This is a genomic window from Adhaeribacter aerolatus, assembly GCF_007991635.1.
Classification (GTDB): Bacteria; Bacteroidota; Bacteroidia; order Cytophagales; family Hymenobacteraceae; genus Adhaeribacter; species Adhaeribacter aerolatus.
In genome coordinates, this window is sequence record NZ_BJYS01000013.1 from 115343 (window position 1) to 173013 (window position 57671).

The window sequence follows — 57671 nt, forward strand, 5'->3', positions numbered from 1 at the left end:
ATCGGTGAAGGCCGTTTCAATAATCACTTCTCCTTCGTGTTCGTAAATATCTTCCGCACCATAGTCAATTAAATCAAGTTCCAGTTCCTCCAGATTTAAACCTTCGGACGGCAACCGGAATATACCTTTTCGGGTAAATATAAAATCGAGCGAGCCGGTTTTACCTAAGCTGCCGCCGGCCCGGGATAAGTATACCCGTATATTGGCAACGGTTCGGTTAATATTATCAGTAGCGGCTTCAATTAAAATAGCAATGCCATGCGGACCGTAGCCTTCGTACACAATCTCTTCGTAATCTTTTTCTTCTTTAGAAGAAGCCCGCTTTATAGCGGCCTCTACCCTATCCTTGGGCATATTCACCCCTTTGGCATTCTGGATAGCCGTACGTAAACGGGCATTGGCCTCCGGATTAGGTCCGCCTTCTTTTACTGCTATTACAATTTCTTTGCCCAGCCGCGAAAAGGCCTTAGACATTTTATCCCATCTTTTAAACTTCCGGGCTTTCCTGAATTCAAATGCTCTTCCCATATTATAAAGGTTCTGCTAATTATTATTTGCGTATATCTTACAAAGTTAAAAAAGACAACTAAAATATCCAGTTTTACTCCCTTACTTAAAAGCTTCCGCTTTAATAATCGGGCCACTAAGTTTGGGCCACCAAAAAAGGCCCAATCCAAGTCCAAGAAAACTGGCGCCTAAACCGTAAATCAAAGGATTAATAGCTGTACCAACGGCCAGGGCCATCAACCAAACACCCATTCCGGCCAACATAGAAATGAATGCCGCCCGCGAACTGGTACGCGGTATATAAATACCAGCCACCATGGGTACAAACAAAGAAACCAGACTCAAGGCTGATGATTCGCTTACTAACTCGTAAATATTACTACGCAGCAAGGCAAAGCCCAGCGACACCACTGCTACCAATAATACACTTACCCTTGACAGATGCAGTAGCTGTTTATCTGTTATGTTCCTATAAACAGGTTTTAAAATATTCTCACTCAGAATGGCTGCAGGCGCCAGCATAGCTCCACTGGCAGTGCTCATTATTGCCGATAACAAAGCCCCAAAAAAAAGAACTTTCATCCACATAGAAGATTGTTGTAAAATGAGCACTGGCAATAATAATTGAGTATCCTGCTGCATCAGTTCCGGATGCAGCACTTTCGCGTATAAACTTATCAACAGCGGCATAAAGGCTACCGTCAGATATAAAATACCGGCCATAAAGGAGGCATAAACGGCTACTTTTTCGGATTTAGAAGACATCACTCTCTGGAAAACATCCTGCTGGGGAATAGACCCCAAACCAATGGTTATCCACATGGCGAAATAGTTAATCCATTCCGTAGAATACGCTTTCGCAACAGGCGTAAACCTAAAGAAATCAGCCGGAGGCTGGTGCATAACTTCAGAGAAAGGGAATTGGATTAATAAACTTCCTACCACGAAAAGTAGCCCTAAAATAATCATTATTGTTTGCAGAAAATCGGTTACAGAAACGGACCACATGCCTCCTAAATAAGTGTATCCTACTACCACTATAAAGCCGAGCAATATGCCCACGATTAAAGGAATATTCACCACTAAATTTAGGATAATGCCTAACGCTACCAGCTGCGCCGCGATCCAGCCAAAATATGAAACCACCAGAAAAATAGAAGCAATTAGTTCGGTCTGACGGTTGTAGCGCACCCGGTAAAAGTCACCGAAGGTGAGCAAGTTCATGCGGTAAAGTTTCCGGGCAAAAAATAACCCAACTAAGAATAAACAGAGAGCAGCGCCAAAAGGATCCTCAATTACGCCTATAAGCCCTTTCTCCGCAAATTCAGAAGAAGCGCCCAATAAGGTTTCGGAGCCAAACCAGGTAGCAAACACCACCGCAGTCGCCATTGGTAGGGTAAGCTTTCGGCCCGCTAATAAAAAATCCTGGGTATTATTAACGCGCCGGGAGGCCCAAAAGCCTAACAATACATTAAAGGTTAAATAAAGGAGAATAAAAAAGAGCAGCATCTTAAACAAAATAAAACGGCCGGAAGCGTTGATAACTTTTCCGGCCGTCAAAAAAATCATTCACTATACAACTTACCGCTTTAGTTCGTAAGCCATTACTTTGTTGTTGAAAAAAGTAGGCACCAACACCAGGTTTCTTTCCGGAATAAAGTCTATATCAGCGGCATTTACTTTTGCCTCTTTTGTATCCAGTAGCTTTTTAACCTGCCCATTTGCAAATAAATAATTGATTTCGCCATTCCAGTTAGAAACAATAAAATCACCTTTCCCTACCGGTACAATGCCATCGCCACTCGTTAAACCTTCCGCAACTTTATTCAGACTTTTGGTATTACCATCTATCTGGTAAAAAATACCTGGTTGCATATCTACCAGGTAAAGTTTGCCTTCGTGGGCTAGCAAACCATTGGGTCTTACAAGTTGGTCACTTTCCATGTAAACACTAGCGACATTATCTTTTACCAAGTAAACCTTCTTACCACTTGAATCCGAAACATAAACACTTCCATCGGCGGCTACAGTAATATCGTTCAGAAATTGCGCCCCTGGGAGTTCAATATCCTGAACTTTCTGGCCGGTTTTGGTATCAATTACTACTACTTTGGTTAGATCTGCTACGTACAGCATTCCTTTATGCAGTCCCATGCCCTTCGGCGCGTCCAAACCTTTTACCCACTCTGCCTGCTCAATTTTACCATTTAAATCTACCCGCCCAATAGAGCCATTACCATCCTTATCGCCGGCTTGCCCGTTTATGTTCGATACGTAAATTACTTTATTCCCCCGATCGTACAACACTGATTCCGGAGTAAGTAAATTTCCTTCAGTCTCCCATTTTTTAACTAAGCTTACAGTTTCCGGATTAGAGGTGTTGGTAACTGTTTTAGTACAGGCCCATAAGCTGCTGGCTAATATCAATGTAAATACTTTTGTTCTGGTGTTTTGCATAATGTTATCCATAGTTTTATGTTTAAGTTAGAAATATATTAGCTGTTTGCTTCCTTCGATTAGTTCTAAAAAAATGAATTAGATTTTAACTCAATAAAAACTAACCCGTATAGGTTGAAAGTTAATAATTAAACCCGAAAAAAATAAAGCTATGACTAAACTTAAAAATCTAGAAGATCTTTTTCATCACGAAATAAAAGATTTATACAGTGCCGAAAAACAATTATTAGAGGCTTTACCCAAAATGGCCGAAACAGCGCAAGACCCTAAATTGAAAGCTGCCTTTGAACTACACCTGCAAGAAACAAAAGCTCAGAAAGAACGCCTGGAGAAAGTCTGCGAGTTAATTGGTATAACCCCGGGGAGAACCAAGTGCAAAGCCATGGAAGGTTTAATTGAAGAAGGTCAGGACATGATTGATGAGAAAGCAACCCCTGAAGTGAAAGATGCTGGTTTAGTAGCTTCAGCGCAACGCATAGAACATTACGAAATATCAGGTTATGGTACCGCTGCTTACTATGCCGAGCGCCTGGGCCAGAAAGAAGCGCACGAATTGTTATCGGAGACCTTAAAAGAAGAGAAAAATACCGATGCTAAATTAAACAAACTGGCCAAAGGCTGGATTAATGCCAAAGCCGAATAACAAAGGCTAAGCTGTGTAAAAGTCCTGCTTGTGAGCAGGACTTTTTGTTTAAAACCAGGTCCCTATTGTGCTGTAATTCTCTTAGCAGCTTACTATTATAGTTTAAGAGCAGAGAATTATCAGAAGCTTTTATTAACACGTTAATAAATCAGGAATGAATAACTTTTCAATTATAGTTACTTTTAACCAAACCTTTGAAAATCTACTATTCCTCTCCCGCTTTAACTATGTAAGGATATAGACCTCATTAGCTATTTTCCTTATTTGGCAAGCAAATAAATTTCTTTAATGCTGGTATAGCTTAACTTATTCAGAACCTTCTTTACTATTAAGCAGTAAAAACAGGTAGTAAAAACAACCTATTAACGATTATACAACCATGGAAGACGATAAAAATAAATATAGAGAAGACCAGACTAAAACAAAGAATGAACAAACGCAGGAAGATTCTGCCAATGAAACAAAGTCTGATAGTGATTTTTATAAAAGAACGTTTATTGGTACGGGTTCTCCAAAATCAGATGAGAATTTTGATAATACGTACCGCCAAACTAACGAGAAAGACTTAGAAGACCGGGATAATAATGATGGTGATGCTAACACCGAAAACAACTTTTAATAATATATCTTATTAGTTTTTAAAGCAGAATGCCGGTTAATATTAACCGGCATTCTGCTTTATATACAACCATACAATGTAGTTTTATTTCTTAAAATAATTTTGAGAAATAAAACGGAAATATTTTCAAGATTTACTTTTTCACTGATTTAGTAAACCTGCTAAAATGATTTTTATTAGGCAATTCTTTGCTTCAAAGCACCTGCTTTTTTATTTTACAATTTCATTTTAGGTTGAAGCTTTCATCTGAGATGTGATACCGAATAGATAAGGCCACAAAAAACATTTATTTTTTCTCGTTTTCTGTTAAATAATTTTTGGGCTCAATCTCATTGTTTTATTAAAGATTCACGTGGAACAAAGCACTTTTGCACAAGTTATAGATTGGCAAAGTACCTTTATTATCAAGTAATTAACCAACTGATCATTACAGGCAATGAAACATTTCACTAGTAAGAGCGTTTAAGAATTCACTGCTTTTAAAAAATTGTTCCACTAAATAAAAAGCTATGGTTAAATACAAGCTATTTGGTATTCTCTCGATGTTTATTTTTTCCCTTCCAAAAATTCTTCCTATCCAATCCGCACCCAAGAAAGAGAATCCTGCTCCCAGCGCTCCCACCGAAGTAATACAAATACCAATCAGAAAAGTAGCCGTCGCTACTAAACCTATCCAATCAATTAAGGTTACTGCCTCTGTATATTTTCCGGTAGAAAATCAGACGGATGATTCTCCTTTAATAACTGCCGATAACTCTAAAATAAAATATAAAAAACCAAGTAAGCACCGCTGGATAGCAGTTTCGCGCAATCTGTTAACCCGTTGGGGTGGTACAATTGACTTTGGCGATACCCTGCACGTAAAAGGGATTAATAAAAGGATGGATGGCTTCTACGTAGTTCGAGATACAATGAACAAACGTATTAAAAACCAGATTGATATTTTAGTTGGAGAAAAGGAAAATATCATGGGTTTATGGGAAGATGTTCATATTTATAAGCACAATTAAGCTTACTGCGCGACAAATTAACCTTAACCCCAAATAATTAATTGCCACCTATCTTGCTTTTAAAAGCCCAGCTTTTCATCCTTAAAGCACCTTTTGTCTAAATAGTCATATCAATAATGTTAGTTTCACTGGTTACTACCTGACAGTACTTATACAAAAGGTCGTTGTAAGATAACAGAAAAGAAGAAAAAGTTCGGTAGATGGTCTATGTGATTTGATGGTTTACCAGGCAATAAGGTCTTTATTAAACTTTCTTTTCAGTGAATCAATATTCTCTAGATATTAACAAAATGTGTGTTGATTATCTGAACCCCAGCTTGAAGAATTAAAAAATTCCCCATTGCGCAATCTGCTGCACAAAACTGCCAAAAGAACCCGGCACTAAAAAAATAGCTAAGATAAAACCGAATATTGCTCCGTATAAATGGGCATCATGGTTAATATTGTCTCCCATTTGCTTGCTCTGGTAATAAGAGTATATCAGATACAACAATCCAAAAACAAAACCAGGCATACAAAGGAAAGCATACAGGCAGATTTCGCGGGTAGGATTAAACAAAATGCTGGAAAAGATAATGGCCGAAACTGCGCCGGAAGCACCCAGAGCTCTGTAATCATAATCTTTTTTGTGCTTAATGTAAGAAGGTAAATCGGCTACTATCATGCCTCCCAGGTAAATAAGCAAGTATAAGAATATACCTATCTGCGGACCGTAATGATAAATAAAAACGGTTTCTACCATCTCACCAAAGAAATAAAGCGTGAGCATGTTAAAAAATAAGTGCATCCAATCGGCGTGCAGAAACCCGGAAGTAACAAAGCGATAATATTGGTGATTTTTGTTTACTGAAAACGGATGGAATATCCAGTTGCGTAATAAGTCTTCGTTAGACCAGGCATAGATAGATATACCAACCGTTAGAATAATAATAATAAGTGTTACACTCATGCTTTATGTTTGAATTTAATAAAGAGATTATCCCGATGACAAATTCAGTCACCAAACCAAAAATAATTTAGCTTTCGCGCTCCATTAATTGCAGGGCCAGGTTCCGGAGCATGGCTTTGCGGGCTTCCGGTGCATTAACTGCATTTAAACTCTGAATGGCTTCTTCAAAATAGCTATTAATTTTATCTTCGGTTTGCGCGCGGATATTTAGTTCGTTGTAAATTTGAGTAAACTCCTGTACTTTTTCTTGCCCCGAATAAATAGTCTGGTTTTTATATCGGGTAAGCACTTCTTTTTGCGATTGGTTTGCCTGGTCTATGGCAGTTAGTAACAGAAATGTTTTTTTATCCGCTAATATATCGCCGCCTACCTGTTTACCAAATTTATCCTGTTCGCCATAAACATCCAGCAAATCGTCGCGCAGCTGAAAGGCAATGCCCACTTTTATGCCAAAGTTTTTAAGCAATAAGGCGTCATTTTCGGGCGCCCCGTTTAATACCGCTCCCAGTTCTAAGCTAAAACCCAGCAAAACAGCGGTTTTTAGCGTAATCATATGCAGGTAATCTTCGATGGTAGTAAAATCGCTGGTTTCAAAATTCATATCCAGTTGCTGCCCTTCACACACCGCTGCCGCACAATGGCTAAACAGTTTAAGTACTTTTTGTAGCTTAGCCGGTTCTACATCCAAAAACAGTTCATAAGCCTTTACCATCATTACATCGCCGCTCAAAATAGCAATATTGTTGTTCCATTTCTCGTGCACGGTAGGTTGGCCCCGCCGTAGCGGAGCTTTATCCATCAGGTCGTCGTGTAAAAGGGTGAAGTTGTGGAAAACCTCTACCCCACAAGCAGGCTTCAGGCATTTCTGAACATCATCCTGAAATAAATAACCGGCCAGTAAGGTAACCAAAGGACGTAGCCGTTTCCCACCCAACTGCATTATATAGCGTATTGGTTCGTAAAGCTCAACGGGATTATCACCATAGGAGATGGTGGATAAGGTTTTATTTATTTGTTCCGCAAAAAAGGAGATATCCACAGAAGCGGCGGGTTTTGCCGCTTCCGGTACCGCATAATCATTATTCATCAAATCCGTAATAATCTTTCAGGTTACGCCCACGCGGCTCTGCTCTTCTTTCTTCCGGTACACCGCCCTCTGTATTTAATTCTTGTTTTTCAGCAAATTCCGGTTCAACTGTTACATCCCAATCTGGCAATTCATCTTTTCTGGATTTCTTCTTATTACCTTTCTTCGGTTCGGCTACCGGTGTGTATTCTTTTCTACCTTTAGACCGGGATTCCCTAGGGGTTTCCTGGTATTGGTTTTGCTTACGCTGTGTCCGGTCCGCATCAGCCTTATAAATTAAAATTAAATCTATAGTCCGATCATTCAGGTTAGCGGCTTTTACTTCTACTATAACTTCGTCACCGAAAGAAATAATGCGTTTGTTCCGGCGGCCGATTATGCGGTAGTTTTGGGAGTCTAGTTCGTAATAATCATCTTCCAAATCGCTCAAGCGTACCATGCCTTCGCATTTATTCTCTTCTATTTCTACGTACATGCCCCACTCTGTCAGGCCCGATATAATCCCTTTAAATTGCTGCCCAACGGTATTCTGCATAAACTCTACCTGCTTATACTTAATAGAAGCCCGTTCAGCATCGGCGGCCCGTTTCTCTTGTTCTGACGAGTGCTTACATTTCTCCTCGTACTCTTCCTTCACTTGTGATTGCTCCCCGTTTAAATATTTAAAAATTAACCGGTGCGCCATCATATCCGGGTATCGCCGGATGGGCGAGGTAAAATGCGAATAATGTTCGAATGCTAGCCCAAAGTGCCCCAGTGGCTCGGTGGTATATTTTGCCTTGGCCATTGTACGGATAGCCAAGCTTTGCAACACACTTTGCTCCGGCTTGCCTTCCGTCTGTTCGGCTAAACGATTTAACTCGTTAGACACCTCTTTGTTTTCCAAATCTACCTTGTACCCGAATTTAGAGGCAAATAAGGAAAAATTAGTTAATTTATCCGGATCAGGTGCATCGTGGGTGCGGTACACCATGGTATAACGCTTACCCCGTTTTTTAATATTAAATACAAATTCAGCCACTTTGCGGTTAGCCAGCAGCATAAATTCTTCAATTAGTTTATGCGCGTCTTTCCGCTCTTTAATATAAACGTGTAGAGGTTTGCCGTTCTCATCCAGTTTAAACCGTACTTCTACTGTTTCGAAGCTAATTGCACCGTTTTTAAAGCGCTTTTCCTTAAGCGCCTTGGCAATTTTATTTAAAGTTTGTAGTTCCTCCATGTAATCGCCGGCGCCGGTATCCATTACCTGCTGGGCTTCTTCGTATGCAAACCGACGATCGGAATGAATAATTGTTTTGCCAATCCAGGTATCGTACAGGCGGCCGGTTTCATCCATTTCGAATACCGCCGAGAAAGTAAGTTTATCTTCGTGCGGGCGCAAAGAACACAAGCCGTTAGATAGTTTTTCGGGCAGCATGGGAATGGTGCGGTCTACGAGGTAAACCGAAGTAGCCCGGTGCAAAGCTTCTTTTTCCAACCGGGATTTTTCATCGATGTAATGGGTTACATCGGCAATGTGTACGCCTATTTCCCAGCGGCCATTTTCTAAAGAACGGATAGATAAAGCATCATCGAAGTCTTTGGCATCTACCGGGTCAATGGTAAAAGTGGTAATATCCCGGAAATCTCGCCGACGGCTAATTTCTTCATCGGTAATTGTTTCTGGAATAGCTTCAGCTTCTTGTTCTACCACATCCGGAAACTCGAACGGCAATCCGAATTCGGCCATGATGGAATTTATTTCTGCTTCGTTTTCGCCGGCCGGACCAAATACCCGGGTTACTTTCCCAATGGGGCTTTTATTCGCAGACTTTGGCCATTCGGTAATTTTAACCAATACTTTATCGCCATTTTGCGCGCCGTTTATATCTTCTTCGTTGATAAATATATCGAAGTACAGTTTCCGGAAATTAGGAATGACGAAAGCAAAGCTTTTGGACACTTCAATGCGGCCGGCTACTTCATCACTCACGCGCTCCAATATTTCTGTTACTTCGCCTTCGGGCCGGCCATCGCGGGTATTGTTGATGCGGACTTTCACCCGGTCGCCGCCCATGGCAAACTGCAGGCTTTCGGTAGGAACCCTGATATCTTCTTCGCTCTCGGCCGATATGACATAAGCGTGACGGGCATTGGCTAAATCTACCGTTCCTTCTAATTCTACGCTTTCAGTAATACTTAAAACGTAGTTACCTTCCGAAACCGGGGAAATCTTTCCTTCTTTCCGAAGCTGTTTTAAATATTCGTTAATTTGTTCACGGCCTTCTTTATCGGTAACATCAAAGCGCCGCGACAATTGCTTATAGCCAAAAGCCTTGCCTGGGCTGCTTACAAATATTTGCAGCAGCTTGCTTTTAGTTATCGATACCCCACCCCGTTTACTGATCCGGTTTTTACTTTCGGACCGGTTACTACGGCCAGAGTCATTGTTTTTCTTTTTTCTTTCCATCTGTTTACAGCAGTATTCTTTTGTAGCTAAGCCAAAAATTGAGTCATCAGGGCTTTCCGTTGGGTCTGGGCATTTTTAATATCTTCCAAATCACCCTTCGGAATAGCGGCTAATAATGTACGTGTATACGCATTCTGGGGATTAGCGTATACCTCGTGAGCCGTACCTGACTCTACTATTTTGCCCGCATTCATCACAAAAATACGATCGGCCATAAAACGGGCAACGGCTAAATCGTGTGTGATAAAAATATAAGTAATGCCAAACTCGGCTTTTAGTTTATTAAGTAAATTAAGCACCTGCGCCTGCACCGATACATCTAAGGCCGAAACAGACTCGTCGCAGACAATGCATTTGGGCTCCAGTGCCAAAGCCCGGGCAATACTTATCCGTTGCCGCTGCCCGCCCGAAAACTCGTGGGGATAACGATGAAAATGCTCTGGCATAAGATTCACGGTCTGAAGCAATTCATATGCCTTTGCCTCGCGTTCTTTATCAGTTGTTAACACTTGGTGTACCTGCATGGGCTCCATAATGGCCTGCCCAATAGTTTGCATGGGGTTAAGCGACGCATACGGATCCTGAAAAATCATCTGAAAATTTTTACGGCTCTTCCGCAAAGCATCCGCCGAAAGCCCGGCAATATTAATATTATTGAAGTGAATAGTTCCATCGGTGGGTTGTACCAAGCGCAGCAAAGCCCGGCCCAAAGTTGTTTTTCCACAACCCGATTCGCCTACCAAACCTATTGTTTCATTCGGATATACGTCAAAACTTACCCCATCCACGGCTTTAATATATTCGGTACTGCGTGTGAATAAACCTTTCCGGACCGGGAAGTAAACTTTTAGATTATCCACTACCAGCAACGGCTTATCTAAAGGTGTTCTAATTCCAGTATCTTTCTGATATTCAATTGATTCGGTTATTGGAGGAGCTACTTTGGGGATAATATTTCCACTATTATCCACCTCCATAAAATCGCTAACGGTGGGCAGATACTTTCTACCCATCGATAGCTTTGGTCGGCAGGCAAGTAAGGCTTTGGTATACGGATGCTGGGGATTACTGAAAATTTCCAGAACAGAACCTTGTTCTACAATCCGGCCCCGGTACATCACAATCACTTTATCGGCTATTTCGGCCACTACCCCTAAATCGTGGGTAATAAACAAGATGGAAGTATTGCTCCTTACCCGTAAATCGTTTAATAAATCCAGAATGTGGGCTTGCACCGTTACATCTAAGGCAGTAGTAGGCTCATCGGCAATCAGGATAGATGGGCCACAAGCCATGGCCATGGCAATCATAACCCGTTGCTTTTGCCCACCCGAAATTTCGTGTGGATAAGCCCGGAATATTTTTTCGGGCCTAGGCAGCTTTACCTGCTCAAAAAGCGCGATGGTACGTTCTTTGGCTTCAGCTTTACTTAATTTCTGATGCCATATCAACACTTCGGCCACCTGGCTGCCACAGGTATAAACCGGGTTTAACGATGACATGGGCTCCTGAAAAATCATGGAGATTTCGTTGCCTCTAATTTTCTGCAGTTCTTTAGCCGATAACTTGAGTAAATCTACTTCGCCAAAATTCCGGGATTGAAAAATAGCCTCTCCCCCAGCAATTATACCAGGTGGCTGCGGAATTAACTGCATCAGCGACAGTGAAGTAACTGATTTACCAGAACCCGACTCGCCTACAATAGCTACCGTTTCTTGCTGATTAATTGTAAAAGAAACATTGTCTACCGCTTTAGTCAGGCCGCGGTGCGACTGAAAATGCGTTTGCAGTTGATGAACCTGAAGTAATGGTGCAGACAAATTCAAGATTATTAATGGCTAACCTGCCGGGTAAATATATGATTTAAACGCAAGAGATAACGGTTAATAAATATAAAGAGATCGTAAGCCCTCTAAATCATGCTCCTGGCACGGGGAACATTTATTCGCTTTTTACCTGCCTGTAAAAGAAAAGAGCCATATTTTTGATATGGCTCTTTTGTTATTAAAATAAGTGTTTACGCTTCAACTTCGGCATTGGAGGTTTCGGCATTAGCCGGCCGCTGACTTAAATGCTCTTCGGTCTGGTGCGGATGCAAACTGGCAAAAAACCTTTTCTGGTTAAACAGAATAATAACCACGCCAATAAATATTGCCGAATCGGCTACGTTAAATATTGGCCACAACGACATGGCCTGTCCGCCTATAATAGGCACCCAATACGGAATAATGCCTTCCCAAATATCTAAATAAAACATATCGATTACCTGCCCGTGAAACCAAGGCGTAGACGAGCCATAAGGCGCATTATCGAACCAGACGCCATAAAAAATACTATCTATTAAGTTACCAATGGCACCACCTAATATTAACGCCACACACCAGATAAGCCCCGTATGCGCCCGGTTTTTCCACAGGTAATATAAGTAGTACCCAATACCCACCATGGCTACTAACCGGAACGTGCTCAGAATAAGCTTACCATAATCGGAACCTAGTTCCACGCCGAAAGCCATACCGGGATTAGTGGTGTAATGCAGCTTAGCCCAATCACCAATCAGATGGATTTCGCCGGGCAGGCCCATATCCATATTATAATGGACTAATAATTTAACGGCCTGGTCGATGAGGATAACCAGTAAGCTTAACAGATAATACTTATAATATTTCATTCAGATACGCGAGAAAATTATCTCTTCAAATAATTAGTTAAAAAAGCTAAAAGCCAATATTATACCACATCTAACTTTGCTCCTAAAGTAAACTCATCTATTTCTAAAGTAGTTCCGTCGGTCAATAGTTCGGTTAGCAATACACCAGTGGCTTGTGTTTCTTCCCGGATGTACTGCTCATAAGCTTTAACGGCTTCGTTTACCTCTTTATGATTATTCTGAAGCGATATTTTAATTTTGTCCTGCACATCCAGGCCACTGTCTTTCCGTAGGTTCTGGATCCGGTTCACCAAATCGCGGGCAATGCCTTCCTGCTTCAGGGCTTCGGTTAAAGTAATATCCAACGCTACGGTCAGCTTACCTTCGGATGCTACCAACCAACCCGGAATATCTTCCGACATAATTTCTACATCTTCCGGTGTAATAATTACGGTATCATCGCCCAGCGGAATTTCAAAACCGTTTTCACGTTCCAGTACGGCAATTTCTTCCTGGTTCATGCCCTGGATAGCAGCCGCCACTTGCTTTAAACGCGGACCAAAAACCTGGCCTAAACGCTTAAAGTTTGGCTTTATCTTCTTCACCAATATACCGGAGGTGTCGTCAATATACTCAATATTCTTAACATTCACTTCTGACTTAATTGAATCGGCTACTGCTTCTACCTGCGCTTTGGTCTTATCATTCAGAATTGGGATGAGAATACGCGATAGCGGCTGCCGTACTTTTATGGTTTCTTTCTTGCGCAACGAATGCACCAAAGAAGAAATAGTCTGGGCTAATTGCATCCGCTCTTCCAGATCCACATTTATAGCGCCTTTATTCGCTTTTGGGAAATCAGCTAAGTGCACCGAAGCCACTTTGTTCCGGCCCGATACTTTATTTAAATCCTGGAACAACTGATCCATGTAGAACGGCGCTACCGGCGCCGCCAAGATAGCAATGGTTTCTAAACAAGTATACAGCGTTTGGTAAGCGGCAATTTTATCTTCGTTGTATTCGCCTTTCCAGAAACGTTTGCGGTTCAGGCGTACGTACCAATTACTTAAATCGTCGGTTACAAAATCCTGTATAGCGCGGGTGGCTTTGGTTGGATCGTAATCGGCGTAAGCAGCGTCAACAGCAGCCACAAGGCTATTCAGTTTAGAAATAATCCAGCGGTCACTTTCGGTGCGGTTAGCCAATGGTACTTCGGCTTCGCTAAAAGTGAAGTTATCTAAATTAGCGTACAGCGCGAAGAAAGAATAGGTGTTGTGCAAGGTACCAAAGAACCGGCGCTGTACTTCCACTACCCCATCGGTGTTAAACTTCAGGTTGTCCCAAGGCGGTGCATTCGAAATCATGTACCAGCGCGTAGCATCTGGACCGTATTTCTGAATGGTTTCGAAAGGATCTATGGCATTGCCTAAGCGCTTGCTCATTTTGTTGCCGTTTTTATCCAGCACCAAGCCATTAGCCATTACATTTTTAAAAGCTACGCTGTCTTCGAGCATAACCGCAATGGCGTGCAGGGTAAAGAACCAACCGCGGGTCTGATCCACGCCTTCGGCAATAAAATCGGCCGGGAAATTTTTCTCGAAAATATTCTGGTTTTCAAAAGGGTAATGCCACTGGGCATAAGGCATCGCGCCCGAATCAAACCAAACATCAATTAAGTCTGATTCTCTGTGCATTGCTAATCCCGATGGGCTTACTAGTACAATATTATCCACATACGGCCGGTGCAGATCGAAGGCCTTATAATCTACCGTAGTTTTACCGGCGGTAGTTTCATCCGAACCCGAATTACTCAACGAAAAATTACCGGCAAACTCCAATACAGTATGAACAATACCAGCAGTAGCCGATTCATCGGCGTTATCTACAGCCTTGGCCAACGGATTAGAATCCATAAAGCCAGCGGCAATACTTTTTTCTATTTCGTGGTACAATTCTTTAACCGACCCCACACATATTTCCTCCGCGCCGTCTTCGGTTCGCCAGATTGGCAAAGGCGTACCCCAATACCGCGAACGGGATAAATTCCAGTCCACGAGGTTCTCCAGCCAGTTACCAAAACGCCCCGTTCCGGTAGATTCGGGTTTCCAGTTAATGGTTTTATTCAGCTCAATCAGCCGTTCTTTTACCGCCGTTGTCCGGATAAACCAGCTATCTAATGGGTAATATAAAACCGGTTTATCGGTGCGCCAGCAGTGTGGATAAGTGTGCTCGTAGCGTTCTACCTTAAAGGCTTTATTTTCTTCCTTTAACTTAATGGAAATCAGTACATCCGTAGATTTATACCCGGCTACTGTTTCATCTTCGCCAGTATAGTTTTTCACATACATGCCGGCAAAATCCGTAATTTCTTTTACGAACTTTCCGGTCCTATCCACAATTGGGCTCATCTTGCCCCAATCGTCCATTACCATTAAGGCCGGAATATCGTTTTGGGCGGCTACTTTAAAGTCGTCGCCGCCAAAAGTAGGCGCAATGTGCACAATGCCGGTACCGTCTTCGGTGGTAACAAAATCGCCGATTAACACTCTAAAGGCCGGCTTATCAGGCTGAACGTACGGTAATAATTGCTCGTACTCCACCCCTTCCAGATCTTTGCCGGAATATTCTTCCAGCAGTTGAAAAGGAATTAATTTATCGCCGGGTTTATAGTCTTCCAGGTTCAGGTTAGCCGCTTTCTCCGAGAAGTAACGCTTTACCAGATCTTTGGCCAGAATTACCGTTATCGGCTCGAAGGTATATTGGTTAAAGGTGCGAACCTTTATGTATCTAATATTTTTACCTACAGCCAAAGCGGTATTAGCCGGCAAAGTCCAGGGCGTAGTGGTCCAGGCCAGAAAATATAGATTTTCGTTATCCGGCAGTTGGGGCGTATCGCCATACGCCCTTACATTACCTGAGAACAGGAACGCTGACTTTTTGTTGTGTTTTACCTTAAACTGGGCTACAATGGTGGTGTCTTTCACCATTTTGTAAGTGCCCGGTTGGTTTAGTTCGTGTGAGCTTAACCCAGTTCCGGCCGCAGGTGAAAAAGGCTGAATGGTATAACCTTTATACAGATAACCTTTGTCATAAAGCTTTCTTAATAAATGCCAAACCGACTCAATGTATTCATTATCGAAAGTGATATAAGGATTGTCCAAGTCTACCCAGTAGCCCATGCGCTCGGTTAGGTCATCCCATTGCCCTTTGAAACGCATCACGGTTTCGCGACAACGGGCATTATATTCTTCTATCGATATTTTTTTACCGATATCTTCTTTTGTAATGCCGAGTTCTTTTTCAACCTGCAACTCTATCGGCAGACCATGAGTATCCCAGCCACCTTTACGGTTAACCTGGAAACCTTTCAGGGTTTTGTAGCGGCAGAAAATATCTTTTACTGCCCGCGCCATTACGTGGTGAATACCCGGCGTACCGTTGGCAGAGGGTGGGCCTTCGTAAAAAACAAAGGGTTTATGGCCTTCGCGGGTCTCTACCGACTTTTCAAAAATATTATTAGCTTTCCAGTAAGCCAGTATCTCCTCGCCTACCATTGCGTAATCCAGATTTTTGTACTCGTTATATTTCACTTTATTTCTATTCATTAATGCTCTTTTGCTTTACAACCAGATAGCCAGCTTGATTTACCGTTATTTCGGTTCCGGAATTTTCTGCCATTAATTAGTTAACCTATCTGTTACTTTTTACAATTATTCAGGTTAACAAAAAAACAAACCAGTTTAGTGGTTAATTAATCTTTAAACTTAAACAAGCTTACTATGCTTAACATTCCCAATATTTTAGATTGCCTGAATTTAGGATTTGCAAAAATAACAAAGCCTACGAACAAAACCGAAGAAGTATAAATCATACTTGCTGCGTATAGGCTATTACATTTCAGATTTCATTAGAATATTAATTTTGGTTAAGGCTAAAATCCGGAGCCAGCATCGAAAAAGGTAAGTAATATTCCAGATATGGATTTTTACCTGCTCAAAATTAAACCCGACAAAGGTACGGAATCTGCTGCAGGAATTGCCAAATACCCAAAAGGTTTATCCGGTCCTCTAAAAAATATTGAAGATTAATTCGGTAAGCGTTAAATATATAGCCCCGCCTACCGATAATTTGAGTTTAAGTAAACCGTTAAATTTTAGAGATAGCTGCTACCTTTGCAGTATTACCACTTTAAGCTACACCCTATGAAAAAAATTAAACTCGCCTTAAATGCATTGGGCCTAACCTTAATTATAGCTTTTGCCTCTTCTTGCGCCGGCCCCAAACAAGTATTTTATTTTCAACCTGGGCCACCTACACCTAAAGTAGCAGCCAAAGATGCTAAACCGGAGCTTGCTTTATCGGCCAGCACGGCACCTGGAGTTGTAGATTTGCCCCGTACCTCTTTAACTATTACGCCGGAGACGGCCCAAGAAAGTACCGCACCGGTGACTATCAGTAAAAAAGAACTGCGGAAGCTCGTTCGGAAAACGCTAAAAAATATAAAAGACTCTACCGATACCCGAAACCGGAATCAACGCATGAGCGTGGCCGTGAACAAAGAGCGGCTGGCGCAGCTTGAATCGGAAGCACGCGAGTTTAAAAATTCGGTAAGGGTACAGAATGACGATAAAAAGCTGACCGTTGACATGAAAAGACCGATTCCGGAATTTTCGCAAACCGAATGGATTTTATTAGGCGTGGCCGCTTTACTGGTTTTACTAATATTGCTTTCGCTGCCGGTATTAGGCCCCATATTGGGTATTGTACTGGCGTTGGCCATTATTGCCCTCGGTGTTGGATTATTAACGGGTTATATCGATCTGAATATTTGAAAGCACTAGGCTTATCTTAATTATTCAGATTCTTTAAAACCTGTTTTTAAAAGAATAAAAAGAAGGGCTGCCAACTTGTTGATAGCCCTTCTTTTTGATTTGTAACCTAGTTACAGCTTTTCAAATATTCTTTTAAAACTAACGGCATCACCAATAATCCGGCTCAGTTCGCTTATGGGTAAGCGTTGCTGCTCGCGGGTATCGCGGTCGCGGATAGTAACGGTATTATTTTCTAACGTTTCGTAATCTACGGCAATGCAGTACGGGGTACCAATTAAATCCTGGCGGGTATAACGTTTTCCAATGGCATCGCGCTCTTCGTAAATTACATTGAAATCGTACTTTAACTGGTCAAAAATTTCCAGGGCTTTTTCGGGTAAACCATCTTTGCGTACCAGCGGGAATATGGCGGCTTTAACCGGCGCCAAAGCCGGATGTAGTTTCAGGAAAGTACGGGTTTTGGTAGCATCGCCTTCGGTTACTTCTTCTTCGGTAAAAGCATTGCACAAGGTCATTAAAAACAAGCGGTCGGCGCCGGCCGAAGTTTCGATTACGTAAGGTACGTAATTACCAAAAGGTTTACCTTCTTCGTTCAGGTCATTATCAAAATATTGCTGCTTTTTGCGGCTCAGTTCCTGGTGCTGCGATAAGTCGAAATCTGAGCGGGAGTGAATACCTTCTACTTCTTTAAAGCCAAACGGGAAATCAAATTCAATATCTACGGCGGCTTTCGCATAGTGGGCTAGTTTTTCGTGGTCGTGGAACCGCAGTTTCTCAGCCGGGATACCCATGGCCTCGTGCCATTTCAGTCTGATTTGTTTCCAGTGTTCATACCACTCTTCTTCGGTACCAGGCCGTACAAAAAACTGCATTTCCATCTGTTCGAATTCGCGCATCCGGAAAGTAAACTGGCGAGCCACAATTTCGTTCCGGAAAGCTTTACCAATCTGGGCAATACCGAAAGGAACTTTCATGCGACCGGTTTTCTGTACGTTCAGAAAATTCACAAATATTCCCTGAGCCGTTTCGGGCCGTAAATAAATAGTGCTGGCATCTTCGGCTACCGAACCCACCTGCGTCGAGAACATCAGGTTAAACTGCCGTACTTCGGTCCAGTTGGTAGTACCCGAAATGGGGCATTTAATATTTTCAGAAATAATTAACTCCTGAACGCCTTTTAAGTCTTCGGCTTCGAGCAAGCGGGCCAATGATTTTACCAGTGCCTGAGCTTTATCTAAATCGCCGGCTTTTTCGTATTCAGCGGCTTTTTCTTCTACCAGTACATCGGCCCGGTACCGCTTCTTCGAATCTTTGTTATCGATCATCGGGTCGTTAAAAGAATCGATGTGGCCGGAAGCTTTCCAGGTGAGTGGGTGCATAAAAATAGCGGCATCAATTCCCACTACGTTCTGGTTTAGCTGGGTCATGCATTTCCACCAGAGTGTTTTAATATTATTTTTCAGCTCTACCCCGTTCTGGCCGTAATCGTAAACGGCCTGCAGTCCGTCGTATATTTCGCTCGACGGAAATACAAAACCGTATTCTTTGGCGTGCGAAATAATATCTTTAAGTTGTGTACTTTCTAATGAAGTTTTATCTGTTTTTGTTGCCATAGCTGCAAATATATTAAGTGCATCCTTCCGGAGAAAGAGATTACGGTAATTTTGCCTTTACAGACTTCATTTTTAACTTATTACCGTTTTTTACGTGTAAGGATTATTTTATTAAAATATTTAGAGCCAAAGGCGGCCGTACGCAAATAAATAGGTGATTTAACAATTTCTTAACATTAAGCCTACTTTTTACCCTTACTTTTGCGACTAATTTTGACTAACTGTAACCTTTATGTTTGGATTACCTCCCGAACTTCTTTTTTTACTCATTCTTTGTTTAGTAGCGGCATGTGCTTTTGAGTTTGTCAATGGCTTTCACGATACCGCTAATGCCGTGGCAACGGTTATTTACACCAATACCTTGCGTCCGTGGGTAGCAGTAGTCTGGTCTGGCATCTGGAATTTTATTGGGGTTTTTGCTGGTGGCATTGGGGTAGCTATGGCCATTGTTTATTTATTGCCCGTAGAGGCCCTCATTGACCAGAATGTATACCACGGAATTGCCATGATTGGGGCTCTACTCATCAGCGCCATTATCTGGAACGTGGGTACCTGGTATTACGGCTTGCCTTCCTCCAGTTCGCACACCCTCATTGGTTCTATTCTGGGTGTAGGTATTGCTTTTTCTATTCTACCTGACACTACCGGTACAGCTGTAAACTGGGGCGAAGCCGGTAAAACCGGTATGTCTCTAATTGTATCGCCGCTGTTGGGTTTTACCCTTACCGTAATTTTAATGTTTATCCTGAAAAGGTTTGTTAAAAATAAGACTATTTTTAAAGAACCCCACAAGCGCAAACCACCGCCACTCTGGATACGGCTTATATTGATTGTTACCTGTACCCTGGTTAGCTTTTTTCACGGCTCTAACGATGGCCAGAAAGGCGTAGGCTTAATCATGCTCATTCTGATTGGCATTGTGCCTATCCATTTTGCGCTCGATATTTCTAAAGACCCGGCCAGCATTACCCAATCGCTGGCCCAGGTAGAGCAGGTGGTAAACAAAGTTGATACCAATGTTTTGTCTTTAAAAGATGCGCAAAATGTAACCGAAATGAAAAGTAATATTGCGGATATGCACCGCTTGTTTTCTTCGGTAGATCAACTACACGCCCTGCCCGAAAAAAGCCGGTTTATGGTACGCCGCGACATCTTATTATTGACCAAAGAAACCGAAAATCTGCTGAAAAGTCCGGATGTAACGCTGAGTTTAGCCGACCGCGCTCGCCTGGACGAAAATATTAAGGAAATGCGTACTTACACCGATTACGCACCTACCTGGGTTATTTCTATTGTGGCCTTATCGTTGGGTATTGGTACCATGGTAGGGTGGAAAAGAATTGTAAAAACCATTGGCGAGAAAATAGGAAAAGAGCACTTAACGTATGCTCAGGGCGCTTCGGCCGAATTAATGGCAGCCGGCGTAATTGGGTTTTCCACGTTTGTTTTTAAACTGCCGGTGAGTACCACGCATATTTTATCGTCGGGTATAGCGGGCAGTATGGTGGCCAACCGGGGAATTAAAAACCTCAACCCAACTACTGTCCGGAATATTGCTTTGGCGTGGGTTTTAACCTTGCCGGTCTCCATGTTTTTATCCGGCACCTTGTTTTTGTTATTCCGCTGGATGATTTAATTAATATCTGATAAATAATAAAAAAGAAAGCGGCTGATTAAGTATCAGCCGCTTTCTTTTTTATAGCCTACCTGCAACACCAGATATTATTTTTCGTCGGGCCACTGCACTTCTAAATCGTCGTTAATAAACACGCCAAAATTAACAGCCAGCAACTGATCATTTTCGAGGTATAAATCAATCATTTCGCGTTCGTAGCTCAGGCGGGTTTCGCCGGTTTCCAGTTTTTCCGTTTCGTAATCGGTTATGCCATTTTGAGCGAGCAATTCTTTTAATTCCTTGCCCGATAAGTCAAATATTCTTTTGCCGAACAAGACTACATCAGGGTTTTCGGTTTGGATGCAGCTCAGGCGGTAATCATCTTCGCGATCAAAGAAAAAAGAATAGCCACTCTGCCAGTAATTCCAAGCGGTGTGCTCAAACTCATCTTCCTCGTCCGATTCTTCTATTTCTTCCGGATCGCCCATTAAATCTTTTACCTGGTCCATCGAATAGCCAAAACGGATATTGCCCATACCGGTGCCCAGCTCTATTTCGTTCTCTTTCATGTTTAGTTGGTTTTCAAAACGGTTATCTTCTTATTTCCCAAATTTAGCCAGATGCTCCTGGAATAATTGTTTATACAAAATATTATTTTTTGCTTCCGTCCACTTTTCTTTAAATATCGCCGCCGCGGCGGCTTTTACCGGATCTTCGGCGGTGTTGGGCAGCAAATATTTTTTCCGGGCCTCTTTTTCGGCGGCGCGGCTCTCTTCCAGCTGCGGATTTTGGGCATATTTCCGCCCCGACTTATGATTAGCGTAACGCCGGGCCCGGGTGTACCCCATTTGTAAAAATTTGCGCGCCATATCGGCGCCAATAAAGTCACACTGCGCCAGGTAATCCAAAAAAAGGCGGTACACCTCATCGGCCGACTTCTGCGCTATTTCCGGGGTTTTAAAGCGCCAGTATGGCAGTATCTCCGATTTGTATGGTTCTACCAGCAGCACTCCCTGCTCGCCTTTGCCAATCCGGTATAATTCGGGCGAAGCCCGGAAATTTATTTTTTTAAAATCGAGTGTATAATCAAACGGCATTTCTTTTTTCCATTTTGATTTTTCTTTACACGCAGCCGGGTTCTAAAAGTTTTTTTCTGGTTTTCCAAAGTTTTAAACAACCCTATTAATATTAATTATTTTTATTTAAAAATTTAAAGATCTATCTCCGTTATTAGGGCTGTTTACAAGTTAATAAACCCGCTGGGTTATAAACCGGTTATTATCTTGTTTACAAAGCAGCGACTTATCCTGATTTATCTACACCGGCTGCTGCTTTAATGTGTTAATTTTCAATACGATATTTTACTTGTAAACATTTCGACAATTGGAGAGGTTAAAAACCAATTGAGTTATTAATATGTGAATAAGGATTTAAAACCAGTATGACTTATTCTTTTTTATAAACCAAGAGGTTGTTGGGGTAATGATAAGTGCGGGTTGAACCATTTTTTGTATCGAAATACTAACAACACGAATAGATATCCACAGGTATACACACCATTTATCCATAGCCTAAAATTTAAGGAGTGGATCCGGCTCTTTTATCTCAATTTCCCAGTTGGCTTTTATTTCCTGGGGGTTCGGGTAATGATAAATTTTTTCCGGAATCGTTATTAAATCGGCATTTCCGGCCCGCCACTGGCCATTATTGTCTTCGTCTATTTTTACGCGAATGCGGTAAGTATCGGGTACCAGCCGGTCTAACTGCAATATTTTGGGTGAGTCCAGCACTTGCACTACTTCGCCGGCTTTATTTAATACTTCTACCCAGTACCGTTTGTAATCGGTATAAATTCTGCCGCTTAAGCCGCCTACGGTTATTTTATTCGAAACTTCTAAACGGGTATTTTGCTGCCGGAAACGGTCGCCGGATACCGGTAGTACTTTGGTAGTATCCAGTATTATCTGCACAGTTTTTTTGGCTGTAAGCGGCGTATTAAGGCTAAGCACCGTAGCCGTTGGGTTTAGTTTTAAATCCTGCGGAAAGTTCAGCGCTTTGCGATTTACCGAATCCTGTACCAGAGTAACCGCTCCCAGCGGCTCTACTATCTTAACGGGTACTTTAAAGGTTAAATGCAGCGGCGTATCTTTTGTTAATTGGTTGCCTTCTAGGGGCAAAGTATAGGCATCGCCGGCACGGGGCGCTTTTTTTCCTTCAAACGTAATATTTAAGGTGTCCAGGCGGGTATTGCCGGCGCTGTCAGTTGCCGAAACCAGGTATTTGCCGCTGGCATTTGGGGCCGTTGGAAAAATGGCTATTTTATTTCCCCTTTTATCGGCTACGCTTATAAACGGCGCCGGCGTGTTATCCATCTTATTAATTTTAAAAGCACTTAAACCTTCGTTAAAGTTCATCCGGAATTCTTCCAAAAACTTTTCCGATTGTTCTACCAAAGGCTTTTTGGTGTCGATGCGTACCGTCGTAAAATTTTGCTCCGGCGTAGCTGCCGTTACTTTAATGGATTTGCCGAGGTAGCCAATCCGTTCATTGTCGTTGTCATAAAGCATGTTGTTGTTGCGGTCCTGGTGCGCGTAAATGCGGTATTCGCCTTCTTTTACGTTTTGCAACTGGTAATTGCCTTTATCATCGGTTTGGGTAAGGTAAAAGGGTTTGTGCTTGCGGATGGTGGTAGTATCGTTGGCAGGGTACAATACAACGTTGGTTTTGGCTTCGGGGGCATTGGTGTATAGCTCGCGGACGGTGCCTTTCACCTGCCCCGAATCTAAGTAAGTACCGGTGCTGAAAGTTAAACTCAGGTTGGCCGCTTTGTTGCCTTCGGTAATATCTTCTACGGCCTCCCGGAAATTAATGAAATAGGTGGTATTGGGTTCAAAGGCTTTTTCGAACTCCAGCAACAAGGTATTTTTAGTTATTTTCGTTTCAAAAGTATTATTGGTATTGGGGGTAATAATGAGCTGGCGGTTTAAATCTTTCAGCCGCACTGGTTCATCAAATACCAAGCTAATGGTTTTGCCACTTACATTTAAGGATTTATTAACCGGCGTACTTTCCAGCAGTTTGGGAGCCTGCGCATCTTTCGGACCACCTTCGGGTGTGCCCACGCTGGCGCAGGAATAAAGGTAAAAAGCAATGTAGAGCAGCAGTAAGATATTTAAATAAATGCGCATGGCAGGTATTTGGAATAATTTAGATTTATAACAAAACGGGGTTTCGGGAGATTATATATAAGCACTTCGTTAAGAAGTGTTATAAAAAAGTAAATCCTATCTGAAATAGGATTTACTTTTTCTTGGCAACATAAATCAGACTGGAGTAATCTTGGGTTTCTTTGCCGGCATGGCTATTAGATTTATACCCGCTGAGCAACGACCGGAAATAATTAGGACTGCCATTTTTGTATTTTTCGCTTAGCAGGCTCACGTAATACGCATCAAACTTCATGGGTAAGGTTTGTACCAGTTCCATTTTGTGCTTTTTCAGAAAGCGTTTCATGGTTTGCTGGTTAAAATGGTACAAGTGCCGGGGCACATCGTAAGCGGCCCAATTTTCCTTGTATTTCTGGGCGTCTAAAGAATCGGCATTGGGTACGGCAATTAAAAGAAAGCCTTGCGGCTTTAACAAGGCTAATATTTTTTTGGTAGTATCGTTTAACCCATGAATATGCTCCAGCACGTGCCAGAGTGTTATCATGTCAAAAGATTCGGGCTCGAACTTCGTAATATCGGCGCTTTCTACCTTATTTTGGGTTAGCTCATTGGCTTGCTTCCGGGCAACCTCATTCGGTTCGAAGCCAGCCACCTGCCAGCCGTTTTTCTCGCAAGCTTCTAAAAAATGCCCGGTGCCGCAGCCATAATCCAGCAGGCGGCCTTTTTGGGGCACAAACTTATTAATTAAAGCCACCTTTTGCCGGAGCGTTATAGACCGGACAACTTGATAAGCTTTATTCGTTATACCGCTGCTGGTATTGCTATGCGAAATATATTCTTCCGATGCGTAATACCGGCCAATGCTAGCCTCATCGGGGCGCGGGTTCGTAAACTTAAAAGAGCAGTTTTCGCACTGAACAATTACAAAACTTTCTTTAGAAACGGCATTGTCCGTAACTACCATAAAGTTTTTCAACGCTTCTTTATTGCAGATCGGGCATTGCTCCAGGCGTTCGTATTGCATTTTTATTTGCCGAGGTAAACCATTAAGATTGAAATATCGGCTGGCGAAACACCGCTGATGCGGGAAGCCTGACCGATGGTTTCGGGATTTATTTTAATTAATTTTTCGCGGGCTTCTTTCGACAGCGCCGGCATACTTCTATAATCTAGGCGTTCCTTGATTACATAATTTTCCAGCTCTTCCATTTTAGCCGCCTGCTGATTTTCTTTCTGAATATAATGCTCGTACTTGATCGCTATAGAAGCTTGTTCGATGCTATCGGGCACGTATTTACTCAGGTAGTGTTCCAGTACGGGCACCGCTTGTGTCAAGTGGTTAACCTCAATATTAGGTCTTCTGAGTAAATTAGCGGCTTTTGCTTTTTCCGAAATTGGCGCCGAACCTAAAGCGAGCAAAGTTTCGTTTACTTCTTCCGGTTCTACAGCTTTGTTATTCAGGTAAGCAATCACTTCTTTAGTTTCGGATATTTTCTTCTCTACCCTATCCAAACGGTCTTGACTGGCTAAACCTAGTTTGTAACCCAGCGGGGTTAAGCGAATATCGGCATTATCCTGGCGCAGCAAAATCCGGTGCTCGGCGCGAGAAGTAAACATGCGGTAAGGTTCTTCAGTGCCTTTATTTACCAAATCGTCTATCAACACACCAATGTAAGCTTCGGAGCGTTTCAGCACGAAAGGCTCTTTTTCGTTAACTTTATTGTGCGCATTAATACCCGCCATTAATCCCTGGCAAGCAGCTTCTTCGTAACCCGTTGTACCGTTTATCTGGCCGGCAAAGTACAGGTTTTCTACCACTTTCGTTTCCAGAGTTAAGTTTAACTGGGTGGGCGGGAAAAAGTCGTACTCGATGGCATAACCTGGCCGGAACATTTTGGCATTTTCGAAACCAGCAATTTTACGCAAGGCTTTAAACTGTACATCTTCGGGCAACGAACTGGAGAAACCGTTTACATATATTTCTACCGTATTCCAGCCTTCCGGCTCCACAAATATCTGGTGCCGATCTTTATCAGCGAACCGGTTGATTTTATCTTCGATAGAAGGGCAGTAACGCGGACCTAAGCCTTGAATACGGCCTTTAAACATGGGTGATTGCTCGAACCCGGTTTTTAATATTTCGTGTACTTCGGTGCTGGTATAGGTAATGTAGCAGCTTCTCTGTTGGGTAAGCGGCTTAGTATCGGTGTAAGAGAATTTAGAAGGATTTTCGTCACCGCGTTGCTCTTCCATACGGCTGTAATCCAGCGAGCGTCCATCTACCCGCGGCGGCGTACCGGTTTTCATGCGGCCACTTTCAAAACCCAATTTTACTAGCTGCTCGGTAATACCGGTAGCTGCTCTTTCGGCCGCCCGACCACCTCCAAATTGTTTCTCGCCAATGTGGATAACGCCATTCAGGAAAGTGCCGTTGGTAAGCACCACCGCCTTAGATTTAATTTCCAGGCCCATTCCGGTTCTTACACCTGCTACTTTTCCACGTGAAACTAACAAGTTATCCACCATGTCCTGCCAGAAGTCCAGGTTTTCGGTTTGCTCCAGGGTTAGGCGCCATTCTTCGGCAAAACGCATCCGGTCGCTTTGCGCACGCGGGCTCCACATAGCCGGACCTTTGGATAAATTTAGCATCCGGAACTGAATCATGGTTTTATCGGTCACAATGCCGCTCATGCCACCCAACGCATCAACTTCGCGTACAATCTGGCCTTTGGCTACGCCGCCCATGGCCGGGTTGCATGACATTTGCGCAATGGTGTTCATGTTCATGGTAATTAATAATACCTTCGAACCCATTTTGGCCGCAGCCGCAGCAGCTTCGCAACCCGCATGACCGGCGCCAACTACAATAATATCGTATTCTGGAAACATTTTTATTTATATAGGCTTAACCCCAAACACAATGAGGTTAAATTATAATTCCGATTAAAGCTAAAATTTTCGCAAAGATAAGCAATTATCTTCGGCTGTGCGCATAAGCTGCTTTAATTCAGGGCTCTTATCGTCGTAGCCTAATAAATGGAGTACCCCGTGAGCCATTACCCGATGGAGTTCATCCAGGAAAGGAATATTCAGGTTTGCGGCGTTCTCTTTTACCCGATCGATGCTAATAAAAATATCACTTTCAATAATCTCCGGTTCATCGGCATTATTAAAAGTGATAATATCAGTGTAGGTATCGTGGTCCAGGTATTCCTGGTTTATCTCTAACAGGTACTCGTCGGAGCAAAAAATATACGTTAAATTCTGGAGCTGAAATGGATGGTTCTGGATGATGGTAGTAAGCCAGGCCGCTACGGGTTCCTGATTCGGAAGCGTAAAGTCTACGTCTTCCGAAACGAACTCGATTAATTCATCAGGCATTAGTATTTAGGAATTATTTATAAAGAATATTAATTCTACTTTCCGGCCATCGTTCGAGAATTCTACTTCATCGCTTAAATTTCGCATCAGAAATATTCCCCGGCCCCCGGGATTCTCAATGTTTTCCGGCGAGGTTGGGTCCGACAGCGAGTTATAATCAAAGCCTTTGCCTTCGTCTTCTACTTCAAAGCGTAAGCGATCGTCTTCAACATACAACGACAGTAGAACGTTTTTATCTTTATCAAATTTATTACCATGGCGAATAGCATTGTTAACCGATTCTGTAACTGCCACCATTATATTGCCATAGATATCATCCTCAATGTTAAATTTTTCTTTCGAGTTATCGATAAAGCTTTCTACAACCCGGATGTTTTCAATCAATGATGGAATCTGAATTTTTAGTTGATTCATAGTTTTATAAAGTTTCACTTATCGTCACTGGTCTTACTTACCCATCTTCTGAAAATATTCATTTACTTCCTGTTTGTAGTAAGGCGACAAAGCTGGCGAAACAGTTTTGAGCAGTTCCGTTTGCTTTTGTTTGGTCTTTAAATATTTTTCAAACGAAGGGGGCATCGTACGTGTTTTTTCGGATGCCGTGTGTGCCTCCCGTTTATCGTCCAAGTCCCGCTCCCGCGCCGATTTCTCGGCTTCGAGCAACCGGGTAAGTATTTCACGCTGCCGCATTATAGTTTGCTCCGTAAGTCGTTTATTAACGAGATCGGTTTCGGTTTGTTCCATCATTTTGCGCAAATTGTCCATATTGCCGCCACTACCTGGTTTATCGCCGTCCTGTTTCCCGTCTTGTTGCTGTTGCTTTTCCAACTCTCTTAAAGCATTACGCAATGCCTGCTGTTCGGCGGCCAATTTAGCTAATTCTTCTGATAGTGCCTTGCCCGATTTATTGCCTTTTTGCAATTCCTGAATTTTCTGGTTCAGGGCATCCTGCATGTCGCCCATATTGCCGGGCTGTGGTTTGCCTTTTTGCTTGCCTTTACCTTTTCCAGACTGTGCCATAGCCATGGCCATTTGCTGCTGCATTTGTTTTAGAGCATCGTTCAGCATTAAGGCCAGGTTATTAATAGAAGTCATGGTAAGCTGCTGGTAACCAGTAATTTTACCAATATTGCGCTCTTTTATCTGGCCCAGACTTTGCGAAATATTATCGTTCATGGCGCCTACTTCGCGGGTTACAAAGCTCTGAATCTGGAATACCTTCTTCGCCAAAGACAGCAAACTGTCTTCAATAATTTTGGCATCGTCTTTTAATTTAAGTTGCTGTTGCCCCAATGTAATAAAACGCGGATCGCTCTGGCTCACCCCTCTAAACGATTTCATGAGTTCTTCCTGGTCGAATGAAAGCGTAATCAGGTTTTCCAGAATATCGCGCAAATGATCCAAGTTTTGCTGGGCTTGTTCCATTTCGGCGCTGCTCATTTTCTGTTGCATTTGCTTAGCCATTTCCTGCATTTTTTGCGCAGCATTTTTCTGCGACTGACTGGCTTTTTTATTCTGCTCTTTTTGTAATTGCTCCTGGCTGTTTTGCAGTTCCTGGTCAACCTGTTTTTCCTGCGGCTCGGTTTCTTCCATTTGGTGCTGCTGGTCCATTTGCTTATCGAGCTCTTTTAGTTCGTCCACATCTTTTTTAATATCCTCGAACTGTTCTTTTATTTGCTCTTGCTCTTTCTGCAATTCTTCCTGCCGCTCTTCTTTAGATTGCTTCTGGTCTTGCTTCGATTCCTTGGCTTCGTTCTGCTTACTTTCGTTCTGCTTATCTTCTTTTTGCTGGTTTTGCTTATCTTCTTTGGTATTGGCTTTTTTGTCTTCGGTCTTTTCGGCCAAATCTTCTTGTTCTTTGGCTAATTTTTCCAGCTCTTTTGCCGTGTTATCCAGTTTGGTTTCGAATTGCAGTTGCTTGAATAACTCTAACGTACGCTCCAGTTCTTTCTCCAGGTTGTTTTCTTTGTTATTCATTTTCTCCAGCAAGCGTTGCAATTCGCGCTCGTTGGGTTGCTGTTGCTGCAATAATTTTTCCAGTTCCTGGTAAAGTTTCTTAGTTTCTTCATCGAGCAAATCGTTCATGAGCTGCTGCAACTGTTTGGCTTTCTCCATTAGCTGCGGACTTTTCTGGTCGAAACGGTCTTGTTGTTTGTTTAACTGTTCGTACAACTGTTTCATGGCCTCAATATCCTGCTCCAGTTGTTTTTTCTTATCCAGCAGGTTTTCCATTTGTTTTTTGTCCTGCCAGTTCAGGTTATTTTTGGTTTTAAGCTTTTCGTCGGTTTTTTGCAGTTCCTGGCGCAGTTGCTGCGATTTCTCTACCGATTTGCTTAACTGGCTCTGAATAGATTTGGCATTAGACGCGGCTTCTCTTTCCAGGTCGGCGCGGGTAGGTACTTTAAAATCGAACAAACGGGTGCGCGAACTTTTAGAACCGTGTACGCCATCGTTATCCCATACCTGTACAAAATATTCGAGCCGGTCGCCGGGTTGCAAACTCAGGCTATTTAAATTCCACTGGTGGTAATACGTTTGGCTCAACTGGTTCCGGTCGAAATGAAGCGGAACTGCCCGGTAGCCCGAATTTTTCTGGTTATTGTCGTTGGTAACGCGGTAGTGCAAATTTAGCCGGGTAAGGCCGTAATCATCCGATACGCTACCGCCCAAAACCAGGTAAGCGTAAGTTGTGGTATCGCGGAAGTTTTCTACCGAAATATCAGGGTGCCGGTCCGGAACACTGCTGATTAGGAAGTTCATCTGCTCTTTGTTCTGGCTGTATTTATTCCGGAGATTAATCGAATATTCCTGCGTAGCCATAATCCGTTTAGATACTCTAAACAAATCTTTTTCCTGAACGGCAGCTAAGGTTTGCTGTGGCTGATCAAAATTCAGGGCCAACTGCTCGGTAGCGGTGGCTTTAAAGTTCCAGCGCAGCGTACTGCCTTCGGGTACCGTTACGTTACCGGTGTTGTGGATGGTTTCGGCCTCTTTATTCAAATAAGCCGGGTAAGTTACGTCAATCGAAAAATTGGTTAGGTTGGGCCGGGCCAGTACATTAAGCCGGTACTCCTCCGAAAAAAAGCCGCCACCCGCCAACTGAAAATCAACAGGCCGTTGCAGCTTCTGGAAAGTAAAGCTATAAGTACCGTCTTTCTGCTGGGTGAGTTTTTGCTCCCGGCCGTTGTACATTAAAGTAACTTCGCTGGGGATCGTCTTGCCGGCGAGTTTCACGTTTAAGGTGTAATCTTCTTCCTGAAAGGCTTGTAGGTTTTTATTCTGAATTTCGAAGGTAAACGGAGCCGCCGGCGCGTAATGCCGCTGGTAATGAATAATACGGTCGGTGCCTTGTAGGAATAAACTGGGGTAAATAAGCGCAATAACCAGCATAATAGCCATGGGCAGCAGCACGTACTTTAACAAAGGTCTGTTTTCCGTCAGGCGGATGCTTTCGGCAAAATGGTAAGCCGCTAATTGCTGCGATTTTTGGTTAATACTCGCCGCAATTAAATCGTTGTTGCTGCTAACTGCTTGTAATTGAATAGTATTTAATAACCGGTCTTTAATATCGGGATAATAATTGCCTACTTGCCGGGCTGCTTGCTCATCGGTTAATAATTTCCGGAGGTTAATAAATGCGGCCAGCGGGGCAAATATCCAGCGCAAAAAAGCGTAAAAACACAAGCCCAGAAACGAGAAGAATAAAAACGCCCGCACATAATACGGAAAGTAAAAGAAGTATTCGAGCAGGTTGTAAAGCAGGAAGAAAGTTAATATTAAGCCTCCCGAAAATATTAAACCCTTAATTAATAAGTTTAAATAAAACTTTTTTTTGAACTCCTGCAGTTGGTGCAGCACCACCTGCATGGCTGAATGTTGAGGTGCCATAGTTATACTTTTAAGGGAGGTACTTAAATATTAAATAGGTAAATCAGGGAAGTAATAATTCCCTATCTAAGATAGGGAATTATATTGTTAATTTAAATAGTATCCTATAAAACGGTAATTAGCAGGTAAATGATATATAAATTTTCTAACTTATTTCCACTAAAACCGGACAATGATCCGAGTGTTTGGCTTCGGGTAAAATAGCTGCCCGTTTTAATTTTTCCTGTAAGTTATCCGTGACCACTGCGTAGTCGATACGCCAGCCCAGGTTCTTACCACGGGCGCCGGCGCGGTAACTCCACCAGGTATAATTATGGGGCTCGGCGTTCAGGTGCCGGAACGAGTCGATGTAGCCATGCGACAGGAAATGGGTAAACCAGCTGCGCTCCTCGGGTAAAAAGCCGGAACTGTTGGCATTAGACTTTGGATTATGAATATCGATGGCCTGGTGACAAATATTATAATCGCCGCAGATAACCAGGCCGGGCACCTGGCGGCGTACTTCCTCTACATATTGCAGAAAAAAATCGAGCCAGCGCATTTTAAATTCCTGACGCAAATCGCCGCTGGAGCCGGATGGCATATACACGTTTAATACCGAATATTCCGGAAAATCGAGTCGTAATACGCGGCCTTCGCAGTCGTAAAGATTGTTGCCGCAGCCAACGGTAGCAGCCATGGGTTTTTCCTTCGTAAAAGTAGCCACGCCGCTGTAGCCTTTTTTAACGGCCGGATGAATATAAGCGTGATAACCTAAGGCCTCAAAAGCGGCTTTATCCAGTTTGTCTTCGCAGCATTTAATTTCCTGTAAACACAACACATCGGGGTTAGCCGCCTGTACCCAATCTAAAAAGCCTTTGCTAATAGCCGACCGGATGCCGTTAACGTTGTAACTGATAATTTTCATAAATCTAGTCTTCTCTGTCGAAATATTCTAAAATATGCCATTTCAGCATACGTTCCTGTTCTTTTAAATTGGCGCTGGGAATAGGTTTTACTGCTTTGTAGTGCGGCCAGCCATCTTCATCTATCTTGTCGAACTCGTAATAACCCGAAAGGCTGAATAATTTGCAGGTGGCAATGTGCATTAAATCCTGCTTTTGTTCTTTGGTAAATTCGCTGATGCCCTGGCCCAGTTCCTGCACGCCAATTAAAAATAAAATACCATTTAAATGAAGTTCTTTCCCAAAACGGGCCCGCAGGCTCCGCAATAATTCCAACCAACGGGCTTCAAAATCTTCGCTTTTTTCAAATTCCATAAGCTCCGTTTATGCAGTTTTCAATTCTTCCCAATATTCTACGGCCCGCCGGAAATGCGGAATAACAATAGAGCCGCCGATTAAATTGGCAATGGCAAATACCTCGTAAACTTCGTCGTCGGTGAGGCCACATTCCATGCATTTACCCAGATGGTATTTAATGCAGTCATCGCAGCGCAAAACCATAGAGCAGGCCAGCCCCAGCATTTCTTTTGTTTTCACATTCAGGGCGCCTTCCTGATAAGCATTCGTATCGAGGTTAAAAAACCGTTTTATTACTTTGTTATCCGCGGCCATAATTTTTTCGTTCATGCGGCTGCGATAATCGTTAAACTCCTGTACCTGGTTCATGTATATAAATTTTAATGAAAGTTGAGGTATAACTAAACAATAAAGTTACTCATAAGTTGCTTAAACCACCTATGCCGGCCGCGTTAAAAAATATTTTCTCTGACTTCCTGATGTTATTATTCCCGGAGTTTTGCCAGGCCTGCGAAAGAACACTGGCCACCGGCGAAGAGTTGGTATGCACGCATTGCCGCCTGAAATTGCCCTATACCAACGTACACCTGCAACCGCCGGAGTTAAATCCACTTTCGGTCAGGTTTTTTGGAAAAGTACCCATGCAGCATGTATTGGCTTACTTGTACTTTAACCGGGCGGGACGTACCCAACGATTACTGCACGCGCTTAAATACCGGGGTGTGCAGGAAGTCGGCGAATTGCTGGGTAGCTGGTACGGCCATACTTTACGTGAGAGTGGTTACGCCCAGGCCTTTGAATTAATAGTACCGGTACCATTACATGCCCGCAAAAGAAGGCAACGGGGCTATAATCAATCCGATAGTTTTGCGATGGGTTTGGCTGCCGCTTTAGATTTGCCCTGGAGCAACCAGGTACTTAAACGCACCCAGTATACTTCTTCGCAAACCCATAAAAGCCGGCCCGAACGCTGGGAGAACGTAGCGGAAGTGTTTCAGGTAATAAGCCCAGGACTTATTCAGAATAAAAAAATTTTGCTGGTTGATGATGTTATTACCACGGGCGCTACGTTGGAGGCTTGTGGTTTAACTTTATTAAAAGCCGGTTGTGCTGAAGTTAATGTTTGTACGATTGCGGCAGCTTAACCATTCCGTACCAGATTTAAAATTATTTTCTCCTTGTAATAATTGCTTTCTGTAGCTCTGTGCAGCAGCTCCTAACAGTAATCTACCAGGAGGGGAAAATATTTATAAGAATATTTCGCCTTTTCAGAGCTTTAAATTATTCCTTATAATTTATTCAATAGGCAAATTAGTATAAATATCGTATGGCTAAATACAAACTTTAATAGTTGACACAAGTTGCTTTGTTTTAACCGAAAGTCTTTTTATTACCAGGTGCCGGAACTCTTTTAAACGTTCCTATAATTTCCTTATTTGTCTGAACCCACTATGATGACCAACCAAATAACTCCCGGATTTATGTTTGCTACCGGCATTGAGAACAGTGCGCCGACCATACAAAATGGAAAATACCGGATGGATGAGTTAGAGAAGTGTGGTCACTATACGCATTGGCGAAAAGATTTCGATTTGGTGCAGGAGTTAGGTATAACCTTTCTGCGTTATGGCCCGCCTATCCACCAAACTTTTTTGGGGCATAACTACTACGACTGGTCTTTTGCCGATGAAACCTTTACCGAATTATACCACCGCGACCTGGTGCCGATTGTGGATTTGTGTCATTTTGGGGTGCCCGACTGGATAGAAAATTTTCAGAATCCGGATTTCCCAAACTTATTCGCAAGCTATGCCCGAGCATTTGCGGCTCGTTTCCCGTGGGTGCAGCTTTATACGCCGGTAAACGAAATGTATATTTGTGCCCTTTTTTCGGCCAAGTACGGTTGGTGGAATGAACAACTCACTACTGACCAGTCTTACGTAACGGCCCTCAAGCATATTGTAAAAGCCAATGTACTGGCCATGCGGGCCATTCTGGAAGTGCGGCCCGATGCTATTTTTATACAAAGCGAATCTTCGGAATATTTTCATGCCGAAAATCCCCGCGCTATAGGTCCGGCCGAGATTATGAATGTTAAACGGTTTCTCTCCTTAGATTTGAATTATGGGCGGCGGGTAGATTCGGAGATGTACGAATATTTGATGGATAACGGTATGACCAGGGAAGAATACCATTTCTTTTTGCATAATAAACTAAAGCGCCACTGTATTATGGGCAATGATTATTACGTAACAAACGAACACCGGGTAGCGGCGGATGGCCGTACCTGGGCTGCCGGCGAAATATTCGGTTATCATGTTATCACGTCGCAATATTACAACCGCTACCAGCTACCGATTATGCACACCGAAACCAATCTGAACCAGGGGCCTAATGGCGATGAAGCTGTAAACTGGTTAAAAAAACAATGGGCGAATGTGCTTCGTGTCCGCAACGACGGTATGCCTATTCTGGGATTTACCTGGTATTCTTTAATAGACCAGGTAGATTGGGATTCGGCCTTACGAGAAAACAACGGTAACGTCAATCCGCTGGGTTTATACGATTTAGACCGCAACATCCGGCCGGTAGGTACTGCGTATCAGCAGTTAATCCGGGATTGGCGCGAAGTGCTGCCCACACAAAGTATTTGCTTACGGGTACCGGTGGTATTGCCCAAAGAATACGATGAAGAAGTGGGCCTGAAAAATATCCGGCAGGCAAAAGCCCGTAAAGATGCTTCTACCAATGCACCGGCTAATTCTTAAATTGTAAGCGCATGAGATTTAAAGACCAGGTAGTTATTGTTACCGGCGGGGCCAGCGGCATAGGCCTGGCTACCGCCAAAAGATTTGCTTCGGAAGGGGCGCGGCTGGTTTTAGCCGATTTTAACCAGCAAAATTTAAAGACTGCCGAACCGGAAGTAAAAGCCGCCGGGGCCCCGGCCGTGTGGGCCAGCCTCTGTGATGTAGGCGCAGAAGAGCAGGTTAAAGCCTCTGTCTTAGGAGCTATCGAGCAATTTGATAGGCTGGATGTAGTTGTAAATAATGCTGGTTTAATGCTCTTTAAACCTATTGAAGACCAGACCGGCGAGGATTGGCTCCGGATACTAACGGTAGATTTGCTGGGCGCTTTTTACTTTACCAAATATGCTTTTCGGCACATGGAAGCTGGCGGCCGGATTGTGAATGTTTCCAGTATCCACGCCATTGAAACCACCCCTATGGTGGCCCCCTATGCCGCTGCCAAAGCTGCTTTATTATCTTTTACCCGGTCGTCGGCCATAGAAGGCAAACCCAAAGGCATCCGGGTTAATGCTATATTACCGGGTGCCATCGATACCCCTATGCTCTGGGAAAACCCAAATGTAAAAGCCGGTATCGAAAAAATAGACCGGACCAACGTAGGAAAACCGGAAGATGTAGCCGCCACGATTGCTTACCTGGCCTCCGATGATGCCGCCTTTGTGCAGGGGGCTATGCTCCAGGTAGATGGTGGCCGCTCGGATAGACTATAGTTTTAAGCAGAATAGCTACTATCCAGAACCTTGAAATTAGCTGCTGAACTTTACTAAATTTTTAATAGCAGATACAGCCGTATAGCTATTGAAGTTTTTGGATAAGTTCTAAAACAAAAAAGCCTGAACCAATATGGTTCAGGCTTCTCCTTATATAATACTTAAGTTATTATCTGTTCGAGCCAGTGTTAATCATGGCGCAACGGAACCCAATAGTAGAAGTAGCAGAATCTTGTTTCATGAAACGACGGGTACCTGGCGATAACCAGTAAGCTACATCTTTCCAGGAACCGCCTTTGTAAACGCGCACTTCGTCGGTAATTAAAGATTGGAAACCACCTTCAGCACCAGACGCATAATCTTTGGCCGGGTCGGTGGTACCACCTGCCCGACGAACCGGGTTCAGGTCTTCTACATCCTGGAAGGAAAGCGGACGGTAAACATCTTGTACCCACTCGTTTACGTTACCCGCCATGTTATATAAACCAAAGTCGTTTGGCGGATAAGAGTAAACATATTCGGTAATCATCGCACCATCATTTAAACTACCGGCAATACCGGCGTAGTCGCCTCGGCCCCGCTTAAAGTTGGCCAGGAACTGACCTTGCTTTTTGCCATAAGGGTTGCGTAATTGGTGACCATCCCAAGGATAAATCCGGCGGTTGGCCTGGTTTTCATCTTCATCTAATTGCGTACCAATCATCGCCTGGGCAGCGTATTCCCATTCGGCTTCGGTTGGGAGACGGTAATTAGGTAAAAGCATACCAGATTCGATAGAAGTTCCACTACCAGCTTCGGCAGGTGCTTCGGCACCGGCAGCCTGTTTTCTTTTACCAAAAATACCAAATTTACGTTTGCCGCCGGAAGTGCCACCGGAAGCTAATTTTTCGTTAACCTTGGCCGAACGCCACAAGCAGTAATCGTTGGCTTGTTCCCAGCTAACCCCTACCACCGGGTAAAAACGGAAGCCTGGGTAACGCAGGTAATAAAGTTTATAAGGGTCGTTAAAAGAAAGCTCCCTTTCCCAAACCGTAGTGTCGGGTAAAGCTGAGCGATAAAATTCTTCAGCCGAATCTCTTTTTACGAACATTAAATATTCCAACCAGTGAATGTTGGATACCTCTGTTTCGTCCATAAAGAAAGAGGCAATAGTTACCGTTCGCTCTATGTTGTCACGGGTCATGGCTACGTCTTCTTCGCTGGAACCTAAGGTAGTACGACCGCCTTCAATAAATATAAGACCCGGACCTTCCGGCATATCGGCATAATCCGCTACCTGGAAACCTTCCTCCTCGTTGTATTCGATACCGGTTTTGGTACTTGCCCGGCCAGGATCGGTACTGGTGGGATTGCCACGTTTGTTACAGGATGCCATTAGCATAATGCCTGCAGCAGCATAGGTTACGTACTTTAAAAAATTCATAAATATTTATTCATTACCTGTTTGGACAAAATTAATAATATTATCAATATAATTCGCAATTATATCAAAAATTAGACACCCGGCAAAGGTATTCTTTTATAATTTTTTCCGGATACCCGCTTTTTAAATATTTTGTTATAATCTACCTTTTCAAAAGATAATGATATTTCGTGTGCTCCTCCGTTCCGGGTTCCGAACGGCGACAACGGAACATCATAACTGTAACCAATCCGCCACGAGGCTAAGGCTATACCTGCCAGAAAACTTACCGACTGATCATACGCATAATTGCTCAACAAGGGTAAGCCCCTGTATAATAGACCAAACGTAAAAGGCGTATAAGTAGTATACAATGCAATATCACTTTTTTTAAAGGGTCCCTGCTGGGTATATGTAACGCTGGGTGTAACGCTCCACTCGTACGGTTTGTTCAAATAATAGTACGTTTTTAGCGTAAATTTATAGCCCGTATTTAAAATAACTTTTCCAGGTAAGTAAGCCGATGCATCGTTAAAACCAATTACGGGTCGGTTCAGGTGGTGGCCGGCTAAGCTAACCCAAAAATTATTATTGTAAAGCACGCCACCCGTGGCCACGCTAATATACCGCACCGGGTCGTAAAAGTTTAGTTCCTGCGAATTCGGGTTAACCGTTCCGTCGTCATTGAGCTGGTCGCCAAAAGTAAGGCGGGTATAATCGAGACGCTGCGAGCCGTAACTGAGTTGCATGCCCAAACTAAAGGCCAGCTTTTCGCTTAAAATAGATTGGTAAGCGTATTGGCCGCCTACCTGAAATTTGGCTAACCCGCCCTCACCGGCCTTATCGTTAGAAACTATCAGCCCCAGGGAGGATTGCTGGTTTTTAAGACGGTAATAGCCGGCAAACTGGTTGGTAACAAAAGCACCCTGCAACTTAGGCCACTGGTTGCGGTAAGTAAAAGCGGCGCTGTAATCGGCATGCAGCCCGGCATAAGCGGGGTTCAGGTGCAGGCGATTGGCATATTGTTGGGTAAAATGCAGATCCTGGGCCAGGCCGGAAAAGGGCAGCCAGCTAAACAGGCATAATATTTGGATATATTTTAACTGCATATTATTTCCCAAAAGTAAGCTTTCGCAGGTAAAGCCAAAATAATTTGGGCTTGCCTTTCCAAACGTCTTTATGCCCGGTTCGGTATAATCCTGCGTATTAAATTTGGGGGAGTACGTAATCAGGCAATAAAATTAGCCTAAATTCGCTATTTAAATATAGTACTTAATTAATAGTGCCATGAAAAAATTAATAATTGGTATCGCTGTATTTTTAGTGGTACTTATTGCCGCAGCCGCTTTGCTGCCTTATCTGTTTCAGGATAAAGTAAAGCAGGTGCTGGATAAACAAATAGAAAAAAATATAGCCGCGAAGGTTATTTATAAAACCGAAGATGTAGACCTGAGTTTGTTCCGCAACTTTCCTAATCTGTCTTTAACCGTAAATAATTTAACCGTAATTGGTCAGGATTCTTTTCAGCGTGACACGTTAGCGGCTCTGCCTGCTTTCAGCATGGGCCTGGATTTAATGAGCGTTATATCCGGCGATGAACTTAGGGTGAAATCTATTAACCTGGAAAATCCGCGCATTAAGCTGGTAGTGCTCAAAAGCGGTAAAGCCAACTGGGATATTTTTAAAACCGATACGACCCAGGCACCCACCGATACTACGGCCAGCGAATTTAAAATGGCTATTAAAGGCTGGGAAATTAAAAACGGCACGCTGGTTTACGAAGATTTAAGCTTGCCTATGGGCCTGGTGGCGCATCACGTAAACCATACCGGCAGCGGCGATTTTGAGCAGAATATTTTTGACCTGAAATCTCAGACTACCGCCGATGGCTTTACCATGACCTACGGCGGTGTTAATTATTTAGAAAACACGCTGCTGGATGCCGATGTAACCCTGGCGATGGATTTAAACAAGGCCCTCTATACATTCAAAGAAAATAAAATCCGGATCAATGAGTTTCCGTTTGGCTTTGATGGAACGATTGCTATGCCGACGGAAAATATTGATCTGGACCTGACCTTTAAAGCGGCCGAAACCGACTTTAAAAATATTCTTTCCATTGTGCCGGGGATGTTTACCGAGAAGTTTAAGGAGGTACAAACAGAAGGTAGAATGGCTTTTAATGGCTACCTGAAAGGACGTTCTAATGAAGTTTCGACACCGGGCTTTGGCATTGATTTAAAAGTAACCGATGGCCGTTTTAAATACCCGGATCTGCCGCAGGCCGCTACCAATATTAACGTAGATATGCAGGTAGATAATTCTAGCGGTATTGTAAACAACACCAAAATACTTATAAACAAATTTCACCTGGATTTAGGCAAAAACCCGGTAGATGCCCGCATTGCCATAAACGGCCTGGAGCCGATGCAGGTAGACGGCAATGTAAAAGCTAATATCAACCTGACCGAGATGACCAAGGTTTTCCCGGTGGAAGGCATGACCTTGCGTGGTTTGCTAAACATGGATGGCACCGCGAAAGGTACTTACAGCAAAACCCAAATGCCCGTTATGAGCGCCCGCCTGCACTTAGCCAACGGCTATGTGAAGTCAAAAGATTTTCCGGCGCCCATCCAGAATCTGAACTTCTCCTCTACCGTGAGCAACACCACCGGCAACACCAACGATACCCGCATTGTGGTAGATCGGTTTAACATGCTGCTGGACGGCGAGCCGCTGCAGGGTCGGGTAACTATCCAGGATATTGACAAACCGGCATTTGATGCACAAATAAAAGGTGTTTTGGATTTGACCAAGATTACCAAAATATTCCCCCTCGACGATATGACCGTAACCGGCCGTATTAACGCCAATGTAGCCGCGAAAGGTAAAATGACCGACGTGGAAGCCGGCCGCTACGACAACCTGACCGCCAGCGGCAACATGCAGGTAAACAACCTTACTTACGTGAGCAAAGATTTGCCTCAAGGCATGAAAGTAAACCAGGCCCAGGTGCAGTTTAACAACGAAAAAATCAACGTGCAGCAACTGAACGGCACGGTAGGAAAAAGCGATGTGCAGGTAAACGGTACCATCTCTAATTATATGGGTTACCTGTTTTCAGAAAACCAGCCCATGCGCGGCACGCTAAACCTGAGCTCTAACCATTTTGATGTGAACGAATGGATGGTGGACGAATATTCTGGTAAGCCAACCAGCTCTCCGACCGAAGGTGTGGTAGAAGTGCCGGCCGATGTTGACTTTGTGCTGAATACCTCGGTAAAAGAAGTAATCTACAGCAACCTGAAACTGAATAATACCCGTGGTACCGTTATTATTAAAGATCGGATTGCCCGCCTGGAGCGGGTTGCATTTAATACATTGGGGGGTAGTTTCGTAACCTCCGGCTCTTATAATACCCAGAATCTGCAGCGCCCGCTATTTACCATGGGGCTGGATATTAATAACCTCGATTTCAAATCGGCTTACAATGCTTTTAATACGGTTAAAGCGCTGGCACCCATTGCGCGCTTACTCGATGGACAGTTTTCTACGGACTTTAACTTTTCGGGAGAGCTGGGGAAAGATATGATGCCGGTGTTCAGCACGCTAACCGGTAAAGGCGTAGTAGAGGTTATTAAGGCTGTCGTAACCAACGTAAAAGTGCTGGAAAGAATTAGCGAAGTAACTAATCTTGATGAAGTCCGGAATTTAATAATCGAAAACAAAGATTTCGGCGCCGAAATAGTGGGCGGTAACCTGGTGGTAAAACCGTTTGATGTTCAAGTACGCGATATAAAGATGACGATAGGCGGCACGAATAATATTAACGGTGATATTGCTTATGTTACCGCTCTGGATGTACCCACCGGCAAATTAGGTAATGCCCTCAATGCTAAACTTACTTCGCTCACCGGCCTGAAAGACATAAAAGGCACCGAACGGGTTACTTTAAATTTAAATATTGGCGGTACCCTAATGGCTCCCAAAGTAGCTTTATCGGGCGGTAGCGCGAAAGCGCAGGCCAAAGATTTGGTGCAGGATGTGGTACAGGCCAAACTCGGCGATGCCAAAGCAGATTTGAAAGCCAAGAAGCAGGTGGTAGAGGATAGTCTCCGCGCCGAACTGGATCGCAAACGCACCGAAACCGAAGCCAAGGTGCAGGCCGAAATAGAAAAGAAACGCCTGGAAGCAGAAGCACGCCTAAAAAAACAAGCTTCTGAAAAACTTAACTCTTTGTTTAACCGCAACAAGTCTAAACCAGCCACCACCCCCACCGAAACCCAACCCCAACCCGACTCGGTGAAACAATAGAAGATTAAACTATTTATAATAAAGCCTCCGCTCTTTAACGGGGGCTTTTTTTTATCTATAAGTTGGTTGATCCAAATTGCTGGTGCTTTATAAAGGTTTATTTGTGGAGCTGCTTGGCCGCCGTTTCAGGGTGTTTTCACCCGAAACTAATTATCAGATACTTGCAATCAGATAATTTATTCTTTGTAGGACATATTTGTAAGGTAGTGTTAGTCTTGTTTACGCCGCCTTTATTCTGCCTGTCGGTTAACTTATATATTTTTGGCAATATATTTGTTAATGTATATATAAATGGAATAATGCAATAGAGTAACAGCTATGATATTAGATTATATTAATAAAGTAGTATAACTATATAAAAGAGAGAAGGCGAATTTTTAAATATAAACAATTTGCTATATATATTTGAAAGCCCGTTACCGTCAATCGTAAGTAAAATTTTTGCCTGCTGATTTCGCTTCTGTTACGCAAATTAAATCGGAGAAGGAAAGTAGGAGTAATTGCCTGAACTTAATATTTAAATCACAAGATATATTTTACAACTTAACTTAATACAATTAAATGAAGATTAAACATTTGCTTCCATTTGCTTTTCTGGCCTTACTAGGGTTTTCTTCCTGCGATAAAAGCAGCGAAAATGGTTCGGCTAAATTAAAAATAAGCTTAACAGATGCACCCGGCGATTATGCGGCAGTTAATGTGGATGTTATTGGCGTGGAAATTAACCGGCAAACTACTGATGCGGAAGCTAGCTGGGAAGCACTTACCTTATTGAAGCCTGGCGTTATAAACCTGCTTAGTCTTTCTAACGGGCGTCAGCTTCTGCTGGCCAGCGCCGATTTACCCGCCGGTTCTATTTCCCAGATCCGCCTTAAATTAGGCAACAACAATACGCTGGTGCTAAAAGATGGCCGTACTATAGCCCTGAATACACCAAGCGGACAAACTTCTGGGTTGAAATTACAGATAAACCAGGACCTGAAAGCCGATGTTACTTATGAAATTCTTTTGGACTTTGATGCGGCCAAATCAGTGGTGCCCCGCGGGAACACCGGTCAGTATAATTTAAAACCGGTAATCCGGACCAATACTTTAGCTATTAAAGGCGGTATAAGGGGTAAAGTAACACCGGCCGAGGCAAAGCCGGGAATTCTGGTATTAACTGCCGCTAACGATACCATTGCGGGCGGCTTTACCGATGCGGCTACCGGCGATTTTATTATTAAAGGCATTAGTGCTGGTACGTATAATGTAGAGTTTACCGCTACTGCTCCCTACAAATTAAAGGAAACCAAAACCGTAACAGTAACCAATGATAATATTACCGAGATAGGCCCGGTAGATTTAAATAACAGATAATACCTATTACTTCAATTCTGTGCTGAAAGAGATGAAGCAAAGGGCGGTACATGGCGCGGGCGTCCTCGCCCCTGTCCTCTTCTTCCGGCCTCTGGCCGCTATAGAAAAATATTTAGGTAACATTTGATAAAGCGCACCAGTAATTTAATATTGGTATAATTTTAAACCAAAAACAGAAAGGAGTTTCGCGAGAAGCTCCTTTTTGTTTTAATATAGTTAATAGCCCAATAGCTCTGTTAATGAGCAGATCTGTAATTTCTGATAAACACAGAAAAATGGGATAACAGGCCCGCAGTATTAATCCCAATACAATTTCTTATTTACTCCGGACGTAAGTAATGTAATCGGTGTTTATGGGTTCCAGGTTGTGCTGGCGGAGGTCGCGGGCAACCTGCGCCCGGTGGTACGTGCCGTGGTTAAACACTTGCAATAAAATGTCCTGCACAGACGTAGAAAAATCTTCGCCTTTGGTGTTGGTGTAAATAACTTCTACTTCTAGTTCCGGTTGGTTAAGCGTTGCGTATTCCTGCAATTGTTCCGAGGTGGTTTCGTGGAGTTCCCGGCATTGGCTTAATGTGTGCACTTCGAAGAGCGGTAATAAAATTGGAATATTTTCGAGGCGACTCAGCCAGATAACCTGCGCATTTACAAGGTGGCTGAACAACTGCAGCGCAGTAGCTGGAATGTCAACAGGAATATTTTCTAAATGCTGCAGCAGCTGATTATTGGCCCAGTAATTATAAGCAGCTAATTTTTCTAAAGCAGAGAGTTCATTTTTCATAGGAAGCGAACCTTAGATTACCCCGGCAAATATAAACGGAGGAATAGAATATCTAAATTTAATTCCGTCTGAATTAAGTATTCAGACTAGCCGCCTAAATTTCGGTGTTGCCGGTTAAGATTCGTAGGTAATATTTACTACTTCGGCTATTTCTTCAACGCGGCCCAGCCGCAAAGTTACCTTTTGGCCCAGCCGGGCTCCCAAAACTGCCCGGGCAATAGGGGCTACAAAAGCTACTTTTCCATCTGCTATGGAGGCTTCATCTACGCCCACAATGGTAAAGCGCCGCTCCTGGTTTTTACTGCCGCTGCGGGTGCGTAGGGTAACCGTTGCGCCAAAACGTACTTCGTTAGGAGGTTGGCTGCGGGGATCTACTACTTTGGCACTGGCTAAGCGGCTGGTGAGCGCACTAAGCTGGCCGTTCAGGATGGTGAGTTGCCGGGTGCGGTTAGCCTCGTCTTCCCGGTTGGCTTCGGTGCGGGTGCGCACCGTTTCTAAATCCGTTAGTTCGGCGCGGAGTTGTGCCAATCCCTGTGGGGTAACGTAATTGGGAGTACCCGGCGGCAAAGCTGCCCGGGGCGGAATTATCGGGGGTTCTCCCGCATCATCTTCTTTTACAAAAGCGCGGCTCATTTGGTTTTATAACGGGTGCGTTTAAATGAAGTTACCCAGAGGCGCCGGGTTTGGTAAAGCCAGCAAATATTGATAGCCAACATTTAATCCGGTTAATTATCAAGGTGATGCCAATAATATCTATAAAACAGGAACCGGGCTACGTTAGCGATCTGTTAAACGATATACTGTTTTGCAACCGGTTGAATAATTGGTTAAAAACCGGTTTCTTTGTATTTACTTATGCCACTATTTATCACCTCATTAAATTCCGGGAGTAATGGTAATTGCTACTACATTGGCAACGAGCAGGAAGCTATTCTGGTAGATGCCGGTATATCGTGCCGCGAAACTGAGAAGCGCATGAAGCGGCTGGGGTTGTGCATGAGCAAAGTTAAAGCTATTTTTATTTCGCACGAGCATTCCGACCACATTAGGGGTTTATCGGTGTTATCTACAAAATACCAGCTACCGGTTTATATTACCCCCCAAACGTTGCACTACGGTCGCCTGGACCTGCAGCAAAATTTGGTAATGCCGTTTATGGCGGACCAGCCGGTACAAATCGGTACGCTTACGGTCACGGCTTTTCCAAAATTTCATGATGCCGCCGACCCGCATAGCTTTGTAGTTACCTGCCACGATACCAAAGTGGGCATATTTACGGACATTGGTACCCCCTGCGATAACCTGATTAACCATTTCAGCGATTGCCACGCGGCTTTTCTGGAAGCCAATTACGACGATGAGATGCTGGATAACGGTTATTACCCGTATCACCTGAAGCGGCGCATCCGCAGCGACAAAGGCCACTTATCTAACGCCCAGGCTCTGAATTTATTTACGGCCTACAAGCCGGCCCACATGAGCCACTTGTTGTTGGCGCACCTTTCTAAAAATAATAATTGCCCTAACCTGGTAAGCGATTTATTTACCACCCATGCGGCTGGCACTGAAGTAATAGTGGCTTCGCGGTATGCAGAAACGCCGGTTTATACCATCGCCGGTAGCGCTATCATACCGAAAGTAGTTCCGCCCAAAGTTGATCGTAAAAAGGTAGCGCGGGGTAAAGCCAATATCGGCATTCAGCAGGAAATAATCTGGTAAGCTTTATTCTTAACAAGAACCACCCTGGTTAATAAGGCTGATAATATAAACGTAATCTGATGCCTGGCCTATAATTAGCTAATAACCGGTTTTCGGGTACGAAAGCATACTTCTTATCCTGCCGGAAAATAATAGTTGTTTTCATCCGGTACTGGTTATTTGTTTCAGGTTTGTCGGTTAAACCAGATTGGTATGCGTACCTTTGGCGACTGAATTAAGAAGAGTTAATTTTAACCTTATTACCGAACCTGAGTAGTTCACTTTTTGTCTTAACCCACGTTTAAAAATAGTAGCTCCGGTAAAATATTAGTTCCGGCTAAGTTTCGGATTCTTGCGCCTAACACCTATGGAACCAAAAAGATTAAATAAATATATCAGTGATGCGGGTTTTTGTTCCCGCCGCGAAGCCGACCGTTTGATAGAAGAAGGCCGCGTTACAATTAATGGTAAAATGCCGGATGCGGGTGCCAAAGTTGGTCCCAAAGACAAGGTGCGGGTAGACGACGAATTGCTGCACGTGCGGGAAGAGGAAATTGTTTTTTTATTGTTTAATAAGCCGGCCGGCATTGCTACTACTACTGATGTTTCGGTACGGAATAACATAATCAGTGCGTTGAATTATCCGGCAACGCTGCTACCCATTGGCCACTTAGAGCGCGAAGCCGAAGGCCTGATGTTTTTAAGCAATGATACCGAACTAGCCCGCAAAATGACCAAAGCCGATACCCGCTTCGAGAAAGAATACGTGGTAACGGTAGATAAACCGATTACCGGTGAGTTTCTGACGCGCCTCAGTGAAGGTAGTGCGCCCGTGCCGGGTGTTATCCGGAAAAAAGCTTTTGTGGCCAAAGAAGTGGCTAACCGTTTCAGAATGGTGCTGGAACCGGGCATGAACCACCACCTGAAGCGCATGTGCGAAGCTTTAGGTTATAAGGTAACCCATTTGCAACGGGTACGGATTGCCAGCTTTACCCCAGCTAAATTACAAACCGGGCTTTGGCGCATCCTTACCGAAGCCGAAGTAGAAACTTTAAAGAAAATATTATCTGGTAAATCCGGCAAGAGCAGTGCGGCAACTAAACGGGAGGAAGATTATTTAGAGGAAGACTTTCCGGCCCGAAGCCGTGCACCAAAAGCGCCCGGCAGTGTTAACCGGCCGGCCCGTGCGGCTGCAACCAACAGCAAGCGCAGTCCGGGGGCAGGTACCCGCGGAAGAACTAAAAGTGCGGCACCTGGCCGTAAACCAGAAGGGAGAAATACTACCTCCCCTGCCAGAAAAACAACTGCGGTGGCTGGTGGCCGGCGGGGTCGGCCGGCTAAGGGTGACTCTAAACACCGCTAAAGAACAAAAAAAATCCTTACCGGCGGCAACCGGTAAGGATGAAAGAAAACAGGGAAATTTTTGTGCGTTATTTAATTGTTTTAAAAAACTGCACATTCATATCAGGTGTAATTTCTACTAAGAAATTTTTTGATTCGTTTTTAAGGTTTACGTAATAAACCTCTTCGTTACCGCTGTATTTAATAATTTCGCCCATTTGGTAATTAGGGTAGCTCTTTACCAGGTTCTTAATAGCAACCGGCGATAATTCTGTAATTTGAATAACCTGAGTAGTACCAACTAATTCGTTCTGGTTGTTATAGAACGCAGTTAAGGTTTTTCCTTCTTTGGTAAAGGTAGCTTTCTGAAATCTGGCGGAAGAAGCCCAAGTTACATTTTCAGCTCCGTTGAACTGATAGTTAAAATTTGATTTGGTATAGCCAGATACTTTTTCTTCTCCGTTATCGGTACCGTTGCCGGCAAATGCACCAAATGACACAACTAGCATTAAAAGCGCAGATAATATGGTGTTTTTCATAATCGTAATATTTAATTTGTAACAAATCTACAAGCTTATTACGAATTACTCAAAATATTAAGGAGTTAATTAGTGGTATTTTAAAATAAATAGATATTATCTAAAATATAGGTAATATTTATATTTAAATTGGCGAATACTAAAACAGAGGAACGGTAAAGTAACAAATGCCTAAAAAAGCTTCTTTTACTAAAAAACTTTAAGCTAGTGGAAGTAAAATTTCAATATTTCTAAATGGACCGGTTTTTTCTATCTTTTATTGTTAAAAGCCTAAATAGAATGGATTCTCTGCGCGCGTTAATTGTAATGAATAGTAAGAAATAATTTCTGGGAGCGGGCAGATCTTATTTTCAGCCGAATGGTTGTGTTGACAAAAAGTAGAAGCGGTTTACTACTTAGAATACCAAAGCAAAATTTATTAAGTTTTAGCCAGCTTATTTATATCAGGTACTTCCAGTACGGACTTTTCGTACCCTTTTAAAACAACGTTTATCATAGCCCGGCTTACCTCTTGCAGCGTAGATGCATACTTGGGCAAAAAACGCCGTAACGCGGGGTAAAGCCACATGAAAGTAGCGTAATATTTTTTCGTGTTTTTTAGCCCCCGAATAGGGTGAATATAGGCCGGCCGGAACATATATGTTGCTTTAAAAGGTAATTGCCGAATATGGTTCTCGGTCTTGCCTTTAATCCGGGCCCACATGCTGCGGCCGTGCTCGGTGCTATCGGTGCCGGCACCTGATACGTAACAGAAAACCATATCGGGGTTTAACCCAGCCAATGTTTGGGCCACATGCAAGGTAAGGTCGTAGGTTAAGTGGTGGTATTCTGCTTCCTTCATGCCCACCGACGAAACCCCTAAGCAAAAAAAGCAGGCATTGTAATTTTGTAACTGTGCTTCTATTGGCGATAAATTCAGGAAGTCTGCGTGAATAATTTCTTTCAGTTTGGGGTGCTCCAGGCCAACGGGTTTTCGGTTGATAACCAGTACGTGTTCTACATCGGGATGCGCCAAGCATTCGTGTAAAACACCCTCTCCTACCATGCCGGTAGCACCCGTAATAATGGCCCTGATTTTCATAAATGTAAGATTAATGTATACCTAAACGAGATTAACTCAGTAAGGTGCAGGCAATCTTTAAAATATCAGCCGGGAATAAAAATATACTATTATTCTTCGAATAGTGGCCGCCGGCTTGCGGCAGCTTATAAGCTCTATTTACCTGGTAACTTGATGCTGATTTTCCACAGACTACAGCATATCGTTAATGGTTAAAGTTCTTTCAGAAACAATTTTAGGTTTTGCAGAATAAGGCCTTAAATAAAAGAGCAGTCCGGAAACTGCTGTTCCGGACTGCTCTGGCCAATAACCTGAAGATAAGCCTGGTTAAATAATCAGAATATGGGTGAATTAATTTACCAACTCGGCTTTCTTTTCCTGTTGCAGCGCGGCAACTAATTCATAAGATCGCACCCGGGCTGTGTGGTCATAAATATGAGAGCTGATCATCAATTCATCTACCTGGGTATCGTTCAGGAAAGTTTGCATTTTTTCTTTTACCGTAGCCGGGTCGCCAATAAACGAATACCGCAGCATCTGGTGCACCGAATAAGCTTCCGAAGCATCCCAGATCTCATTAATATCGGCTACCGGTGGCTGCAGCATTTTGGATTTGCCCCGGATAACATTTAAGAAAGAAGCATACAAGCTGGTAGCCAAATGGTGCGCTTCTTCGTCGGTATCGGCGGCTATGGCATTTACACACGCCATCGCATAAGGCTCTTGCAGGGTTTCGGAAGGAATAAAGCTATCGCGGTAAACCTGTAAGGCGGCCTGCAAATAAGTAGGCGCAAAATGACTGGCAAAAGCATAAGGTAAACCCAATATACCCGCCATTTGCGCCCCGAAAGTGCTGGAACCCAGTAACCAGACCGGAATATTTAAGCCTTCGCCGGGCACGGCGCGTACCGCCGCCGCACTGTTTTCCGCGGATAAATAAGTTCTTAGCTCAGCTACATTTTCCGGGAAATCGTTACCGGCATTGCGTAAATCGCGGCGCAGGGCCATAGCTGTTAGCTGGTCGGTGCCAGGAGCGCGGCCCAGGCCCAAATCAATCCGGTTGGGGTACAAAGAGGCCAGGGTACCAAATTGTTCGGCTATTACCAGCGGGGCATGGTTGGGCAGCATAATGCCACCGGAGCCTACCCGAATAGTAGAAGTGCCGCCGGCAATAAAGCCAATTAAAATAGAGGTAGCCGAGCTGGCAATTCCCGGCATGTTATGGTGTTCGGCCAGCCAATAACGCGTATACCCAAATTTCTCGGCGTGTTGCGCCAAATCTAAACTGTTCCGGAAAGAATCTGCGGCCGTTTTACCTTCCAGTATGGGTACCAAATCGAGCACCGATATGGGAATATCCGCCAAATTTTTTTGTTTTTTTATATTACGCATATGGGGTTATCAGTTAATGCTTCCGGGGTTAAACTTTTTTGTGGCCGGAAGATAATAGAAAACGAATACCCCCGGATTAAAGTTCGGTAAGCGCTAAAGCAAGGAAAGGTAGGCGGAGTAAAATATTTTATACGCTGGGCCAACCACCTGGTTTAAGGTAACTATTTAGTTGCCTCAACCCGGGTGGCTGGTCTCGTCATATTTAATATTAATAGGTGGTGCTTTCCAGTAGAATGGGTTAAACTTTTTCGGCGGTAACCGCAGTAGTAATTTCTACCAGGTTTCTTTTGGCTTGTAATAAGTGCCGTTCGTTGTGGGCAATCAGAAACTGCAGCACATCGCCTATGTTTAGTTTTATCCATTTCAGAATAGAGACCGGAATTTTAACTTTATTTAAATCGGCCTGTTGGGCTTTTTTCAGGTAAGTTAATAAAGTTTCCTGCTGCTGGATAAAGGTTGCTACTACTAAGTGAGCATCCAGGTCAGGAGCCGGCAGGTGTATTTTAGCAGCTTTCTGTTTTTTGGTGCCGGTTGTAGGGTCCATAAGCCGGGTAAAATAATTTCCCAGCCAGGAGCTTTTAAAAGTGCTGGTTAGCGGTTGTGTTGGGCTTTGGTTTAACCCCTTTTGGATGTAAGGTAAATAATAGTGGCCATAACTATTCAGGTGATCTAAACACTGGGCAATGCTCCAGCCGCCGTTAGCGGCCGGGTGCAGCAAAGTTTCTTCCCGGGTATTCTGAAAAACCCGAATGGCTTCCTCCAGATGAGTTTCCACTTTGTTTTCGAGCTGGTTTAAAAACTGCTCCTGGTTTACCGGTTTCATGTTAGTTTACAGTTTTAACGGTTACAGCGCTTTTACTAACCAAATACAGCACAAAAGCCACTAGGAAAAAAACAGATTCGGTAATTAGCCATTGCGTGCCAAATGCACCCAGCGGCCCTTCGGCAAAAATAGTGATTAGCCGCGAAGCCGCGTAAAAGCCCCAGAGCAGGCATAAAAATGCCAAGCCTTTCCGGAAGTTTTGCCGCAGCATATAAATTAAGGTAATAAACAAGGTTAATCCTACCCCACCGTATACGCCCCGGATAGAACTAAAGGCATCTGTGTTATTTAACTGCACGGCCACCAAATCCATTACCGATTGCGGATTGGCAAAAGCCATTAAACTTACCGATAACAAACTAACGGCCGATAATAAAATAAAGCCCTGTGAGACTAAGCGTAAAGTTTTTTGTGTTTTCATGTTGCTTTAGATTTAAGTACAACACAAAGGTGGGGCCTGGCCCAAATATTATTCTTGGTAATTACCAAGATTTTAGAGCTTTACCTTATTAATTAACTTACTGAAATTAGTAGCCTCGATACCTAAATAATTAGCTAAATATTTGTGCGGCACCAGTTGCAGAATATGCGGGCTGCGCTGCAACAACTTCCGGAACTTCTCTTCCGAGGAGTAACACTGCAGTTCCACGAGTCTTTCCAGCAAACCAGACAATGAATGCGTAATACCTATCCGTACCATAGTTTCGATTATAGGATGGGTATGCATTACTCCTTGCAGGTCGGGGAAAGCTGCCCGCAGAAATATAGAGGGTGTAAGGGTTTCGAAATAGTACCGCGAGGGCTGTTGCAGCAGCAGTGCATCGAGCACGCCTCCAAATGAAGGTGCATAGCTAAAAACCAGCGTTGCTTCCCGGTTTTGGTCATCAAAGTAATATACCCGTTGTACGCCTTCGGCCACAAAGTACAGGTACTTTTCTTTCTCTCCGACCGATGTAATAATTTCTTTGCGTTTAGCCCGAAATGGCTGCCAAATTTGCTTAAACGCCGCCCAGTCTGCTTCCGGTACAGGATGGATAGCATTCACCAATATTTTCAGAGCATCAATAACTTCCGGCATAGCTGCAATTATAAGCGATATTCAGTAATAAATATTCTTATTAAGAAGGGTTAAAGTCGATTGGGCGTCTGCTTACGCAAGCGTTAAGTTAAATAAATTATGGTTTTGCTAATAACCCGGCCTGATTGGCGGGGTAAGTTTTGCTGTTGGATGTAATGGTTTATTTCTAAATAAAATTTGCTGTTCAGTCCTGGCTGTGTCAGGATTAATGGGGCAACAAACTTTAAATATGGTTATGTAAGAAACTGTCTTCTAGCTAAAAGATATCAGGATACAAAGTCCCGCCTTCGGCAGATGATTATGCCAGCGCATTTAGGAAAAAGAAATAATTAAAAGGTAAATAATTACGCTATAGGGTTGCTTAATAAAACTAGGAAACTGAATAATAGAAATAAGGCCTGCTTAAATGAGAGTAGAATAAGCAGTAGAAGTACTAATGTTTCGGCGTTACCCGGCTGTAAATTTTTCTAATCCGGCCTGTTCTTCTATTTGCGCAATAATAGCCTTGATATTAGCCTGATCGATGGTTTTGTGGATGAAACCCGAAACTATCTCGAACTCTTCTGATCTAGCCATATCAGCCAGATCCAGTGAAGAAGTAAGGATGTGAATCTGACATTTGTCTAATAATCTATTTTTGTAAGGGGCCAGTGCCTCCAGAAATTGCCAGCCGCTCATGCCCGGCATGTTTAAATCCAGAAAAATAATATCGGGAATATTTTCAGGCTTGGCCTGTAATATAGTAGTAAGGGCTTCCTGGGCCGAAAGAAAAGAAAAAATATCCCCCGGCGTTCCTGCTTCTCTTAGCGCATGCTTAGTCAGATAAATACTGATATAATCATCGTCAATAATAAAGGTTTTCATATTTTATTCATTTAAATAAATCGTAAAAGTGGTGCCAACATCTACCTGACTCGCTACTGCAATTCTTCCGGCCATGGCCTCGACGTGCGATTTAACGAGAAACAAACCCAGGCCTTTGCCTTCTCTGTTTTCGTGAAACCTTTTATAGAGTTTAAAAATATTATCTCCTGCTTTCTTCGTGTCGAAACCGGATCCATTATCAGAAATTTGGATGATGGTTGCGCCCTGGGCATTTACCGAAGCCTGTATTTTAATCTGGAGCGTACGCGTTGCGGCGCGATATTTTATGGCGTTGGAAAGCAGGTTATAGAAAATACTATAAATATACGCCCGATTGGCCTGCACTTGGTGCGCCTCTGGTATAGCCAGGTTAATTAAACCATGGCATTGGCGCAAAGGCTGCTGCAAATCTTCCAGGGCTTGCCGGCATACAGCTGCCAGATTTAAGCTTTCTTTTTCTATTACATCTTTTCTATCCCGAACCGATAATATCAGGTTTATGTCTTTCAGAACATCATCCAGCCGGAAGATGCTTTCCTGCAAATAATTTAAAGAAGTATCGAATTCAGTTGATTCTTTTTCTATACCCGTTAGTATTTTCGAGAGCCCTAAAGCATTGGCTACGGGGGCGCGCAGGTTGTGCGATATAATATAAGTAAACTGTTGCAGATCCCGGTTTTGCTGGTACAGATCCCGGCTCATTTTTACCAGGTTGGCTTCTGCCTCTTTCTGGGCGGTAATATCTTTATGAATGGCAATGTACTGGGTTATATTGCCAGCCTCGTCAAAAACCGGGCTGATATCCATAGAAACCCAGAAAGGCTCTCCCGTTTTTTTGTAATTGAGAAGAGTGGAATTAAATGGAACGCCAGCCTTGAGTTTCTCCTGTATTCTCCGGAGTTCTTCTGTGTCGGTTTCGGTACCACGCAGCAGGTCTCCGGGTTTTCTGCCGATTAGTTCGCTTAGGGTGTAGCCGGTATTACGGGTAAAACCTTCATTTACCCATTCCGCTCGCCCGGCCGCATCTGTAATAATGGTACTGTTAAAGGTTTTATTGGCTATCAACGACAGCTTTTCCAGTTCCTTTCTGGCAACTATCTTTTCGGTAATATCATTAAAATAAATTGATAAACCTTCTTCGGAAGGATAAGCTTTTACTTCCAGGCAAATATTACACTTCTGCAGGTAAGCTTCAAAATGAACGGATTTACCGGTTGCAATTGCCTGGTGGTATTGCTGATAAAATATTCCCTGTACCTCTTCCGGATATACTGCCCAAATATTCTTGCTCAGGTATTCGTGCCGCTTTATTTGCAGCACCCGGTCAAATTCACTGTTGGTGTAGGTAAAGTTCCAGTCTTTATCTAAGGTACAAAAAGCATCCGTAATACTTTCAAAAATAGTGTTTAGCCTTTGGGCGTGCTGTTCTATAATTCTGTGCGCTTGGGTAACTTCCGTAATATCTTTAATTACCACGTGCAGGGCCTCTACGCTGCTGCCTGCTACCAGCGGTACTTTTACGATGCTCAGTACTTTTGGGCCCAGATTTTCGAGATTTATGTCTATATCAAAGCAAACCTTTTTGCCCGAAAAGGCTTCCTCGTGTTTTTGTTTGATTAGGGGCAGTACTTCGGGCGGCAGGAAATCATATAAAGAATAATTTACAACCTCCTCTTTTTGCTTATTGGCAAAAGAAAGGAATGCTGGATTTGCATCCAGTATAATGCCGGCTTCATTCAGAAAGAATACGATATCCGGGTTATTTTCGAACAAACTACGAAACCGTTGCTCGCTTTGCTCTAGTTTTAGCTGCGCCTCTTTCCGCTCGGTTATGTCGCGGGTACTAATAAATATTGCCCGAATAGCAGGGTTATGCAATTGGTTACTGATAGTGGTTTCTACCCACCGGTACTGCCCGCCGGCTGTTTTTATGCGAAAATCGCTGATTTTAGCGGCCGCCTGCGTTCTTTTAATGGATGTAAATATTTCCTGAACTTTAGATAAATCTGCAGGATGAATAAGTTGGAAGGAATTAAGGCCGATGAACTGTTCTGGTTGGTAGCCTAAATTTTCTACAGCGGTGCCGTCTACGTAAAGGTAATGGCCGTTTTCATCCAGCAAAGCCAGCATATCTGCTCCGTGGGCCAGTGTTAAATGGAGCAGTTCTTTTCGCTGGGGTAATTCTTCGGCGGCCGCTCTCTGGCAACTGGTGTCGCGTGCTATACAGAAATAAAGCGCCTCCACTTCCGACCACACTACCGACCAAAGCAAAGTTACCTTTTGCCCGTTTTTATGAAGGTAACAGCCTTCAAAACTGGTAGTTGATTTTACGGTATTTATAAATGGTGGAGTTTCTAAAATTTTTCCAGGATCGTCAGGATGTATAAAATTCCTGACGAACTGCCCTTCCATCTCTTCGCGCCCATAGTCAAGCAACTGGCTAAAACCCGCACTCACCTGAATAAATCTTGCTGCTACATCGATGGTACAAATCATATCCATCGAGTATGTCATTACATGGTTTAATATCCGGTTCCCATTACTATCCTGCATTCTAAACCATTGTTTTCTAAAATCCTTGACTAATCTTTACTAATTAATTTTTAGGATCAAAGATATATAAATCAATCCTCCGCCAAATCTAGGAGTATGATCTTAATAAAGATGTTTCGCAGAGTAGTTTTTCAAGCATTTTTTCAAAGAAGAACAAACAAGAAAACTCGTTTCGAACATCTGAAAAGAAAGCATTTACTACTAGCTGTATAATTTCTTGCCGCCGGAATATATTTTTCGGGGTAAAGTTAAAAATGTGCTATGCTATCGGAGTAAATATATGTTATAATTAATATTTTTAAAGTTATATAATTGATTGTATTATACCTGCTACCCTTCGGATACTTCGTAAATAGCAATCGTGTTCTTCTTAGGGTTAATTTGGCCGTGCGATCTTTCTTTCTTCCAGTAAATTTGGCGTCCAAAACGGTTTTCGAGCGGTGGTAGCCGGTGGTAACCGCCTCTTTTATTAGCAGCGCAAGAAGATAAAATAATTAGGATGAGAAAAGGGACTAAATTTTTCATATAAAATTAAGCTAACTGTTTTTCATTGTTATTGAATTAGTACAAAATTAACAGAGCTATTACAACTTCCAAAAATAATTCTTAAAATATTGAAAAATTACAATATTTACTTTTTTTTACCTTATAGAAGTTGTTGTATATATTGAAAATATAGTTCTAGCGCTTCAACGGTATCGAAAAAGAGTAAGGGAGGCGCAACTTGTAGGCCCGGGAAACTGAGAAGAATGGACGTGAAGTGTAAGGGTGCGTTAAGCCTTTGGAATAGAAGAACGTTACTGTTAATCCGATGATACTTATTCTTCTTCGTAAAAAGCAATCAGGTTACCAAAGTAAACCTTTTCCCAGCCTTCGGTAATATCCGGAAAAGCTTCGTCGGGAATATTCGTATGTCTTAGTTCGGCGGAGGTACCGTTTTTGTGGGGGTGCAGTTTAATGGTAACTACGGAAGGCTCTTCTTGTTCCCCGAAATACCACTCCTGTACTATTTTGTTGTTTTCTTCAAACGCCAGGTTTTTGCCCGCTATGCTTCCATCAAATAACTGAAATTCCGAATCAGGCTCGGTACTCATTTCGGCAGTTTCGCCAGACCAAAGCTGTATAGTGGCCGGATTGGTTAAAGCTAAGTAAACCTCCGCCGGATCTGCTGGTATGATGAAATATTTTTTGTAATCTTTCATGGTATGGCCTTTACGTGGAAGTTGCTGCAAAGTAAATAATTTTCTCTAGCTTTTATCCGCCGTAAATTAAAGTAAAATCAATGATAGGGAATAGCCATATTCTGAGGATATAAGCTTAAAGGCTAAATGTTATACTCTTTTAACTAATTTTTAGCATAAGAATTTGGCTATTCAATGAAAGTATAGATTATATGTTACCTAAGAAATTAAATTTAGAGAACTTCTTTTCTAATAACAGAGGTTAATAAGGATAAATGTCCTTAAATTTGTTTTTTTATGTTAAATAATAATGGCGTCTAGGTTTTTTTGGTAGAAATTAGAACTAGAAGCGAGAATTTTAGTTATTTTCTAATGTATATTGCTAAACCAATAGGCTAAAAAGAAAAATATTTGTAATATTATTTTAGAACGTTAGTAGTCTGTAGGTGGTTATACCGTCATCGTGTTCTTGCTCTTTAAATTTAAGAATTTTTCAAATGAAAAATATTTCATCCCTTTTGCTAGTGGCAGGGTTACTGGTTTTTACTAATTGCCGGCCCGAAAAAATGAATACAGTTGTATCTCCTCCTGCTAATAATCCGGTAACTACCCAGGCTCCGGTAAATAATGGTGGCGACCAGGTGCAATTAGCAACGCCGCAAGGACAGACCGGAACACCGGTAAACCCGGTCGGGTTAAATCCTGCCCATGGTTTGCCCGGTCACCGCTGCGATATTCCGGTTGGTGCGCGTTTAGATTCGCCGCCGCAAAGTACCCCAGCGGCAGCGCCCCGGTTACCAGCACCCACTTTGCCTTTACCCTCGGCACCCGGTGTAGTAGCGGCCGGTACCAATCCGCCGCACGGACAGCCCGGTCATGATTGTGCCATACCAGTTGGTGCCCCACTTAAGAAATTATAATCTAATTTTAAAGAAGCGAAAGTATAGGTTATGAACAAAAGAAGCCGCTGCAGCGGCTTCTTTTGTTCATAACTGTTTTTGCGAAACACTTACTTGATCTTTTCCCGAAATAAATGAGCAGTAGAATATAAAAGCAAGTCTGAGAGTTTAATAGAAACAACCTTTTAATGAACAGGGCCAATATATCAACTTAGAGGTACTGTTATACCACACCTTGTGCCAGCATGGCATCGGCTACTTTAACAAAGCCGCCAATATTCGCTCCCTTTTCGTAGTTAATGTAACCATCCTTTTCGGTGCCGTATTTTACACAAATGCTGTGGATGTCCTTCATAATGTCCCGCAGACGGTTATTTACTTCATTCCGGCTCCAGGAAATACGGAGGGAATTTTGTGACATTTCGAGGCCCGATACGGCTACCCCACCGGCATTAGAAGCTTTACCCGGTGCATATAATATTTTAGCCTCGGTAAAAACATGAATGGCTTCCGGGGTGCTGGGCATATTAGCGCCTTCGGCCACACAAATACAGCCATTCCGTACCAGGGTACGGGCGTCTTCTTCGTCCAGCTCGTTTTGAGTAGCATTCGGGAAAGCAATATCGCCTTTAATTTTCCAGGGCCGTTCGCCGGCAAAAAATTCGCAATTGTATTTATCGGCGTATTCTTTTATACGTCCGCGTTGTTCGTTTTTCAGGTCCATGATAAAGGCCAGTTTCTCCTTGTCGAAACCGGCCGGAT

General features: G+C 43.2%; 49 protein-coding genes (2 of these 49 running past the window's edge). 13 read left to right on the plus strand and 36 right to left on the minus strand.

Translation table 11 applies throughout. The features are described from left to right. The 3 genes from AAE02nite_RS09860 to AAE02nite_RS09870 form a co-directional block, all read right to left on the minus strand. A protein-coding gene (locus tag AAE02nite_RS09860) for a YebC/PmpR family DNA-binding transcriptional regulator (protein WP_146897557.1) crosses the window boundary here: on the minus strand, positions 1 to 528 show its 5' portion. Its footprint begins 180 nt before the window's first position; the window shows 528 of its 708 coding nt (coding positions 1-528); it begins with the start codon at positions 526 to 528; its stop codon lies beyond the left edge, outside the window. 81 nt (positions 529 to 609) lie between these two features. Beyond that, on the minus strand, positions 610 to 2076 hold the full coding sequence (locus AAE02nite_RS09865; protein WP_246150921.1) for a high affinity choline transporter 1: 1467 nt from the start codon (positions 2074 to 2076) through the stop codon (positions 610 to 612). 12 nt (positions 2077 to 2088) lie between these two features. Beyond that, a complete protein-coding gene (locus AAE02nite_RS09870; RefSeq protein WP_146897558.1) occupies positions 2089 to 2976 on the minus strand; it encodes an SMP-30/gluconolactonase/LRE family protein in 888 nt (295 codons plus the stop codon). A gap of 139 nt (positions 2977 to 3115) precedes the next feature. On the opposite strand from AAE02nite_RS09870, the gene AAE02nite_RS09875 reads away from it, so the two are divergent. From AAE02nite_RS09875 to AAE02nite_RS09885, 3 genes are all read left to right on the plus strand, one after another. Continuing rightward, positions 3116 to 3607, plus strand: a complete 492-nt coding sequence (locus AAE02nite_RS09875) for a YciE/YciF ferroxidase family protein (RefSeq protein ID WP_146897559.1) — start codon at positions 3116 to 3118, stop codon at positions 3605 to 3607. Between the two features lie 379 nt (positions 3608 to 3986). Next, positions 3987 to 4226, plus strand: a complete 240-nt coding sequence (locus AAE02nite_RS09880) for a hypothetical protein (protein ID WP_146897560.1) — start codon at positions 3987 to 3989, stop codon at positions 4224 to 4226. Positions 4227 to 4735: 509 nt separating this feature from the next. After that, positions 4736 to 5236 (plus strand): RlpA-like double-psi beta-barrel domain-containing protein, encoded by a 501-nt coding sequence (locus AAE02nite_RS09885; protein WP_146897561.1) that lies wholly within the window; start codon positions 4736 to 4738, stop codon positions 5234 to 5236. A 325-nt stretch (positions 5237 to 5561) separates the two neighbouring features. On the opposite strand, the gene AAE02nite_RS09890 is transcribed toward AAE02nite_RS09885, so the two are convergent. From AAE02nite_RS09890 to ileS, 6 genes are all read right to left on the minus strand, one after another. Further along, positions 5562 to 6185, minus strand: a complete 624-nt coding sequence (locus tag AAE02nite_RS09890) for a rhomboid family intramembrane serine protease (RefSeq protein WP_146897562.1) — start codon at positions 6183 to 6185, stop codon at positions 5562 to 5564. 67 nt (positions 6186 to 6252) lie between these two features. After that, on the minus strand, positions 6253 to 7224 hold the full coding sequence (locus AAE02nite_RS09895) for a polyprenyl synthetase family protein (protein WP_146897612.1): 972 nt from the start codon (positions 7222 to 7224) through the stop codon (positions 6253 to 6255). Positions 7225 to 7264: 40 nt separating this feature from the next. Further along, positions 7265 to 9721, minus strand: coding sequence for a ribonuclease R (rnr, locus tag AAE02nite_RS09900; protein WP_146897563.1), 2457 nt, complete (start codon positions 9719 to 9721; stop codon positions 7265 to 7267). Between the two features lie 26 nt (positions 9722 to 9747). Then, positions 9748 to 11547, minus strand: coding sequence for an ABC transporter ATP-binding protein (locus AAE02nite_RS09905; protein WP_146897564.1), 1800 nt, complete (start codon positions 11545 to 11547; stop codon positions 9748 to 9750). Positions 11548 to 11738: 191 nt separating this feature from the next. Beyond that, positions 11739 to 12392, minus strand: coding sequence for a lipoprotein signal peptidase (locus AAE02nite_RS09910; protein ID WP_146897565.1), 654 nt, complete (start codon positions 12390 to 12392; stop codon positions 11739 to 11741). Positions 12393 to 12451: 59 nt separating this feature from the next. Continuing rightward, positions 12452 to 15976 (minus strand): isoleucine--tRNA ligase, encoded by a 3525-nt coding sequence (gene ileS, locus AAE02nite_RS09915; protein ID WP_170252569.1) that lies wholly within the window; start codon positions 15974 to 15976, stop codon positions 12452 to 12454. Between the two features lie 597 nt (positions 15977 to 16573). On the opposite strand from ileS, the gene AAE02nite_RS09920 reads away from it, so the two are divergent. Further along, positions 16574 to 17203, plus strand: a complete 630-nt coding sequence (locus tag AAE02nite_RS09920; protein ID WP_146897566.1) for an RNA-binding protein — start codon at positions 16574 to 16576, stop codon at positions 17201 to 17203. Positions 17204 to 17313: 110 nt separating this feature from the next. On the opposite strand, the gene AAE02nite_RS09925 is transcribed toward AAE02nite_RS09920, so the two are convergent. Beyond that, positions 17314 to 18816, minus strand: coding sequence for a glycine--tRNA ligase (locus AAE02nite_RS09925; protein ID WP_146897567.1), 1503 nt, complete (start codon positions 18814 to 18816; stop codon positions 17314 to 17316). A 232-nt stretch (positions 18817 to 19048) separates the two neighbouring features. On the opposite strand from AAE02nite_RS09925, the gene AAE02nite_RS09930 reads away from it, so the two are divergent. Beyond that, positions 19049 to 20452 (plus strand): inorganic phosphate transporter, encoded by a 1404-nt coding sequence (locus AAE02nite_RS09930; RefSeq protein ID WP_146897568.1) that lies wholly within the window; start codon positions 19049 to 19051, stop codon positions 20450 to 20452. 86 nt (positions 20453 to 20538) lie between these two features. Here AAE02nite_RS09930 and AAE02nite_RS09935 read toward each other — a convergent pair whose 3' ends face one another. The 11 genes from AAE02nite_RS09935 to AAE02nite_RS09985 form a co-directional block, all read right to left on the minus strand. Beyond that, complete coding sequence (locus AAE02nite_RS09935; RefSeq protein WP_146897569.1) at positions 20539 to 21000, minus strand: hypothetical protein; 462 nt, start codon at positions 20998 to 21000, stop codon at positions 20539 to 20541. Positions 21001 to 21030: 30 nt separating this feature from the next. Then, entirely contained in the window at positions 21031 to 21528 is a 498-nt protein-coding gene (locus tag AAE02nite_RS09940; RefSeq protein ID WP_146897570.1) for a DUF4385 domain-containing protein, read from the minus strand. A 474-nt stretch (positions 21529 to 22002) separates the two neighbouring features. After that, a complete protein-coding gene (locus AAE02nite_RS09945) occupies positions 22003 to 23619 on the minus strand; it encodes an Ig-like domain-containing domain (protein ID WP_146897571.1) in 1617 nt (538 codons plus the stop codon). A 112-nt stretch (positions 23620 to 23731) separates the two neighbouring features. Then, positions 23732 to 24622, minus strand: a complete 891-nt coding sequence (locus AAE02nite_RS09950) for a class I SAM-dependent methyltransferase (RefSeq protein ID WP_146897572.1) — start codon at positions 24620 to 24622, stop codon at positions 23732 to 23734. A gap of 2 nt (positions 24623 to 24624) precedes the next feature. Further along, positions 24625 to 26487, minus strand: a complete 1863-nt coding sequence (gene mnmG, locus AAE02nite_RS09955) for a tRNA uridine-5-carboxymethylaminomethyl(34) synthesis enzyme MnmG (RefSeq protein ID WP_146897573.1) — start codon at positions 26485 to 26487, stop codon at positions 24625 to 24627. Positions 26488 to 26547: 60 nt separating this feature from the next. Next, positions 26548 to 26979, minus strand: coding sequence for an rRNA maturation RNase YbeY (gene ybeY / locus AAE02nite_RS09960; protein ID WP_146897574.1), 432 nt, complete (start codon positions 26977 to 26979; stop codon positions 26548 to 26550). Between the two features lie 6 nt (positions 26980 to 26985). Next, positions 26986 to 27393: an ATP-binding protein gene (locus tag AAE02nite_RS09965; protein WP_146897575.1), complete on the minus strand. Its 408-nt coding sequence runs from the start codon at positions 27391 to 27393 to the stop codon at positions 26986 to 26988. A gap of 33 nt (positions 27394 to 27426) precedes the next feature. After that, positions 27427 to 30867 (minus strand): DUF4175 family protein, encoded by a 3441-nt coding sequence (locus AAE02nite_RS09970; protein ID WP_146897576.1) that lies wholly within the window; start codon positions 30865 to 30867, stop codon positions 27427 to 27429. 145 nt (positions 30868 to 31012) lie between these two features. Next, positions 31013 to 31774, minus strand: a complete 762-nt coding sequence (locus AAE02nite_RS09975; protein ID WP_146897577.1) for an exodeoxyribonuclease III — start codon at positions 31772 to 31774, stop codon at positions 31013 to 31015. A 4-nt stretch (positions 31775 to 31778) separates the two neighbouring features. Then, entirely contained in the window at positions 31779 to 32126 is a 348-nt protein-coding gene (locus AAE02nite_RS09980; protein ID WP_146897578.1) for a hypothetical protein, read from the minus strand. Between the two features lie 9 nt (positions 32127 to 32135). Further along, a complete protein-coding gene (locus tag AAE02nite_RS09985) occupies positions 32136 to 32477 on the minus strand; it encodes a carboxymuconolactone decarboxylase family protein (RefSeq protein ID WP_146897579.1) in 342 nt (113 codons plus the stop codon). Positions 32478 to 32548: 71 nt separating this feature from the next. Here AAE02nite_RS09985 and AAE02nite_RS09990 point away from each other — a divergent pair, with 71 nt between their 5' ends. From AAE02nite_RS09990 to AAE02nite_RS10000, 3 genes are all read left to right on the plus strand, one after another. Next, positions 32549 to 33253 (plus strand): ComF family protein, encoded by a 705-nt coding sequence (locus AAE02nite_RS09990; protein ID WP_146897580.1) that lies wholly within the window; start codon positions 32549 to 32551, stop codon positions 33251 to 33253. 306 nt (positions 33254 to 33559) lie between these two features. Continuing rightward, the gene (locus AAE02nite_RS09995) at positions 33560 to 34876 is read left to right on the plus strand and encodes a family 1 glycosylhydrolase (RefSeq protein WP_246150923.1); all 1317 of its coding nucleotides are present in this window, start codon (positions 33560 to 33562) and stop codon (positions 34874 to 34876) included. 11 nt (positions 34877 to 34887) lie between these two features. Continuing rightward, positions 34888 to 35625, plus strand: a complete 738-nt coding sequence (locus tag AAE02nite_RS10000) for an SDR family NAD(P)-dependent oxidoreductase (protein ID WP_146897581.1) — start codon at positions 34888 to 34890, stop codon at positions 35623 to 35625. 169 nt (positions 35626 to 35794) lie between these two features. Here the strand turns inward: AAE02nite_RS10000 and gldJ are convergent, their stop codons facing one another. Both gldJ and AAE02nite_RS10010 read right to left on the minus strand, forming a co-directional pair. Then, positions 35795 to 37048 (minus strand): gliding motility lipoprotein GldJ, encoded by a 1254-nt coding sequence (gene gldJ, locus AAE02nite_RS10005; protein WP_146897582.1) that lies wholly within the window; start codon positions 37046 to 37048, stop codon positions 35795 to 35797. 71 nt (positions 37049 to 37119) lie between these two features. Beyond that, positions 37120 to 38136 (minus strand): PorP/SprF family type IX secretion system membrane protein, encoded by a 1017-nt coding sequence (locus AAE02nite_RS10010; RefSeq protein WP_146897583.1) that lies wholly within the window; start codon positions 38134 to 38136, stop codon positions 37120 to 37122. A gap of 178 nt (positions 38137 to 38314) precedes the next feature. Here AAE02nite_RS10010 and AAE02nite_RS10015 point away from each other — a divergent pair, with 178 nt between their 5' ends. Both AAE02nite_RS10015 and AAE02nite_RS10020 read left to right on the plus strand, forming a co-directional pair. Then, entirely contained in the window at positions 38315 to 41341 is a 3027-nt protein-coding gene (locus AAE02nite_RS10015) for an AsmA family protein (protein ID WP_146897584.1), read from the plus strand. 561 nt (positions 41342 to 41902) lie between these two features. Continuing rightward, complete coding sequence (locus AAE02nite_RS10020) at positions 41903 to 42700, plus strand: DUF4382 domain-containing protein (protein WP_146897585.1); 798 nt, start codon at positions 41903 to 41905, stop codon at positions 42698 to 42700. Between the two features lie 316 nt (positions 42701 to 43016). Here the strand turns inward: AAE02nite_RS10020 and AAE02nite_RS10025 are convergent, their stop codons facing one another. Together AAE02nite_RS10025 and AAE02nite_RS10030 are read right to left on the minus strand one after the other, a co-directional pair. Then, a complete protein-coding gene (locus AAE02nite_RS10025) occupies positions 43017 to 43481 on the minus strand; it encodes a DinB family protein (RefSeq protein ID WP_146897586.1) in 465 nt (154 codons plus the stop codon). 114 nt (positions 43482 to 43595) lie between these two features. Next, positions 43596 to 44114, minus strand: a complete 519-nt coding sequence (locus tag AAE02nite_RS10030) for a GreA/GreB family elongation factor (RefSeq protein ID WP_146897587.1) — start codon at positions 44112 to 44114, stop codon at positions 43596 to 43598. Between the two features lie 222 nt (positions 44115 to 44336). On the opposite strand from AAE02nite_RS10030, the gene AAE02nite_RS10035 reads away from it, so the two are divergent. Both AAE02nite_RS10035 and AAE02nite_RS10040 read left to right on the plus strand, forming a co-directional pair. Continuing rightward, complete coding sequence (locus AAE02nite_RS10035; RefSeq protein ID WP_146897588.1) at positions 44337 to 45200, plus strand: MBL fold metallo-hydrolase; 864 nt, start codon at positions 44337 to 44339, stop codon at positions 45198 to 45200. A 346-nt stretch (positions 45201 to 45546) separates the two neighbouring features. Beyond that, entirely contained in the window at positions 45547 to 46542 is a 996-nt protein-coding gene (locus tag AAE02nite_RS10040) for a pseudouridine synthase (protein WP_146897589.1), read from the plus strand. A gap of 67 nt (positions 46543 to 46609) precedes the next feature. Here the strand turns inward: AAE02nite_RS10040 and AAE02nite_RS10045 are convergent, their stop codons facing one another. The 10 genes from AAE02nite_RS10045 to AAE02nite_RS10090 all read right to left on the minus strand — a co-directional run bounded on the left by AAE02nite_RS10045 (position 46610) and on the right by AAE02nite_RS10090 (position 56061). Next, positions 46610 to 47059: a hypothetical protein gene (locus tag AAE02nite_RS10045; protein WP_146897590.1), complete on the minus strand. Its 450-nt coding sequence runs from the start codon at positions 47057 to 47059 to the stop codon at positions 46610 to 46612. Between the two features lie 418 nt (positions 47060 to 47477). Beyond that, on the minus strand, positions 47478 to 48140 hold the full coding sequence (locus AAE02nite_RS10050) for an NAD-dependent epimerase/dehydratase family protein (RefSeq protein ID WP_146897591.1): 663 nt from the start codon (positions 48138 to 48140) through the stop codon (positions 47478 to 47480). Between the two features lie 330 nt (positions 48141 to 48470). Further along, positions 48471 to 49511 (minus strand): LLM class flavin-dependent oxidoreductase, encoded by a 1041-nt coding sequence (locus tag AAE02nite_RS10055; RefSeq protein ID WP_146897592.1) that lies wholly within the window; start codon positions 49509 to 49511, stop codon positions 48471 to 48473. A gap of 238 nt (positions 49512 to 49749) precedes the next feature. Then, a complete protein-coding gene (locus AAE02nite_RS10060; RefSeq protein WP_146897593.1) occupies positions 49750 to 50334 on the minus strand; it encodes a DinB family protein in 585 nt (194 codons plus the stop codon). Position 50335: 1 nt separating this feature from the next. Beyond that, positions 50336 to 50755 (minus strand): DUF4345 domain-containing protein, encoded by a 420-nt coding sequence (locus AAE02nite_RS10065; RefSeq protein WP_146897594.1) that lies wholly within the window; start codon positions 50753 to 50755, stop codon positions 50336 to 50338. 72 nt (positions 50756 to 50827) lie between these two features. After that, the gene (locus tag AAE02nite_RS10070) at positions 50828 to 51412 is read right to left on the minus strand and encodes a Crp/Fnr family transcriptional regulator (protein WP_146897595.1); all 585 of its coding nucleotides are present in this window, start codon (positions 51410 to 51412) and stop codon (positions 50828 to 50830) included. Positions 51413 to 51859: 447 nt separating this feature from the next. Continuing rightward, a complete protein-coding gene (locus AAE02nite_RS10075) occupies positions 51860 to 52276 on the minus strand; it encodes a response regulator (protein ID WP_146897596.1) in 417 nt (138 codons plus the stop codon). 3 nt (positions 52277 to 52279) lie between these two features. After that, positions 52280 to 54829 (minus strand): PAS domain S-box protein, encoded by a 2550-nt coding sequence (locus AAE02nite_RS10080; RefSeq protein WP_146897597.1) that lies wholly within the window; start codon positions 54827 to 54829, stop codon positions 52280 to 52282. Positions 54830 to 55159: 330 nt separating this feature from the next. After that, positions 55160 to 55354 (minus strand): hypothetical protein, encoded by a 195-nt coding sequence (locus AAE02nite_RS10085; RefSeq protein ID WP_146897598.1) that lies wholly within the window; start codon positions 55352 to 55354, stop codon positions 55160 to 55162. 293 nt (positions 55355 to 55647) lie between these two features. Beyond that, positions 55648 to 56061: an SRPBCC domain-containing protein gene (locus AAE02nite_RS10090; RefSeq protein ID WP_246150925.1), complete on the minus strand. Its 414-nt coding sequence runs from the start codon at positions 56059 to 56061 to the stop codon at positions 55648 to 55650. A 515-nt stretch (positions 56062 to 56576) separates the two neighbouring features. Here AAE02nite_RS10090 and AAE02nite_RS10095 point away from each other — a divergent pair. Further along, positions 56577 to 56930, plus strand: a complete 354-nt coding sequence (locus tag AAE02nite_RS10095; protein ID WP_146897599.1) for a hypothetical protein — start codon at positions 56577 to 56579, stop codon at positions 56928 to 56930. 202 nt (positions 56931 to 57132) lie between these two features. Here the strand turns inward: AAE02nite_RS10095 and gdhA are convergent, their stop codons facing one another. Then, positions 57133 to 57671, minus strand: the end of a protein-coding gene (gene gdhA / locus AAE02nite_RS10100) for an NADP-specific glutamate dehydrogenase (RefSeq protein WP_146897600.1). 802 nt of this gene lie beyond the right edge of the window; 539 of the gene's 1341 nt are visible here — the last part of the coding sequence; the start codon falls outside the window, past its right edge — the gene reads right to left on this strand; it ends in the stop codon at positions 57133 to 57135.

What these genes read in the sequence shown, in the direction of transcription:
- AAE02nite_RS09865 (WP_246150921.1), bottom strand. Translation starts at nt 2,076, where the DNA reads ATGATTTTTTTGACGGCCGGAAAAGTTATCAACGCTTCCGGCCGTTTT.
- AAE02nite_RS09870 (WP_146897558.1), bottom strand. Translation starts at nt 2,976, where the DNA reads ATGGATAACATTATGCAAAACACCAGAACAAAAGTATTTACATTGATA.
- AAE02nite_RS09875 (WP_146897559.1), top strand. Translation starts at nt 3,116, where the DNA reads ATGACTAAACTTAAAAATCTAGAAGATCTTTTTCATCACGAAATAAAA.
- AAE02nite_RS09880 (WP_146897560.1), top strand. Translation starts at nt 3,987, where the DNA reads ATGGAAGACGATAAAAATAAATATAGAGAAGACCAGACTAAAACAAAG.
- AAE02nite_RS09885 (WP_146897561.1), top strand. Translation starts at nt 4,736, where the DNA reads ATGGTTAAATACAAGCTATTTGGTATTCTCTCGATGTTTATTTTTTCC.
- AAE02nite_RS09890 (WP_146897562.1), bottom strand. Translation starts at nt 6,185, where the DNA reads ATGAGTGTAACACTTATTATTATTATTCTAACGGTTGGTATATCTATC.
- rnr (WP_146897563.1), bottom strand. Translation starts at nt 9,721, where the DNA reads ATGGAAAGAAAAAAGAAAAACAATGACTCTGGCCGTAGTAACCGGTCC.
- AAE02nite_RS09910 (WP_146897565.1), bottom strand. Translation starts at nt 12,392, where the DNA reads ATGAAATATTATAAGTATTATCTGTTAAGCTTACTGGTTATCCTCATC.
- ileS (WP_170252569.1), bottom strand. Translation starts at nt 15,976, where the DNA reads ATGAATAGAAATAAAGTGAAATATAACGAGTACAAAAATCTGGATTAC.
- AAE02nite_RS09920 (WP_146897566.1), top strand. Translation starts at nt 16,574, where the DNA reads ATGAAAAAAATTAAACTCGCCTTAAATGCATTGGGCCTAACCTTAATT.
- AAE02nite_RS09925 (WP_146897567.1), bottom strand. Translation starts at nt 18,816, where the DNA reads ATGGCAACAAAAACAGATAAAACTTCATTAGAAAGTACACAACTTAAA.
- AAE02nite_RS09930 (WP_146897568.1), top strand. Translation starts at nt 19,049, where the DNA reads ATGTTTGGATTACCTCCCGAACTTCTTTTTTTACTCATTCTTTGTTTA.
- AAE02nite_RS09935 (WP_146897569.1), bottom strand. Translation starts at nt 21,000, where the DNA reads ATGAAAGAGAACGAAATAGAGCTGGGCACCGGTATGGGCAATATCCGT.
- AAE02nite_RS09940 (WP_146897570.1), bottom strand. Translation starts at nt 21,528, where the DNA reads ATGCCGTTTGATTATACACTCGATTTTAAAAAAATAAATTTCCGGGCT.
- AAE02nite_RS09945 (WP_146897571.1), bottom strand. Translation starts at nt 23,619, where the DNA reads ATGCGCATTTATTTAAATATCTTACTGCTGCTCTACATTGCTTTTTAC.
- AAE02nite_RS09950 (WP_146897572.1), bottom strand. Translation starts at nt 24,622, where the DNA reads ATGCAATACGAACGCCTGGAGCAATGCCCGATCTGCAATAAAGAAGCG.
- mnmG (WP_146897573.1), bottom strand. Translation starts at nt 26,487, where the DNA reads ATGTTTCCAGAATACGATATTATTGTAGTTGGCGCCGGTCATGCGGGT.
- ybeY (WP_146897574.1), bottom strand. Translation starts at nt 26,979, where the DNA reads ATGCCTGATGAATTAATCGAGTTCGTTTCGGAAGACGTAGACTTTACG.
- AAE02nite_RS09965 (WP_146897575.1), bottom strand. Translation starts at nt 27,393, where the DNA reads ATGAATCAACTAAAAATTCAGATTCCATCATTGATTGAAAACATCCGG.
- AAE02nite_RS09970 (WP_146897576.1), bottom strand. Translation starts at nt 30,867, where the DNA reads ATGGCACCTCAACATTCAGCCATGCAGGTGGTGCTGCACCAACTGCAG.
- AAE02nite_RS09975 (WP_146897577.1), bottom strand. Translation starts at nt 31,774, where the DNA reads ATGAAAATTATCAGTTACAACGTTAACGGCATCCGGTCGGCTATTAGC.
- AAE02nite_RS09980 (WP_146897578.1), bottom strand. Translation starts at nt 32,126, where the DNA reads ATGGAATTTGAAAAAAGCGAAGATTTTGAAGCCCGTTGGTTGGAATTA.
- AAE02nite_RS09985 (WP_146897579.1), bottom strand. Translation starts at nt 32,477, where the DNA reads ATGAACCAGGTACAGGAGTTTAACGATTATCGCAGCCGCATGAACGAA.
- AAE02nite_RS09990 (WP_146897580.1), top strand. Translation starts at nt 32,549, where the DNA reads ATGCCGGCCGCGTTAAAAAATATTTTCTCTGACTTCCTGATGTTATTA.
- AAE02nite_RS09995 (WP_246150923.1), top strand. Translation starts at nt 33,560, where the DNA reads ATGATGACCAACCAAATAACTCCCGGATTTATGTTTGCTACCGGCATT.
- AAE02nite_RS10000 (WP_146897581.1), top strand. Translation starts at nt 34,888, where the DNA reads ATGAGATTTAAAGACCAGGTAGTTATTGTTACCGGCGGGGCCAGCGGC.
- gldJ (WP_146897582.1), bottom strand. Translation starts at nt 37,048, where the DNA reads ATGAATTTTTTAAAGTACGTAACCTATGCTGCTGCAGGCATTATGCTA.
- AAE02nite_RS10010 (WP_146897583.1), bottom strand. Translation starts at nt 38,136, where the DNA reads ATGCAGTTAAAATATATCCAAATATTATGCCTGTTTAGCTGGCTGCCC.
- AAE02nite_RS10015 (WP_146897584.1), top strand. Translation starts at nt 38,315, where the DNA reads ATGAAAAAATTAATAATTGGTATCGCTGTATTTTTAGTGGTACTTATT.
- AAE02nite_RS10020 (WP_146897585.1), top strand. Translation starts at nt 41,903, where the DNA reads ATGAAGATTAAACATTTGCTTCCATTTGCTTTTCTGGCCTTACTAGGG.
- AAE02nite_RS10025 (WP_146897586.1), bottom strand. Translation starts at nt 43,481, where the DNA reads ATGAAAAATGAACTCTCTGCTTTAGAAAAATTAGCTGCTTATAATTAC.
- AAE02nite_RS10030 (WP_146897587.1), bottom strand. Translation starts at nt 44,114, where the DNA reads ATGAGCCGCGCTTTTGTAAAAGAAGATGATGCGGGAGAACCCCCGATA.
- AAE02nite_RS10035 (WP_146897588.1), top strand. Translation starts at nt 44,337, where the DNA reads ATGCCACTATTTATCACCTCATTAAATTCCGGGAGTAATGGTAATTGC.
- AAE02nite_RS10040 (WP_146897589.1), top strand. Translation starts at nt 45,547, where the DNA reads ATGGAACCAAAAAGATTAAATAAATATATCAGTGATGCGGGTTTTTGT.
- AAE02nite_RS10045 (WP_146897590.1), bottom strand. Translation starts at nt 47,059, where the DNA reads ATGAAAAACACCATATTATCTGCGCTTTTAATGCTAGTTGTGTCATTT.
- AAE02nite_RS10050 (WP_146897591.1), bottom strand. Translation starts at nt 48,140, where the DNA reads ATGAAAATCAGGGCCATTATTACGGGTGCTACCGGCATGGTAGGAGAG.
- AAE02nite_RS10055 (WP_146897592.1), bottom strand. Translation starts at nt 49,511, where the DNA reads ATGCGTAATATAAAAAAACAAAAAAATTTGGCGGATATTCCCATATCG.
- AAE02nite_RS10060 (WP_146897593.1), bottom strand. Translation starts at nt 50,334, where the DNA reads ATGAAACCGGTAAACCAGGAGCAGTTTTTAAACCAGCTCGAAAACAAA.
- AAE02nite_RS10065 (WP_146897594.1), bottom strand. Translation starts at nt 50,755, where the DNA reads ATGAAAACACAAAAAACTTTACGCTTAGTCTCACAGGGCTTTATTTTA.
- AAE02nite_RS10070 (WP_146897595.1), bottom strand. Translation starts at nt 51,412, where the DNA reads ATGCCGGAAGTTATTGATGCTCTGAAAATATTGGTGAATGCTATCCAT.
- AAE02nite_RS10075 (WP_146897596.1), bottom strand. Translation starts at nt 52,276, where the DNA reads ATGAAAACCTTTATTATTGACGATGATTATATCAGTATTTATCTGACT.
- AAE02nite_RS10080 (WP_146897597.1), bottom strand. Translation starts at nt 54,829, where the DNA reads ATGCAGGATAGTAATGGGAACCGGATATTAAACCATGTAATGACATAC.
- AAE02nite_RS10085 (WP_146897598.1), bottom strand. Translation starts at nt 55,354, where the DNA reads ATGAAAAATTTAGTCCCTTTTCTCATCCTAATTATTTTATCTTCTTGC.
- AAE02nite_RS10095 (WP_146897599.1), top strand. Translation starts at nt 56,577, where the DNA reads ATGAATACAGTTGTATCTCCTCCTGCTAATAATCCGGTAACTACCCAG.